Genomic DNA, 57671 nt, shown 5'->3' with positions numbered 1-57671 from the left:
CGTCCTGTTGCGCCTGCGTGATACCAGTGCAGAAGCTAAGCGCGAGCTGGATGAGATTCGTGAAAGCCTGCAGGTAAAACAGAGTGGCTGGGCGCTGTTTAAAGAAAATAGCAACTTCCGTCGCGCGGTGTTCCTGGGCGTACTGTTACAGGTGATGCAGCAGTTCACCGGGATGAACGTCATCATGTACTACGCGCCAAAAATCTTTGAACTGGCGGGTTATACCAATACCACTGAACAGATGTGGGGGACCGTCATCGTTGGTCTGACTAACGTGCTGGCCACCTTTATCGCCATTGGTCTGGTTGACCGTTGGGGCCGTAAACCTACTCTGATCCTCGGCTTTATCGTCATGGCTGTCGGTATGGGCGTACTGGGCACGATGATGCACGTGGGCATTCACTCTGCCACCGCCCAATACTTCGCGGTGCTGATGCTGCTGATGTTTATTGTTGGCTTCGCCATGAGTGCCGGTCCGCTGATTTGGGTACTGTGCTCTGAAATTCAGCCGCTGAAAGGCCGCGATTTCGGTATCACCTGCTCTACCGCAACCAACTGGATAGCCAACATGATTGTCGGCGCCACCTTCCTGACGATGCTGAACTCGCTGGGCAGTGCCAACACCTTCTGGGTCTATGGTGGTCTGAACGTACTGTTCATCTTCCTGACCCTGTGGCTGATTCCGGAAACCAAAAACGTCTCTTTGGAACACATCGAACGTAATCTGATGAAAGGTCGTAAACTGCGCGAAATTGGCGCACACGATTAATCACCTCATTGCTTCCTCCCGCCGGGAGGAAGCCTTCCTCTTGCAGTCCCTTCCCTGTCGCACTATCCTCTGGCGTTATGAAAACCTCCCGTCTTCCCATCGCTATCCAGCAAGCCGTTATGCGCAGCCTGCGGGAAAAACTCGCACAGGCCAATCTTAAGCTCGAGCGTAATTACCCGGAACCTAAGCTGGTGTACCAACAGCGCGGCACCGCTGCAGGCACCGCGTGGTTACAAACCTACGAAATCCGCCTCAATCCGGTACTGCTGATGGAGAATGTCGACGCGTTCGTGAATGAAGTCGTTCCACATGAACTGGCGCATTTGCTGGTGTGGAAGCACTTTGGCCGTGTACCGCCACACGGCAAAGAGTGGAAATGGATGATGGAGAGCGTGCTGGGCGTTCCAGCCCGACGCACGCATCAGTTTGAACTGCAATCCGTACAGCGTAAGACCTTTACCTACCGCTGTAAGTGCCAGGAACACCAACTGACGGTCCGCCGTCATAACCGCGTTGTACGCGGTGAAGCCACCTACCGCTGCGTCCACTGCGGTGAACCGCTGGTTGCAGAATAATCATCAGAATTATCAGGAGCTTTTCTGCTCTAACTGATTGCATACAAGAATAACTTTCGCTACGTTGCGGGCTCGTTTTGACACGGAGTTCGTGATGTACCGTAATCTTTCTTTTGCAGTGGCCATATTAACCGCTGCGTTTTCAGGCCCGGTTTTCGCCGAAGGCATCAACAGTTTTTCTCAGGCAAAAGCAGCGGGCGTCAAAGTTAACGCCGATGCGCCAGGCGATTTCTACTGTGGTTGTAAAATTAACTGGCAAGGCAAAAAAGGGGTCGTGGACCTCGAATCCTGCGGTTACAAAGTGCGAAAAAATGAAAACCGAGCCAGCCGAATTGAATGGGAACACGTAGTACCCGCCTGGCAATTTGGTCATCAACGCCAGTGCTGGCAGGACGGCGGACGTAAAAACTGCGCCAAAGATCCGGTCTATCGCAAGATGGAAAGTGATATGCACAACCTGCAGCCGGCGGTGGGTGAAGTCAATGGCGATCGCGCTAACTTCATGTACAGCCAGTGGAACGGCGGCGAAGGCCAATATGGACAATGCACCATGAAGGTCGATTTCAAAGAGAAAGTTGCCGAGCCGCCAGCCCGCGCCCGTGGCGCCATTGCACGCACCTATTTTTACATGCGCGACCAGTACAACCTGACGCTTTCCCGCCAACAAACCCAGCTTTTTAATGCCTGGAATAAGCAATATCCAGTGACCGACTGGGAGTGTGAACGTGATGAACGTATTGCGAAGGTACAGGGGAACCATAACCCATACGTGCAACGCGCTTGCCAGGCGCAAAAGAGCTAACCTACACTAGCGTCAATATTTTTAACCCATGCCCTGCCGTTTTGTCGGCCAGGGCCATGACGCGGATGGTTAATTATGCGCATTCCCCGCATTTATCACCCTGAACCACTCTCCTCCGGCAGCCAAATTTCACTGTGTGAAGATGCCGCCAACCATATCGGCCGCGTGCTGCGTATGGGGCCAGGCCAGGCGCTACAACTGTTTGACGGCAGTAATCAGGTATTTGACGCCGAAATCACCCATGCCAGTAAGAAAAGCGTGGACGTGAAGGTCATTAACGCTGAACTCGACGACCGTGAATCACCGTTGCATATCCATCTTGGACAAGTCATGTCACGTGGCGAAAAAATGGAATTCACTATCCAGAAATCGATCGAACTGGGTGTAAGCCTCATTACGCCACTTTTTTCTGAGCGCTGCGGCGTTAAACTGGACAGTGAACGCCTGAACAAGAAACTCCAGCAGTGGCAGAAAATTGCCATTGCCGCCTGCGAACAGTGCGGTCGTAACCGGGTACCTGAAATTCGCCCGGCAATGGATCTGGAAGCATGGTGCGCCGAACAAGACGAAGGGTTGAAGTTGAACCTGCACCCACGTGCCAGCGCCAGCATTAACACACTGCCGCTACCCCTAGAGCGTATCCGCTTGCTGATTGGCCCGGAAGGTGGGCTTTCGGCAGATGAAATTGCCATGACCGCACGTTATCAGTTTACTGATATTCTGTTAGGACCTCGCGTTCTGCGTACAGAGACAACTGCGCTCACCGCCATTACCGCGCTACAGGTGCGTTTTGGTGATCTGGGCTAAAGCCTAAATGGAGAAGAACATGATCAAGCTCGGCATCGTGATGGATCCCATCACAAGCATCAACATCAAGAAAGATTCCAGCTTCGCTATGCTGCTGGAAGCACAACGTCGTGGTTATGAACTTCACTATATGGAGATGGCCGATCTTTATCTGATCAACGGGGAAGCCCGTGCCCGTACGCGTACTCTGAGCGTCGAGCAGAACTACGACAAATGGTATGAGTTCAACAACGAACAGGATCTTCCGCTGGCAGATCTGGACGTCATCCTGATGCGTAAGGACCCCCCGTTTGATACTGAGTTCATCTACGCAACCTACATTCTGGAACGTGCAGAAGAGCAAGGGACGCTGATCGTCAACAAGCCGCAAAGCCTGCGCGATTGCAACGAAAAGCTGTTCACCGCCTGGTTCGCCGACCTGACACCAGAAACGCTGGTCACGCGTAACAAGGCGCAGCTGAAAGCCTTTTGGCAAAAGCACAACGATATTATTCTCAAACCGCTGGACGGTATGGGCGGCGCGTCCATCTTTCGTGTGAAGGAAGGCGATCCAAACCTCGGCGTTATTGCCGAAACGCTGACCGAGCACGGTACCCGCTACTGCATGGCGCAGAACTACCTGCCAGCAATTAAAGACGGCGACAAGCGTGTCCTGGTAGTCGATGGCGAACCTGTGCCGTATTGCCTGGCGCGCATTCCGCAGGGTGGAGAAACCCGAGGCAACCTGGCTGCCGGCGGTCGTGGCGAACCGCGCCCATTAACCGACAGTGACTGGGAAATTGCCCGTCGCATTGGACCAACGCTGAAAGCCAAAGGTCTGATCTTTGTCGGGCTGGACATCATTGGCGATCGCCTGACGGAAATTAACGTCACCAGCCCAACCTGTATTCGTGAAATCGAAGCGGAATTCCCGGTCTCGATTACCGGAATGCTGATGGATGCCATTGAGGCTCGTCTACAGAAGTAAATACGTTACCGGATGGCAACGCCTTCGCGCCTTATCCGGTCTGGAATTGCACCCCGCAGGCCGGATAAGGCACCCCCTTCATCCGGCAACGCTGTTTTCAGAGGGTGACATCTTCTCGCTTTGCCCACATACTGGGCGCTGTTGCTTTTTTGAACCAGGAAACAGAACCTCTGACAATGAATTTACAGCATCACTTTCTTATTGCCATGCCTGCTCTCCAGGATCCTATTTTCCGCCGCGCTGTGGTGTACATCTGTGAACATAATGAGAACGGTGCGATGGGGATTATCGTCAATAAGCCCCTGGAAAACTTACAGATTGAAGGGATTCTGGAAAAGCTGAAGATCGCGCCTGAAGGACGCGATCCTTCCATCCGTCTGGATAAAGCAGTGATGCTCGGCGGCCCGTTGGCGGAAGACCGCGGATTTATTCTGCATACCCCGCCCGCCCGTTTTGCATCCAGTATCCGAATTTCTGATAACACCATCATCACGACATCCCGCGATGTTTTAGAAACCTTAGGCACCCAGGAACAACCGTCTGAAGTGCTGGTCGCATTAGGATATTCATCCTGGGAAAAGGGCCAGCTTGAACAAGAACTGTTGGATAACGCCTGGCTCACCGCCCCCGCCGATCTCAACATTTTGTTTAAAACACCGATCGCCGATCGCTGGCGTGACGCTGCAAAACTTATCGGCATAGATATTTTGACCATGCCTGGCGTGGCGGGACATGCATAATGAGCGAAACGTTACTCTCGTTTGATTTTGGTACCAAAAGCATTGGCGTGGCGGTTGGTCAACGTATTACCGGCACAGCCAGACCCCTACCAGCTATCAAAGCTCAGGATGGTACGCCGGACTGGAATTTGATTGAACGCCTGCTAACAGAGTGGCAACCAGATGAAATCATCGTCGGTCTGCCGCTCAATATGGATGGTACTGAACAACCCCTGACCGCGCGCGCACGTAAGTTTGCTAACCGCATTCACGGTCGCTTTGGCGTTACCGTAACGCTGCACGATGAACGCTTGAGCACCGTCGAAGCCCGCTCTGGCCTGTTTGAGCAGGGTGGATACCGCGCGCTGAATAAAGGCAAAGTCGACTCCGCTTCTGCCGTGGTCATCCTCGAAAGCTATTTCGAGCAGGGCTACTAAAGCCGCCCCAGCGCCTGTCGCTGTTGATAGCTTTGAGCAAAGGTCTGCATACCTGCCTGTTGCCCGGTTTGTATCACACCGGGTAGCTGATGGTCCTTTCCTTCGCGGATCAGGTTGCCAACGGCGGGTGTGTTGACGAGGAGTTCAAATAGTGCCACCCGTCCGCCCTGCTTATCTTCTTCCAGTTTCTGTGAAATCACTGCCCGCAGGCTATCCGCCAGTTGACTACGAACGGGATCTTTCTCTGATGCCGCAAAGGTATCTACGAGTCGCGCAATGGCTTGTGCAGCCCCACGCGTGTGTAGCGTTGCCAACACCAGATGCCCCGTTTCCGCCGCCGTTAATGCCAGCCGGATGGTTTCAATATCGCGTAATTCACCTAATAAAATGATATCCGGATCTTCCCGCAAGGCCGCACGTAGCCCGGAGGCAAAAGAAACGCAGTGTACGCCGACTTCTCGCTGCTGGATCAGACTGCGCTGGCTGGTATAGCGGAACTCAATGGGATCTTCCAACGTAAGTATGTGCCCACCAACATGTTGATTAAGGTACTCCACCATCGCAGCCAACGTGGTCGATTTTCCGCTACCCGTAGCGCCCGTAACCAGAATTAACCCATTTTCACTGTGCAGCAGGTCAGGAATGAGCGCGGGCGTCTGGAGTTCGTCTAACTGAGGGCAGGCAAGCGGCAGCAGCCTCAGTGCCAACGAAACCCCCTGCAGGTGGGCAAATGCGCTGGCGCGTAAACGCCGGGAATTCTCCAGTGTCATTGCAAAATCAATTTGCCCCTGCTCACGCCACTGTACCTGCTGTTGGTCATTGAGCCAGTACATCAGCAGCGTCTCTACGTCCGGCGTAGTAAATGGCGCGATTTCGACCTTTCCCCGTATACGCCAACGCGCAGGCCATGCATTGCACAGGTGTAGATCCGACACGTTATGCTTTACACTAAGGGCCACTATTTCTTCCATATTCATATGAACATCCTCGGAAAATGAACGATATCGCGCATAACCTGGCACATGTCCGGGACAAAATCTCAGCCGCCGCGACGCGTTGCGGGCGGTCTTCAGAAGAAGTTACGTTGCTTGCAGTCAGTAAAACCAAACCTGCGAGCGCCATCGAAGAAGCCATCGTCGCGGGGCAACACGCCTTTGGCGAAAACTATGTTCAGGAAGGCGTGGATAAGATCCGCTACTTCAAAGAAAGCGGTATTGAAGGTCTGCAGTGGCACTTTATCGGTCCGCTGCAGTCCAACAAAAGCCGTTTGGTGGCTGAACATTTTGACTGGTGTCATACAATCGACCGTCTGCGTATCGCGACTCGCCTGAGCGAACAACGCCCGGCCGATCTGCCGCCGCTGAATGTACTGATTCAGATAAATATCAGCGATGAAAACAGCAAGTCAGGGATTCCGCTTGCTGAGCTTGATGCGCTGGCCGCCGATGTCGCCGCACTACCACGTATAACCCTACGTGGGCTGATGGCGATCCCGGCGCCAGAGTCAGATTATGTAAGGCAGTTTGAAGTTGCACAGCAAATGGCTGTAGCATTTGCCGGGTTGAAAACGCGCTACCCAGATATCGACACCCTCTCACTGGGGATGTCTGATGATATGGATGCCGCCATTGCGGCGGGTAGCACAATGGTGCGCATTGGCACTGCCATTTTTGGTGCTCGTGATTACACAAAAAATTAAGGAAAACTAAGGAACACCATGAATACGTTGACCTTCCTGCTCTCAACGGTAATTGAGCTGTATACCATGGCGCTGCTATTGCGCGTGTGGATGCAGTGGTCTCGCTGCGATTTTTATAACCCGTTCTCACAGTTTATTGTGAAAATCACCCAGCCCATTATTGGGCCGTTACGCCGCATTATTCCACCGATGGGGCCGATTGACAGCGCATCGTTAGTGGTGGCATTAATTCTCAGCTTTATCAAGGCCATCGTGCTGTTCAAAGTGGTGACGTTCCAGCCAATCATCTGGATCGCCGCGGTGTTGATCGTCCTGAAAACAATCGGACTGCTGATTTTCTGGGTGCTATTAGTGATGGCAATCATGAGCTGGGTCAGCCAGGGCCGCAGCCCTGTGGAGTACGTACTGATTCAACTGGCGGACCCGTTGTTGCGTCCTATCCGTCGTATCCTTCCGGGCATGGGTGGGATCGATTTCTCTCCGATGATCCTGGTTCTGCTGCTCTATGTCATTAACATGGGGATCGCGGAAGTTTTACAGGCGACGGGCAATATGTTGCTGCCGGGGCTGTGGATGGCGCTATGAGTGCCGTGACACCCTGCGATGACGGTCTGGTTTTACGGCTCTACATTCAGCCAAAAGCCAGCCGTGACAGTATTGTGGGTTTACATGGCGACGAAATAAAAGTCGCCATTACTGCCCCGCCAGTCGACGGGCAAGCGAACAGCCATCTGGTGAAGTTTCTCGGTAAACAGTTCCGCGTAGCGAAAAGTCAGATCGTCATTGAGAAGGGCGAGCTTGGCCGTCATAAACAGGTTAAAATTATTCATCCGCAACAGATCCCGCCAGAAATAGCGGCGCTAACTGATTAGGTATCCCATGCAAAAAGTTGTCCTCGCAACCGGCAATGCCGGTAAAGTGCGTGAACTCGCCTCTCTTCTGAGCGATTTCGGCCTTGATGTCGTTGCCCAAACGGATCTTGGCGTTGATTCCGCTGAAGAAACCGGCCTGACGTTTATTGAAAATGCCATTCTGAAAGCGCGCCATGCCGCGCAAATCACCGGGCTTCCTGCTATTGCCGATGATTCCGGTCTGGCGGTAGACGTGCTGGGCGGCGCGCCAGGTATCTATTCAGCACGCTATTCTGGTGAAGATGCGACTGACAGACAGAACCTGGAAAAGTTGCTGCATACTTTGCAGGATGTGCCCGACGAGAAGCGCCTGGCGCAATTCCACTGCGTACTGGTTTATATGCGCCACGCAGATGATCCGACCCCTATTGTTTGCCACGGAAGCTGGCCGGGCGTAATCACCCGCGAACCTGCCGGTACCGGTGGTTTTGGCTACGATCCTATTTTCTTTGTGCCGTCTGAAGGGAAAACCGCGGCAGAACTGCCCCGTGAGGAGAAAAGTGCGATCTCCCACCGCGGACAGGCGCTGAAGCTGCTGTTGGACGCCCTGCGTAATGGTTAAGCTGCCACCGCTGAGTCTGTATATTCACATCCCGTGGTGCGTGCAGAAATGCCCCTACTGTGATTTCAACTCGCATGCGTTGAAGGGCGAAGTTCCACATGACGACTACGTGCAACATCTGCTGAGCGATCTGGATACCGAGGTGACGCACGCTCAGGGACGTGAAATAAAGACGATCTTTATTGGTGGTGGCACGCCGAGCCTGCTCTCTGGCCCGGCGATGCAAACGCTGCTGGACGGCGTGCGTGCACGCCTGAATCTGGCGGCAGATGCAGAAATCACGATGGAAGCCAATCCCGGAACCGTCGAAGCCGATCGTTTCGTCGATTATCAACGCGCCGGGGTCAACCGGATATCTATTGGTGTACAGAGCTTTAGCTCCGCCAAGCTCGAACGTCTGGGACGTATCCACGGACCAGAAGAAGCCAAACGTGCCGCGCACCTGGCGAATGGTCTGGGGCTACGTAGCTTTAACCTCGATCTGATGCACGGTCTGCCGGACCAAACGCTGGAGGAGGCGCTGGGCGATTTGCAGCAAGCTATCGCGCTGAATCCGCCGCATCTCTCCTGGTATCAACTGACTATTGAACCCAACACGCTGTTCGGATCTCGTCCTCCCGTATTACCAGACGATGACGCGCTGTGGGATATTTTTGAGCAAGGCCACCGGTTGCTGACCGCCGCCGGGTATCAACAGTACGAAACCTCAGCCTATGCTAAGCCGGGCTATCAGTGTCAGCACAACCTGAACTACTGGCGCTTTGGTGACTATCTTGGCATTGGCTGCGGCGCACACGGTAAAGTCACCTTCCCGGACGGGCGGATCCTGCGCACCACCAAAACGCGGCATCCACGCGGCTATATGCAAGGACGCTACTTAGAAAGCCAGCGTGATGTCGCTGAAGCCGATAAGCCGTTCGAGTTCTTTATGAACCGTTTCCGGTTACTGGAAGCCGCACCACGCGCTGAATTCACGCAATATACCGGGCTTCGCGAAGATGTTATTCGTCAACAGATTGAAGAGGCTATCGCGCAGGGCTATTTGAGCGAGTGCGATGAGTACTGGCAGATTACCCAGCACGGTAAGCTGTTTTTGAATTCGCTGCTGGAGCTGTTCCTGGCGGAGTGATAGCTGGTGAACGTAGGCCTGATAAACGTAGCGTCATCAGGCAATTTGTCGGATGGCGGCTGCGCCTTATTCGGTCTACGAAAGGCCAGGACGCAGCCACCTTCAGCTATTAATACTGATTAAACATTTCCTGAATCTGCTTAGGATCTTTGGTTTCGGTCAACGCCAACTGCAGCAGAACACGCGCTTTTTGCGGGTTCAGCGAGCCTGAAGCCACAAATCCGTATTTCGCATCATCCACTTCTGCATCCTGGGTAGTAGCACCAGTCGGTACACGGGATGAACGTACGACTACCGTACCTTTATGCGCGGCAGTTGCCAGCGTGTCAAAAATGGTTTTATACAGATTACCGTTACCTACACCCGCACTGACGATCCCGGCGTAACCGGCATCAACCAGCGCTTTTGCCGGCAGATCGGAAGCATTCGCATAGTTGTAAACAATCCCCACTTTCGGCAGCTCGGTCAGCTTAGAAACATCAAACGGAGTCGATGTGGTGTGCTTACGCGCAGGCGTACGCTGGTAGTCGATTTTACCGTTATGAATGTAACCCAACGGACCGTAGTTAACGGATTTGAAGGTCGCTACATCAGTGGTATTGGTTTTGGTCACATCACGACCATCCAGGACGGTGTCATTCATCACCACCAGTACGCCGCGGTTGGCAGAGGCTTTATCCGCTGCTGTTACCACTGCGTTATACAGGTTGAACGGGCCATCGGCGCTCATTGAGGTTGATGGACGCATTGCCCCCACCAGCACAACTGGCTTGTTGCACTTCACGGTCAGATCGAGGAAATACGCGGTTTCTTCCATGGTATCCGTACCATGAGTGACCACAAATCCGTCAGTCTTATCGCACTCAGTGTTGATCTTCTTCGCCAGTGTTAACCAGACGTCGTCATTCATATCCTGAGAGCCGATATTCACTACCTGCTCACCTTTCACTACCGCAATGTCTTTCAGCTGGGGCACTGCATCTACCAGGTTTTCTACACCAACTTTACCCGCCGTGTAGTTAGATTTTGTCGCGGAATCACCGCCACCAGCAATCGTCCCGCCAGTCGCTAAAATGGTGATATTGGGTAATGCCAGCGCTGCACCGCTGAACCCCATAACCAGTGCTGCCAGTGCCGTCTTTCTGAAAAACTCCATGTTATTTCTCCAGTTACGTGAATTTGCCGCATTATGTCCATCCCACAGATGAATAATGTGACGCAATCCAATTAACCAGATTTATATTTCCATGAAATTGTTATTCTTAGAGATGGATATCAAAAACGAAGATAAACACAAAATAAAACGGCACAGAAATGTTTCTATGCCGTTAAAAAGAGGTGAATATTATTTCAGAGTGCTAACCAGGGATTTACGGTTATCCTCCAGCATCACGACGCGTGCGCAAACATCTTTGCCAAACTGCTGGAAGTCTTGTTCCTGATTCTTCCACTCATTCTGAATTGACGTTTGCAAACCGCCCAGACTACCGAGCACGCCCTGCAGTGGATTACCACCGCCTTTGAGTACAGCTTTAGCGCCCATTTCGTTAATGCTATCCTGCAAAATACCGCCCATCGCCTGATTGACCAGCTGTTGGCCATCAGCTCGCACCTGATTGATTGCCTTATAATGGAAGGTCAGACCGTCTGTACGGTGCTCGATGATACGATTCATCTGCTCTTTTAATTGCGCATCAAGCTTGGTTAAGCGGCCGCGCATGTTGCTGCTTTCACCTACTTCTTTGGCGATGATTTTATCCAGCGCCACGCGTCCTTTTTCCACGCGCGCTCTGGCTCCCTCATCAATCCATGGCAGACTGCTTCGCAATGCCGCCTGATAATCTTTTGCCTGCTCACGCTGTGCAGCAGTCAGGGTGTACTGTTTGCCGTTGAAGGTGACGTTACCCGCCGGCGTGATAACCAGATCGCCGTTTTCGCCTTTCACCTGCACCGTTTGCGGGCTCAAAATCACATCGTCACGTGGGGTGACGCTGCACTGATAATCTGCATGTGCGGCCATCGCCGTGAACGTCAGGACCGCCGCCAGCAGCGTTTTGCGCATCATATCTATCCCTCAATACAAATCGGGCCGGCATTTGCCGACCCTGTGCTACTTAGTCCCACCAAACATCGAAAAGTTCGCTGGTGCGCACTTCTTCAAGTTTGTGCTCTTCCAGCCACTTACGGACAATCGCCTGATGCTCTTCAGTGCATTTGCCGATTTCCTGCAGGCAGATCAGACCTTCCCAGGCCAGATAGCCGCTGCCGTCAAAAGCCAGCTTGTTCGGCTCAATCACTTCATCAATAAAGTCATCAACGATTTTATCGACCTGCTCGCCCGATGTACCTTCCGGGAAACGCCATGCAACCGAAAATCCGACTTCCTGGAATTCGTCGATGTGCATTTTTTTACGCAGACGACGGCTACGGTTCTTTGCCATTATTTCACCCTCTCGAACATTAAGTCCCATACGCCGTGGCCAAGACGATGACCACGTTGTTCAAATTTGGTTACCGGGCGCGATTGTGGGCGCGGTACATAATCGTTACTCTCTGACTGATTTTTATATCCGTCAATGGAGGACATCACTTCAAGCATGTGCTCCGCGTAGGCTTCCCAGTCAGTTGCCATGTGGAACACACCGCCCAGCTTCAGCTTGCTTTTTACCAGCTCAGCAAAAGGTACCTGAACGATACGGCGTTTATTATGACGTGCTTTATGCCATGGGTCAGGGAAAAACAGCTGAACCATAGATAAAGAATTGTCAGGAATCATTTTATGCAGGACTTCAACGGCATCATGGCACATTACGCGCAGGTTCTCGACGCCCTCTTCATGGGCTGATGCCAGACACGCGCCGACCCCCGGAGAATGGACTTCAATGCCCAGGAAATTTTGTTCCGGACGCGCTTTCGCCATCGCCACCAGCGAAGCTCCCATACCAAAACCAATTTCAAGCGTCACTGGCGCATCGCGACCAAACAGCGTTGTGAAATCCACAGGCTCTTCGCTGAACTCAACGCCCATCACCGGCCAGTAGTTTTCCAGCGCGTGTTCCTGCCCTTTCGTCAGTCGCCCCTGGCGACGAACAAAACTACGAATCCGGCGCAAAGGGCGGCCGTTTTCATCAAATTCCGGTGAAATGACGTCGTTCTTCATAAAAGTTTAGTCTGCTGTGTTTGAGTTCCGAAAACGGGCATTATCCAAAGTTAGTTGCCGGATGCAAGTAAAGGAAGAAAGTCTGCCGCGGAAAGTTCCGGTTTACACCCCGTTGCCTCTGTGCTGCAATCTTGCCCCCGGCAATAATGAAACGGTAATCATGCTAGCGTCTCAATTTTCAGCTCAGGTGTTGAGCTGGTACGACAAATACGGGCGGAAAACGTTGCCCTGGCAAATTGACAAGACGCCTTACAAAGTATGGCTCTCAGAAGTCATGCTGCAGCAAACCCAGGTTGCGACCGTTATCCCTTATTATGAGCGTTTTATGGCGCGCTTCCCAACGGTTACGGATTTAGCCCATGCGCCGCTGGATGAAGTCTTGCATTTATGGACTGGCCTTGGCTATTACGCCCGTGCCCGAAATCTGCATAAAGCCGCGCAGCAGGTGGTCACTCTGCATGGTGGAATATTTCCACAGACCTTTGATGAAGTGGCTGCGTTGCCAGGCGTTGGACGTTCAACTGCGGGCGCGATCCTTTCGCTTTCTCTGGGTCAGCATTTTCCGATTCTCGACGGCAACGTCAAACGCGTGCTGGCTCGCTGTTATGCTGTCAGCGGCTGGCCAGGCAAGAAAGAGGTCGAGAAGAAACTGTGGGAACTGAGCGAGCAAGTCACACCCGCCCGCGGCGTTGAGCGTTTTAATCAGGCAATGATGGATTTAGGGGCAATGGTCTGCACGCGATCAAAGCCTAAGTGCTCCCTGTGCCCGTTAGAAAATGGCTGTGTGGCTACCGCCAATGCAAGCTGGGCACAGTACCCAGGTAAAAAGCCCAGGCAGACGTTACCAGAACGTACCGGCTATTTTTTGCTGATGCAGCAAGGCGATGACGTGTTGCTTGCACAGCGCCCGCCAAGCGGCTTATGGGGGGGGTTATACTGTTTTCCTCAGTTTGAAGATGAAGATGGGCTTCGTCAGTGGCTGGCGCAACGACAAATTAACGCAGATAATCTGACCCAACTTAATGCGTTTCGCCATACCTTTAGCCATTTCCATTTAGATATTGTGCCTATGTGGCTTCGCGTGTCCTCATTCACCGCATGCATGGATGAAGGCAACGCGCTCTGGTATAACTTAGCGCAACCGCCGTCAGTCGGCCTGGCGGCTCCCGTGGAGCGTTTGTTACAGCAATTACGCACCGGTACGCAGATTTAACGTATCGGTTGATAAAGAGGATTTTTTAATGAGCAGAACAATTTTTTGCACTTTCCTGCAACGCGAAGCAGAAGGTCAGGATTTTCAGCTGTACCCGGGCGAACTGGGAAAACGCATTTATAACGAGATTTCTAAAGAAGCGTGGGCGCAGTGGCAGCATAAACAAACCATGCTGATTAACGAGAAAAAACTCAATATGATGAACGTCGAGCACCGCAAACTGCTGGAGCAGGAAATGATCAACTTCCTGTTTGAAGGCAAAGATGTGCATATTGAAGGCTATACGCCGGAAGAAAAAAAATAAGCACCGATTGCTGACAATCTCGTAGGCCGGATACGGTGTACGCACCGACATCCGGCAAAACGACACAACAAACACAACACGCTCTCCCGGAATAATGAAAAAATTTCTCGCGCTTGCCGTTATTGCGCCGTTGCTCATCTCCTGTTCCAGTTCGACCAAAAAAGGCGATTCCTATAATGAAGCCTGGGTCAAGGATACCAACGGTTTTGATATTCTGATGGGGCAATTTGCCCATAACATTGAGAATCTGTGGGGATTTAAGGAAGTGCTGATTGCGGGTCCGAAGGACTACGTAAAGTATACCGATCAGTATCAAACCCGCAGCCATATCAACTTCGATGACGGTACCATCACCGTCGAGACCATAGCCGGGACAGATCCCGCCGGACACCTGCGTCGGGCGATCATCAAGACATTGCTGATGGGCGATGATCCGGGATCTATCGATCTCTATTCCGATGTCGATGACATCAAAATTTCCAAAGAACCGTTCCTCTACGGACAGGTGGTTGATAATACCGGCCAACCGATTCGCTGGGAGGGACGTGCCACAAACTTTGCCAACTACCTGCTACAAACACGACTGAAGAGCCGCAGCAACGGGCTGCGTATCATCTATAGCGTGACCATCAATTTGGTACCAAACCACCTTGATAAGCGTGCACATAAGTACGTTGGTCTGGTGCGTCAGGCATCACGGAAGTATGGTGTTGATGAGTCGCTGATTCTGGCAATCATGCAGACCGAATCCTCTTTTAACCCCTATGCGGTCAGCCATGCCGATGCGCTGGGACTCATGCAGGTAGTACAACATAGTGCCGGGAAAGATGTGTTCCGTTCTCAGGGGCGCTCAGGTACCCCAAGCCGCAGCTTTCTGTTCGACCCAGCCAGCAACATTGATACGGGTACGGCCTATCTGGCGATGCTCAACAACGTCTATCTGGGCGGTATTGATAATCCAACCTCGCGTCGCTATGCGGTCATCACCGCCTATAACGGCGGCGCGGGAAGCGTGCTGCGCGTTTTCTCTAACGATAAAATTCAGGCCGCGAATATTATCAATAGCATGTCACCTGGTGACGTTTACCAAACTCTGACCACGCGACATCCCTCTGCAGAATCACGTCGCTATCTTTACAAGGTCAATTCCGCACAGAAAACCTATCGACGTCGATAATCCCCTCCTCCTCTGCCAGTCGTTCCCACGGCAGAGGAGGTAAAAGTGTTAACTCCGTCACTATTTCGCTTTGCAATTAGAAATTGTTTGCAAATATTTGTCACAGCTAACAAAAAAAGAGTGTCTCTCATTGATAGAATCACATCATATTGCAACGGCAAATGTGCCTTTTAAAACATCCATCCGCATTACGGTGTGAGGAAATTAACATGAATCTTAAGCTGCAGCTGAAAGTTCTCTCGTTTCTGCAGTTCTGCCTGTGGGGGAGTTGGCTGACAACCCTCGGCTCCTATATGTTTGTCACCCTTAAATTCGACGGTGCATCCATCGGCGCAGTGTATAGCTCGCTGGGGATTGCCGCCGTGTTTATGCCGACCCTGTTAGGGATCGTGGCTGACAAATGGATCAGTGCAAAATGGGTTTATGCGCTTTGTCACCTGGTCGGTGCAGGAACGCTGTTCGCCGCTGCCGAGGTGACCACGCCTGGGGCAATGTTCTTTGTGATTTTGCTTAACTCGCTGGCCTATATGCCAACACTGGGGTTAATCAACACCATCTCTTACTATCGCTTGCAGTCTGCCGGGATGGACATTGTTACCGACTTCCCACCAATCCGTATCTGGGGCACCATCGGCTTTATTCTGGCCATGTGGGCAGTAAGCTTCTCTGGCTTTGAACTGAGCCATATGCAGCTTTATATCGGCGCAACATTATCCGTCGTATTGGTCCTGTTCACCCTGACGCTGCCACACATTCCGGTTGCCAATCAGCAGAAAAACCAGAGCTGGACATCAATGCTTGGCCTGGATGCTTTCGCGCTGTTTAAAAACAAGCGTATGGCCATTTTCTTCATCTTCTCAATGATGCTGGGCGCAGAATTGCAGATTACCAATATGTTCGGTAATACCTTCCTGCACAGCTTCGATAACAACCCGCTGTTCTCTGGTAGCTTTATCGTTGAGCACGCGTCGGTGATGATGTCGATTTCCCAGATCTCTGAAACCCTGTTTATCCTGACCATTCCGTTCTTCTTAAGCCGTTACGGTATCAAGAACGTTATGCTTATCAGTATTGTGGCGTGGATGCTGCGCTTCGGTCTGTTTGCCTACGGCGATCCGACTCCGTTCGGCACAGTGCTGCTGGTTCTGTCGATGATTGTTTACGGTTGTGCCTTCGACTTCTTCAACATCTCGGGTTCCGTGTTTGTAGAGAAAGAGGTACGTCCTGAAATCCGCGCCAGCGCACAGGGTATGTTCCTGATGATGACCAACGGTTTCGGTTGTATTCTGGGTGGTCTGGTGAGCGGTAAAGTGGTTGAGTACTACACGCTGAATGGTATCACTGACTGGCAGACGGTGTGGCTGATCTTCGCTGGCTATTCACTGGTTCTGGCCTTCGCTTTCGTGGCACTGTTTAAATATAAACACGTACGCGTTCCGGCTGGCACGCAGACTATCGCACATTAATCTTTAGGCCGGATAGCGACGCCTGGGCGTCTTATCCGGCCTACGTGTTTTCAGTTGTCAGGCCGGATAAGCGTTTAGAGCCATCCGGCTTTTATTTATTTCACGACATAGCCATACAGACGCTTAATACCGTCCGCATCAGTCTCACTGTAAACGCCCTGCAACTCCGGCGAAAAGCCCGGCAGCAGGTTCACGCCCTCTTCCAGCGCCAGAAAATAACGTTGTACCGCCCCGCCCCATACTTCACCCGGCACCACGCACAGCACACCAGGAGGATAAGGCAACGCTCCCTCAGCGGCTATACGGCCTTCCGCATCGCAAATGCGAACCAGTTCAACATCACCGCGAATGAAGGCGCTGTTAGCATCCTGCGGGTTCATCGCCACGACCGGCAGGCTCGCCTGACGGAACATGGCCTTTTGCAGATCCTTCACATCAAAGCTGACGTAGAGTGAATGCATCTCCTGACAAAGTTCACGCAACGTGTAGTCCCGATAGCGTACCGGATACTTATTGAAGATTGTCGGCAACACGTCAGCCAGCGGCGTGTCATCTTCAATATGCTGTTCAAACTGCGCCAACATAGCCACCAGTTGTGCCATTTTTTCAGCACTTTCTGCCGGAGTGAGCAGGAACAGAATCGAGTTCAGATCGCACTTCTCCGGTACGATGCCATTTTCACGCAGGTAATGCGCCAGAATCGTTGCCGGGATGCCGAACGCCGTGTATTTCCCGGTTTGTGCATCAATGCCCGGTGTGGTCAGTAACAATTTGCACGGATCGACAAAATACTGGTCGCATGCGTAGCCGTCAAAACCATGCCATTTAGCGCCTGGTTCAAAGCTAAAGAAGCGACGCTCGCTGGCGATGGTCTCCGTCGGATAGGTTTCCCACGCTTTGCCATCGACCACAGGTGGAACGAACGGTTGGATCATTTTACAGCGGGCAATAATGGCTTTTCGCGCCTCGATCCCCAACGTGACACATTCCGCCCATAACCGACGTCCACTTTCACCTTGATGGATTTTGGCATTCACATCTAACGCAGCAAACAGCGGATAAAACGGGCTGGTGGAAGCATGCAGCATAAACGCATTGTTCAGGCGCTTATGCGGGCAGAAACGCGCCTGACCACGAATATGGTTATCTTTTTTGTGGATCTGCGAGGTTTGCGAGAACCCGGCCTGCTGTTTATGCACCGACTGGGTGACAAAGATCCCCGGATCGTTAGCATTCAGCTCCAGCAGCAGCGGCGATCCATCTGCCATCATCGGGATAAATTGCTCATACCCAACCCACGCGGAATCAAACAGGATGTAATCGCACAAGTGACCAATCTTATCAATTACCTGTCGGGCGTTGTAGATTGTCCCGTCATAGGTTCCAAGCTGGATAATCGCCAGGCGGAACGGCCGCGTCTGGTCAGCCTTATGCGGTGCAACATCGCGGATTTGTTGGCGCAGATAGTCTTCGTTAAAGCAGTGTTCATCAATGCCGCCAATAAAGCCAAACGGATTTCGCGCCGCCTCAAGGTAGATCGGTGTCGCTCCCGCCTGAATCAATGCGCCATGGTGATTCGACTTATGGTTGTTGCGGTCAAACAGTACCAGATCGCCACGCGTCAGCAGCGCATTGGTCACTACTTTATTTGCTGCAGATGTACCGTTCAGAACAAAGTAGGTTTTATCGGCGTGGAAGACTTTAGCCGCAAACTTTTGTGCATGCTTTGCCGACCCTTCATGGATCAGCAGATCGCCGAGCTTAACGTCAGCATTGCACATGTCAGCCCGAAACAGGTTCTCGCCAAAGAATTCATAGAAATGCCGCCCGGCAGGATGCTTCTTAAAAAACTCACCATGCTGATGGCCCGGACAGGCAAAGGTACTGTTACCCATTTCGACATATTGCGTCAGCGTGTCATAGAATGGCGGCAGCAGATCGTCCTCATAGCGACAGGCGGCGGATTCCAGCTCCAGCCAGTCCTGTGCATGACCGTTTATGACCGCTTCAACACCAGCAGGCGCTTCCATACTTTCGTCGGAGAAGATAAACACCGGTAAATGAAAGCCTGTGCGTTTAAGCAAAGCCAGGATCCCGCTGCGGCTGTCTGCAACGGTAATGACGACTGCCGCAACATCAGTAAAATCGGTACTGTCCAGTGATACCACCTGACGATGGGTAGACAGACGAGAGACCAGTTCACCACTGGCGGCAATTTTCATTGATTTCATAAGCGCAAAACCCGTTTCGGGAAAGTCAAAAACCCCGGACAAAGCCACACGGCTTTGCCCCACGAAATGACAGGTCAAACTGGTTACCAGCCCCGACCGCCAGACATCAGTAAAAGCAGATAGCCTCTGATTTTACTGTTATCCTGCAGTGAGCGTGCGCTGCCGTCACCGCATGGTGGGAAAATGAAGAGAGATCGCAGGAAAGGGCAAACGTCGCGCAAAAAGGCGATGTTGAAGGCGATGTAGGGGGAATAATAACATCCCAGGCAGCCCCATTCAGACAGGAGAAAATTCGCGCAATCATGGCACCTTTCCCCCTCGTGCGCAAGATTAAATCCTATGCATATCGCGCACAGATAAGCAGGCATTCCTCATGACAATAGCGTCATAATAATGCAATCTGAAAACATAAATATACATTACAAATTGCCTTCTTCATCAATATGATAACGGGTATACAGGAGCTTATGTGGTAATCGGACCTTTTATGAATGCCAGCGCTGTTTTACTGGGCGGCGTTCTCGGCACACTGCTCAGCCAGCATTTACCAGAACGTATACGAGTCTCAATGACCTCTATTTTCGGACTGGCGTCGTTGGGCATTGGGATTTTACTGGTCATCAAGTGCGCCAATTTACCGGTTATGGTACTGGCTACGCTGGTCGGGGCTCTGATTGGCGAGATTTGCCATCTGGAAAAATGGATCAACACAGCAGTCGCCAAAGCGCAGCAGCTTTTCAGCAGGTCGGATGCCAACGCCACACATGAGTCGTTTATCCAAAGCTATGTGGCCATCATCGTACTGTTTTGCGCCAGCGGTACCGGGATATTCGGAGCGATGCATGAAGGAATGACCGGCGATCCGAATATTTTAATCGCCAAATCGTTTCTTGATTTCTTCACCGCTATCATCTTCGCCTGTTCGCTAGGTATCGCGGTCTCCGCCATTTGTGTACCGATGCTGGCAATCCAGTTGACGCTCGCCACCTGCGCGGCTCTGATTTTACCGCTGACAACCCCAGCCATGATGGCCGATTTCAGTGCGGTAGGCGGACTGCTGTTGCTGGCGACAGGTCTACGTATTTGTGGAATCAAAATGTTTGCGGTGGTGAATATGCTCCCCGCGCTGCTACTGGCAATGCCGCTTTCCGCAGCATGGACGGCATTTTTTGCCTGAGAATGCGTGCAATACCAGCAATGTGGTGATAGATTGTGCAGTCTGCATTGATTTGAAGAAATTTCGTTGACGAAACGAGGTGAATCGGGTTTAATGCGCCTCGTTGCCCGGATAGCTCAGTCGGTAGAGCAGGGGATTGAAAATCCCCGTGTCCTTGGTTCGATTCCGAGTCCGGGCACCACTATTTAAAGAAACCAGCCTACGGGCTGGTTTTTTGCTTTCTGGGGTTCCGGTAGATTTCTGGTCGTCTTAGCCACAGTTACCGCCACTCGGCCTCTTCCATCCAGCCTGAGCATCTCCCTTTAGCGACGCCCTACCCTTCCGGTCACTGTGCCAACCCCTGCTAATCTTCACGCTGCCAATAAACACTATTTCCAGCCGGTATACCTGCTGGTGAATTGATCACACCAAGGCAGCATCCGGTCTTTGTCCGGTCAGAAGAAAAAAGCAGCATCGCTTCACTTCGGATGTGTGCAAAACACTACCGCGCCGGTAGGCTTGCTCACCCCCTCACAATCCCGGAAAGGATTCCCGGCCTTGCTCACGGTTCTCAATAAAATCAGTTATCAGCCCTCCGTCAACCAACTTTTCCCAGCCACTGCTACGCCTCCAGTAAGTGAAGTAAAGGCGGCGTTAATATCCCTGCTGAGCAGCAATTTAGGTCTGGCATAGCGTCAATGAAGGTTCGTTCCGTGCCAGGAGCGGACCTTGACAGAGATCTCTTTTCGCATGGTTGGCCGTTAGATATATAAGATAACCGGGACGGCTCATATTGCATAAAAAGGCGAAACTATAACATTTCGCCGTATTGTATAGTTCGACTGGGATTGCTATCTGAGTAATTATTTACCCCTTAATTACCAAGACTAGTTCGGATCTCTAAGATACAAGTGTCACCGAAGGAAGTTAGTTAGCGCTCTAAAGCAATCCTGTTAATGCTTCAGGCATGTGTCCAGCCTCATCTTCTTGAAGAAGCCTAATGATATCAGCTATAGCTGATATTCGTGCATCGGCAGCGAGAGATTTAAGATGTGCCTGGAGTTTAGTTTCGGGTTTAACTAGGACACGATGCCTACCAAGAAACAGATAAGGCTTTTTATCTTCCACATCAAAATTTCGCCAATAAATAGTGCCGGCCCATTTCCCTCCAATGTTGGGAATGATATCAGCGGCCATCTCCGCATAGTTAACTCTTTCTAAGTTGACAGCGAGAAAACAAAGCTCATGTGGCAATGAGGTGACATGGGTGTATGAAGTGTTGTCATTGTCAAATAAAAGGGAGAAGTTTCGGTCTGGTTGCGTGATGTATAGTGGGATATTTTCTGATAAGTGTTGCTGCTGTTTTTTTACCCAAGCATAGGTAAATTCAAGTACTTCTGGAGATTCAATAGGAAAATACTGTCTCCCTTTAGAATTGAACTGTCCACGCTGTGCTTGCAAGCACCAGACAATGCCCTTCAATGCAGATAACTGATCTAGGTTTACATATTTTGTATTGGCTTTTGCTTGGTTAAAGCTCTGATCCTGAGTAATAGGAATTAGTCCTATGCAAATCAGATCTGGATAGTTAGACTTGGCGGAAGCTAGTTCCATTTCAGTGAATTGGTCGTATACGCTCCCGCCTCCGGATGCAGCCTCTCTCTGCAAGCGGTTAATCGCCTCTGGATAATAAGAGTTTGTTTTTTTAAGAAATTCCCGATAGCCATCATGAATAATATTTCTAGCATGTTCAATAAAATTCGTAACAGCTTCATTTTTGTTCAACTGCCCTCTATCTATTGAAAATTCAAAGCCTCGAGGTGTAGTGGTATTTAATTTATAGATACCGATCCTTTCCAAATCTATGCATAACGGTGTAATTCGTAATGGTACCGAGAACCCACACACTGCGGACTGACTCGCATGAAAATCCTCTTTCACACTAAACATTGGACTACCAGGCTCCGCCATGAATGTTATAGATTCGCCGTCTTCTCTGTATGCAAAACCATAGGAAACAAACACATCGGCTGAGTTTGCGGAGTAATCAAAAATCCTTATTCCAAGCTGTTTAGCTTTAAGTCGCCTCACACCAAACAGCGCAACTTCGTCTATGCGAGGAATATTACTATCAATCCTTTCTTCTGTTTCGTCTAGAACTATAGTCAAAGGAATCATTGAGCAAAGAAGAAATTTTTTTAGTTCAGTAAAAACTTCATCAATAACTACGTTAGATTTTAGGTTTAATTTTATAGTCGTTCCACAGGCTCTTTCAGTGGGTGAGAAAACCGTGAAATCCTTTAGTTCAGTTAGCTGAACATCAAACTCAAAGCCTTGAGCATTCGCAGCCTTGGTTGGTAAGCCCCTGTAGCTTTCAAATGCAGTTGTGGTTACTTTAGCCACATCAGCAATAGTAAATACTGACCAAAAACCAATGCCAAAGCGAGCAATCGGAGCATAGTCACTTTCTATATACGATGGTTCGCGGGATCTACTACTTCCAACAGTTAGAAAGTTATTAAGAACAGTTCGCTCAGACATACCACATCCATTATCGCTAACAGTTACAGTATGCTGTTCCCTATCAAAAACTATGCGTACCTCCGGTTGATACTTATCTGCAGGCGCAGAGTGATGGCTTCTATAGCGACATGCCTCAACTGCGTTTTGTACTAACTCACGTAATGCGATACCTTGGTGGGTTCGCCAAACTGCATTGGAAGCGATCAAGTCGATCACACTACGCTTATTGAGCCTTACTCCCAAGCGTTGGAAGTTTCCTCTATTAAATGATAAGTCGCGCTGGAAAGGCTCTCCCCTTACCTTCAGCTTTCTATATTTGGAACGGTGATCTATATCACTGTATCCCTGAATCCACTCTTCCATCTGATCAAAGGTACGATGAGCGAGGGCGAGAATATTGGCATCCTGAAATGCGCCGCTGACAATAATGCGGCCGTCATCGGTTACTGCTAGACTGTCACCAGTACAAACATGTTTCATGTTTTCGGCATAAGAAATACGTGCGGCAGAGGTTTTATCCATTCCAATTTTATCGAATACACCATCGAGCACTCGCGTATCACTGAATTCTATAGCATCTGCAACACAAACAATTACAGCCAATTGAGCTAGATCGCTTTCTTTTTGACCAGTCGCAAACGGACGCTGCAACTCTCTTTCTAGTTGAGTTATAGAATAGTTATGAGCTTTCATAAGCAAGTCTAGTGCAGCAACTAAATTGCGGGGAATGCCAAATCTTTCAGCATTTTCTTCGATGTATTCTCCCCCCCTGCTGGAATGATTTATCCTCAGATAACTTTGAAGGTTCTCGTTCGTTTTCCAGGTTGGTGTGTCGCACAGACCAAGTTTTATTTTAAGAGATTGTTCTTCACCCGGAAATACAGCCATGCCCAAGTCGTGCGCATACGCAGCGGCAATCAATAAAAAAACTTCCTGCGCAGTCAATGATTCTGGTTTTGAACGATCGAAACACGAAGGCAATAAGCATTGCGCCATTCTTTTAACAACTTGATAACCGTGATGTGCATCATGCCGCGTATAATAAGGAAAGTAAGTTTCAATCGTTGCCATTAATGGTGCAATTTCGAGGACAAATTTCGAGATTCGTTCTGAGTATTCTTGATCAAGCGATACTAGATATTTGTACAGTGTTGTTTCATGTAGTTCTACTAGTGGATCTCTAATCTGCATAACTTTTTCGCCTCCATGAGTTTTTTCATCTGTCGTTATCGTGAACCGCTAGGGCAAACATACCAGCTTAACCAAGAATTATTTTCCGGGCTGGGTAGCGGTCCACATCAATCATCCGCAGCCCAACGGCTAAACAATGGCAGTATAATAACCCGACTGATCAATTTTGATACATGCTATAGGTGAAAATGTGTCAGCGGTACTGTACGGTACAAGCGTAAGCGAGGGGGCTCAATGTGAGTGCCTATTTTTGACAAATAGCCTTATTGATTTGAAGGTCTTTTGTTGACAGATTACTGAATATTAATAGGGACAGTAAGGTGCCTTCAGCTTCGTTAGCTTATTCGCTCCGAGCCAAGCGCTGACATTGTTACCGATGTAGCGTGTTAATATGTCGGAAGCATAGCCGAAATCACTCAACCCATAAGACTTCACCTGAAACTGCAAAAAATACTATCTTTGTCACGCTCACCGATTTTTGTCAGACTAACACTGTTCATAATGTAAGCAAGAGCCAACCAGAAAGACTTATCAGCATCAACAGGGAAGTTTTCCCCCGCCACTGCCCCGCAATTCCTCCGCAGTTTTCCCGCCAGAGAGATCGACACATCCCTTGCATACCAACGTTTTGATCCAAATCTCCCGTTTTCCCGCTTAATTTTTATAGTGCGTAGATAAATGATTACTCCTGAGTGAATTTATATATTTTGTATCGTTACGTGCATTTATAAAATTTAACAAACTCATCTTAAATAAGAACCATAACTAAACCATCAAAAAGGATAACTCTGACAGGAAATGCTTTCACAATATATCTTAATAAATTCTATAACTCATCGTAAATTATTTATGTTATGGACTCCTGTAAACGTGGAAACTTAGCGAGATTGATATTTTTTGCAGTCACATTAATCATTAACACTCATCTCAATTCGTTAGGGTTATTGAGATTAATCATAGCAGCATGATATTTAACAACTGATTTCACATACATATTCACTTATATATTATTCATATGGATCATTTGTTATCAGTATCTTTCAGTTAATCGAATACCAATCTCTTTCATTCAATTCTACCCCAGCGTCATTTTCACGGGGAATCGGGGGATGATCAGTTAAACCGTTATGGCGCAACGCTTTTTCACCTCCCGTTTTCGGGAATTTCACCGGGAAAACTGCGGGGAAGACCAGAGACAGACCGGAGAATGTCGATTCTTCTTTCCCCTCACCTCATGAACAGCAATGCCAGTTCATAGCCATGCTGTCTTTTCTGCCACGGTTCGCATAACACACTGAGGCACGGGACTCTTCCCTCCCTGCCTCACTTTCTGACCTCACTAACGTATTAATCACCCCTGCATAAGGAGACTTCTGCATGTCCACTCCACGCCGTTTTAAGTTCACTCACCGCCTCATTGATGGTCTGCCTCCTAATGAATCCGATGCCCCTTCCCGTGAAGCCGAGTATAGCGATACCGAAATCAGCGGGCTCAAATGTCTGGTAGGCAAAGGCGAAGGTAAAAAGAAATTTCTCTTACGCTATCTCTGGCAGGGCCGCAAGCGCGCCATCAGTATTGGTCACTGGCCAGAGATTGATGTCACGACCGCCCGAAAGATTGCCACTGAAATGAAACGCCAGATAGCCACCGGCACTGACCCGCGTTACGAGCGTGACAAATGCCGGGCCATTCCTACCCTTCAGGAAGCCTTCAGTCAGTATTATTTCCCGTGGGCGAGGCTGCATAAAAAGAGCTGGAATAAGGATGAGCAGCGCTTTCGCGACCATATAGCCCCAGTGATGGGAAATCTGCTGCTTAATGAAATCACGCCCCGTCACGTTACCCATCTTCAGTCATCACTCTGCGAAACCTGTCAGCCCGCCACCAATAACCGGGTGATTGCTCTGCTGAAGGCCCTCCTCAGATGGTCACTGCGTCATGAGATGGTGACGGTGAACCCGGCGGCAAACATCCCACTTCTGCGTGAAAATAACGCCCGCCAGCGTTATTTCTCGGAAACGGAAATCCGGCGCATATTCGAGGCCGCCAGTGAAGACAACAGCCGTGTAGTCGGGATTTATATTCGTTTACTACTGCTGACCGGATTGCGGCGTGACGAGCTGAGGCTGGCAAAATGGGTACATTACAACAAGCAACAGGGAACGCTGTGGCTACCGGAAACCAAGAACGGCTCAGGGCGACTGGTTCATCTCAACAACTGGGCGGTAAAGCTAATTGATGAGCTGCCCCGCTTCGGCGGCAATGTATGGATGTTTGGCGGCAAAATTCCGGGCAAACCGGTCTGCAATGTCACTAAAGCCTTTAGGCGCATTATCCGACGGGCAGGCATCTACGATGAGGAGGTCTGTATTCACACATGCCGCCATTCAGTCGCAGCATTAATCGTTTCACGTGGAGGCACCTTATATGACGTCCAGGCCCAACTCGGACACCGCAGCATTCAGTCATCACAGCGTTATGCTCATCTGCATCCGCAGCGGCTGAAAGCGACCGGCCAGTTGATAGAGCAACATATTGGTAATGCACTGGCATTTTCCGGGCCATCTGATTAATCAACAGACATGAGAAAGGCCGCCTGTGCTGGCGGCCTGTGGAATCAATGACTAAGAATTCAGAAACTGGCTTTGGCAAATTCAGCGGATAAGCAGTACCCGGTCACGTTCACTTTTTGTATGGTCCGGCGTGTCGTCAGGCGATCGCCTTCCGGGCGTGTCAGATAACCTTCTTCGTCAATTAAGCGGGCCAGTTTTTTCGCAGACAAGCCCCAGTTCATGCCAAGTTTCTCAAGTGTGTCCGGCAGTATTAAATAGCTCCCGTCATTTAGAATATACCCGGCAGTATCGGTTTTACGGGACGCAAAACAGGGCATTTTCGCATCAAAAAATTTTGACCGGCTCACTGCAATGAAGTTCTGAACGGTAATCAGGACGTTCTGCTTACGGCCCGCATCAGAACGATAGTTCTGCAACCAGCGGTTAAAAGCTACATAAACAACATCAGCGATCTCTTCTTTTTCCCATGGCAGGATTTGCCACTCTGATGCCAGAGCGCCCGCAAGATAAAGGATTGCAAAACGCTGGAGAGCTCTGCACTCAACAGAATTAAGGGTGATCAGGCCTGCATGTAAACGTCGTTTCATCTCATCAAGCATGACATCCAGGTCTGCTTTCAGAAAATCAGAGGTCGCTTTCCAGTCAAAATACTTACCCTCTTCATCGGCAAAGCCCGTCAGACAACGAATGAATTCATAACCAGCACGACCATGGCAGGTCAGCAGGCTGGTTTTTATCTCACCAATGCGCTGTCGGGCAGCATCAATATCTTCATTCACGCCACGGGAATCCTCTGCCGTGACAGGAATAGACAAGGCGCGATGCAACATGCCGTCCATCACAGGAGACTTTTCCTGCCGAATTCTGTCTACAATGGTTAACTCGCCGGTCGAAAGCACGTTCTGCACCCACGTTGATTGTCGGGCCATCCCCAGAGTCTCGCCGTCCATTCTTGACTTCGTTGCACCGGAAACAATGTCATATAGCGTTTCAGCAAAAAATTTGCCAGTGAATGAACCCAACTCATCCAAGCACAATGTGGTTCCGTTATTCATTACCATCAGCAATTCCAGTCCGTTTGACGTGCTGTTCCAGCGCTGAATTTGGGTCGGGCTACCGCTTCCGGGTTCAGCAGCAAGGCCATTCACACTGGCTCCAGCCTGGATCGCAGCAGTTTTGCCCGTAGAACTGTCACCACACAGATGGAAAATTGCACCACTTTCGCCCAGTAAAGGAAGGAGGGATGAACTCAGCCCCACCAGAATCGACAATTTGGGTGCCATACCACATACCTTCTGAGCAATCTGTTCCTGCCATTGCTTAAGCGAACCCGAGACAGCAATGGCATCATTAATCGCCATATCCTCATTCGGGATCACATCCTGTATCCCCTCTCGTTCAGCAACAAAAATGGGATATGGACCAAACTGGAACACCAGCTCCTCAGGCTGAAAACCCGGTCTTATAGCCACGCGGAAGAGTGGCAAATTCAGCTCACAGGACTTTTCCAGGAACATCAGAAATAGTTTGCTGTCCTGGACAAAGACGCCCTTCCCGGCAAGCTGACTGATGACAGAATCAGCATTTTTTTTAGCCTTTTTCAGGCTAATAGTTATGTCAGCTTCAGCACCGCTATGATTCGTGCATTTCAGAATAATTTGCCAGTTACCGTTGCGGGTGCGGTTACAGGCTTTCGCCACAGGTTTGAGCGATTGGCTGGACACAATTTTTTTCTTATCGTCATCTTCATGACAAAAATAAACGGTACCATTCTCTTCAATAAAACCTTCCGGTAACATGTATTCTGCTGCTTTGCTGTTCACGTTTGACATAATATATTCCTTATCAGGTTTGATTTTAGGTTGTGGAACGCCCTTCCCTTAACAGGAAATAAAAAATTCATATTTACTAATTCTAAATATACTACTGCGACGAACAGCCTTTCATCATCAGGGCCATCGCCTTTTCAACATCTTCATTTTGCTGACCACTAAAGAATGCGACGTACCGCTCAGTCGTTTTAATATTCCGATGCCCCAGAAATACCTTGACGGCATATATATTTTTAGTCGCTGCCAACATAGCTGAGCCAGCTGTATATCTAAGCTCATGCAACAGGCATTTACGAATACCTGCCTTCTCACAGAGTTTTGCCATTAACCTGCGTGGCTCACTGACCATTCCCCCATTGATTGAGCGAAAGATTAAACCTGCCGCCCCATATTTATTCTGCTGCATACGTAAAATTTCCTTAGCTTCGCGGCAAAGTGGCACCAGCCTGGAGTCTCCAGATTTACTGTCTCTCAAGAAAAGCGTATTATTTTTAAAATTCACATCTTCAAGCAATCCAGCCCGTGCTTCCCCCAGACGCATTCCAGTAAAAGCCAGAAGCATAATAAGACTCAGCGTGTCGCGTGGCTCTGCAACTACTTCCTCCTTAAGGACTCGAATTAATAAAGAAAACTCTTCTGGTTCAAGTGTTTTTCGAAAGGATGCAGGCTCTTTATAAGTCCGCATTCCGGCCACAGGAGATTTATCCATGTAGCAATGTTCAACCGCGAAAGAACATATAGCCTTAACCAAATTTAAGTGTCTATTTTTGGTTGAATTCTTAAGGTTTGTCAGACCATTTAAATAGCTTTGAATCTGTAGCCGCGTAATATCTTCAATCTCTGTGTCACCTAACTGTGGCACAATATAATTAGAGATTTTAGAACTATCCGTATGGCTGGATTTTTTATACCCTCTGGTGTGCTGAAGGTATATATGGCAGAGTTCAGCCAGGGTCACTTCTGTCAGCCACGTCAGTGTAATTTGATTGCTTCACATTTTATCTCCATTTAGGGTCCATTCTTCACCGGGCTGTTCTACCCGGTAACCGTTCAACGAGGAAAACTGTAGACAAATCTGTCGGGCTTTAACAGGGGGTCGTTACAATACGAAAAATTATCTATATGATAAAAAAGGAAAAATTTCAACCCGTAGAATTAATACAAGGATATGCCTCTGCATTTCTGCTCAACATACCCTGGAAAAGGCCCCTGTCAGGGCTTTGAAATGGACGTTACATCTCAGCAATGTTCAGACTGGCACGAGCAGTTACTTCATATATCTGAAGTCGAAAAAGCGTTTTACCTCTCTCTTATTCTTCATGTTGATGACGTTTTTTTCATAAAGATCTGAATGCTTATACAGCATATCCATCAGGCCAACCTTCTCCCATTTTTTGACTTTGTATGCTTCAACCATAGCAATGATTTTACTTTCAAATCTTGACGGGTGAGTATCAATCCATTCGGCGTAGGCACTCATTCTCTCAATGATCTCCGTCATGCCTGAAGATCCTTTTTTCTCTGCTGACATATTAAGCAGAGTGCAATACATGATAACTTTAATCATTAACTCTTTTTGCAAACGAATGATTCGCGAAAATGGAATGTCAAAGTCATCTTCAATCAGATACTGAAGAGGACTGGAAAGCTCATACTTACGGGTATCAACGTTATTCATTGCCTCGCTAGCCGAAATCTGTTTGAGCATTAGTTTAAAAAAAACATATGCAAAGACCATATCGAATGCAATTTTTCGCTCACTAAACCTGACAGGTTCATCATACTCAGACGCTGTGTAGTTCATGGCAATATAGGAAGAGTCATCAATGCTCTCGCGAAGAAGGTATTTCAGGAAGTAAAAACCCTTCAAACTCTTTTCTTCAGAAGAGAATTCATCCATCAACTTTTTAATGCTACTTTCAAAGTGATTTGATAATTGCGTCAATAAATCATCATTCAGAAGACTCACTGAATTAAAAGATTCTGAGCGAAGCAATGAAAAGTACTGTTTGTTATCCATACATGCATTATTAAAAAAAGATAATGAATCCATATGTAAATAGCATCCAAAATCAATGATATCGGGTGGTAAATGCTCGCCAAATTGGCTGATAATATCATCAACCATTTCTATCATATCAGTAACATATCGCCCATATGATGCTTCAACCGGAGCACTGCTTGAGTCATAAAGTCTTGAGTAACTTCCCAGAAGGCTTCTGTTATAATTGCTCCCATAATGTTTTTCTGACATTTTTGAGTCAACATCAAATGAGTTCATGAATCTCATAACAGTACGTATACATTTTTCATCAGTAAATACCCTAAGCACTGAATCCCGTTTCTTGATTTTCTTTAATGAGGATATGCTTTCCTGAGCATGTAATACTCTCCATAGATTTTTCAGTGTCACCCCTTCAAAAAGCTGTATATCTCTATCACAACCCATCCATTCAAGAACGTTTTTAACCGTTATATTCTTACTCATTCATGCCCTACCGAAATAAAAATATTGTCAGATATATATTATTCTGGTGCCCATTAATTTATCAGGACACTACCATGCACATTATACAGTCTCCGGCAGATGCTTTCTGCCTGCCCGTGTCACCGGTTCAGCAATTGCAGCTGGTTAACGAACTCACCGAATGCACCGACAACAGCCTCACTGCGGCAACGGCGCTGTGGGAGGAAACTCAAACCCAGCTTTTGTATCTGCTCCCCGATGAGGAGGAGCACCTTCCTGAACAACTGACCACCTATCTGCACCATTTGGCCTGCAATGCCGAATACGTCATCCGTCTGGATGCTTCGCTGTTTCTTGCCCTGACCATTCTCAGTGATTCAGGGCAGGGCTTTTATCTGCTGTTCCCGTCGACAGCGACCTTTACAGGTGCCGCTGAACTTATCGCTGTGGCCCAACCTTCAGGATATTAACCGATGAAAAAGACCAAATCCGCACCAGCCTCTAATGCTGAAACTCAGAATGACCTCTGCGTTCTTACCGGCGAGGCCGAGAAGATTAATCCGCATTCCACTGGCCTGCTGCACTGGGAGATGACTGAAAATCTGGACGGGGAACGGGGATTGCGCATTATTGCCAACGACAGTGGCGGTCTGTTTTCCCGGGAATGGATTGCCCTGAGTGCTATATCTGGCGTTCTGAAAGCTCATGAAACCGGTGATTTCACCTCCACTGCTCTGCGACCACTGTATACCAGCACCAGCCGTAACAATGCAGGTTTCCTCGCCGCCATTCTTCGCTGCGCTGATATCTGTCTCGCCGAAGAGGGTTCAGGCGGGGCATTCAGCCATCGCTGTTACCCGGACTGGGAAAAGCGGCTGGAAAAACTGCTGACCTTCTCCCCTTCTGCCTGACCCCCTTTTATCCCCCTTGCCCTTACCCAACCCCCTCATGACCTTTGCACTGCCGAAGGCAACCCAATTTATATTGCTATAAAGGAGATTATCTGTGACCCCTTGTTCACCCACACTGCATCAGCCCACGCTTGACCTTCCCCTGAGTGGCGAGTTTATCGCACTGATAACCACACACCTCGCGCCACTGCCTGACACTTGTCAGGGTGCCGTGCTGAACTTTCGTGACCCGGAGTACAGCGCTGAAAACGGTGGCTGGCATCCGGTAGAAATCCGCCTCATCCGCAGCGAGCAGCCTGAAATATGGCAGCTGGATTACCTCACCGACTTTAGCTGGCAGGGTCGGGTCTGGGCCGAGCTGGCAAAGGAATTCGATATCAGCTGGTCTCAACGCTATGCCTGGCACTGCCTAATCGGGGAGTTGCCGCTAAACCATGAGCTGAGCGAGTTCTGGACGCTCTGGCAGGGCAATTTTGTGGCGTACTGCGCGATGGATGTATTCACCGTCACCGTTTCCCCGGACTAATAAGGAGGCTTTATGCTGTTCACGCTCATTTCCCGGCTGGTGATATACCGGCCTCTGTTCAGTCTGGCGGAAAGCTTCACCGACAATGTTATTCGTGACACGGTGGATGAACCGGCAAGAGGCGGCATCGTCTGGTGCGAACTGGCAGGTGGCTATGTTACCCACAGCGGTATCTACACCGGCAACAACCGGATTGTGCATCTGTCCGGTGATGGTGAAGTGCTTTGCAGCGACCGCAAAGGGTTTATGGCCAGACTGAATGGCCTGAACCCAGCCATGTCGGTCTATACCGATTGTCAGGGACGCTTGCCCGTGGGAAATATTGCCGCAGCCGGTCGGGCATTACGGGCGCTGGGCTCCAGACGTCAGTATCACCTGCTGAAGGAGAACTGCCACCGCTTCACAGCGGAGTGCCTGACCGGAAGACCGGATAACGCCGTGGTCCTGCATCGCCAGCTGAAACGGCTACAACGCGGCAATACCTGGCGCGTATGGGAGGACTAATGGCCCGCGCTGAAAAACTTGCCGAACGCCTCTGCCACTGCGTCATTTTGCTCTGTCAGGGAAAGACGCTTTCTGTCCGCGTACTCACTCAACTATTCGGGATTTCACCCCGCACGGCCCGCCGTGACCTTGCCCGCATGGGCTGCATCATGGAGCCCACATCACCGGGTTGCTGGCGACTCTCTGCACCACTTCGACGTGCCTTCATCCATCGCTGAAAATTCTTTCCCCTGTGGTCATAACCTGTCCAGCCCACCCGATATGCTCATTCGGCGGTATCCCGCATGGCTTGTTAATTAAGGAAAAACATCATGAACAAGATTTTTACTGCACTGCTTATCTCGCTCATACCGCTCGCCAGCGCTCATGCCGGGCTGGTTCAGGTTGAAAACCGGGTGAGCTGTTATCTGGCGCTAAAAGGTAATGAAACCCTGATGGAGTCCAGCGGACGTGACATCGCCTTTACCAAAAGCTGGCTGCACAACGAGCTGGCCCGCCACGGTGTTGACCAGGAGTCCATTAATGAAAACACTGATGCTCTGGAAAATGAACTGCCCCGGGCTTATCAGCAGGCTGCTTTCGCGGATAAGTGCGTCAGCTATTACAGCAAACCCGCCAACCGCAAAGGCGATGAATAATCATCAGCCTGACGCTATCAATAACTGAATTCAAACCTCTTCATTTTTCACAGGTTAATGTAATGAAAAACATCATTCTCACCGCATTCATTCTGGCAGCATCTGCTTCAGTATCCGCCGCTCAAATCTCACTGGAAACAGCGGGCCGTTGCTATGAGGCCACCCGTCAGTCAACGCAAATGGCCATGCTGCTGGACCCGGATGCAAAGGAATACAAAAATATTGGCGACAACAACAAGGAGCTGTTTGGCACGCTTTCCGGCGGCGTGGGCGAAAAGGACTCGAAGAAAATACGCGATGCGTGGAAAGCCATTCTGGATAATGCAGGCATGGAAGGAAAAATGGCAAAATCAGACGGGTATCGTGCAATGAATATGTATCCGCACGATGTCATTATGCAGGAAGCTAACAAGTGTGTCCGGCTGGCGCTAAAAAGTGGCATAGTCAAGTTGTGATAGTCAATCAATAACATAAGGGAGAGCGCTGTGCTCTCCCTTATCAATGATTCGCTGGTGTGGTTTATTTTTTGCCCGGTGGCGTGATTTCGCCATACTTCACCTTCAGCCGGACGATTTCGCACTCATACCAGGTGATAATGACCTTCAGCAGCGCATTCACTTTCTCCAGGTCACGAGGAGCAGAATATCCCACCATTCCTTTATTCATAGGGCTGAAGCGTTCCTTACGGGAAAGCGTCATTGCCGCCAGTTGTTCATCAATGCCGTGCATCAGCAGGTGGCTGTCGTCCCCCGCCTGAAATCGCTCACAGATAAATTCGGCATGTTTAAGTAAAACCTCTGGCTGAACGGGGAAAGGACTGTCCAGCCAGTCTTTCAGCTCGGCATTTTGCGCATTATCATGCGCCCCCAGCAACCCGCTCAGTAAGTCCACTGCGAGCGCCTCAAAAGCGTTTTCCGCATCATTATCGTCGTATAAAGTCGTTTCGTTATTCATCTGATGTTTCTCCATTCATTTCATCATATCGAGTGAGCGCACTGCGCATGTCGTCAATAATCTGATTGCGGATGGACGCTGGCTTAATGACTTCCACCTCAGGCAACCAGTATTTGATTAGAGGAATAATCTGCCGGGGATGCACCACACGGGAAATAACGAGCAAATCACCGGTTGGTGTTGTATGGATAATTTCCTGACCGGGATAAAGGTTGCGGCGAGAGAAATAGGATGCCGCACGGGCTGAGACAGCGATCAGTACTTCGGTGAGTTCATCGCCATACCAGATACTTTCCGCAAGTTCCACCTGCTGAATGACAACGGGATCAGGGCTGAATCGCATATTGCTGACCTGCACATGCGTTATCGTGGAAACTGCAAAACTCTTCAACGTTCCTTCGTGCCGGGCGGCCAGATACCAGAGCCCTCTGTCATTCACGACACGATAAGGTTCAGTGGCCGAAAACATCTTGTTTTTATAAGTAAACGCAATCTTCTGGGATGCCTGAATCGCCCCAGAAATGGCATTCAGGGTGGACATGAAAGCACCACAATTCTCATAGGGGCGTTGCTTGATCAGGAAGGGATTATTTTCGGTATCCCCCAGGAGGACGTTCAGCAGGCGATCTTCCCAGCGTGGGAACAACCCTTCGATACCGAGTATGCGGGTAAAACGGCGCAAATCCGTGTTGCTGCGTTTCCCCAGAATCCCTTTAGGCAGGCGGTACTGCTTTCCTTGTCGGAGCAGGTTCAGGTAAGCAAGACGCTCGGTCAGATCACGCCGTATTGTTTTTTCACAAACGTTAAATTCGTCAGCAAGCCCCCTGACGGTCAGTGACTCACCATTGTTGAGGCGCGTCAGTATCAATCCAAGTCGGTATCCAAGTTTGTCGTGTCGATCCATTCAGGCATCCGGGTTGCTGAAGCAGGAATGGATTATCAGCAGAGCAGCGGACAGGATGAGTCCGTGCATAACAAATATGCACAAAAACAAAATACATTGTAAAACAATAACTTATAATGAAGTTTAAAATTGGACTCAACCTGTACTTATGAACGCACTATATAAAGCAGGGGGATGTATGCCTGCGGGACGATAAAAATGGTAGTTGCAAAAGGGCTGTGAGGATTGCAGTGAAAACCCCCACATAGGGAATGAAGACTAAGTTCAAAATATGGCATATTAGGAGGATAAAAAGACGGGAAAAATAATATGAAAAATAAATCTAATTTCAGAATTCGCGAACTAACGGAAAAAAAACAACGTGTGATGACTGAGACTATGAAGGCCGTTGCTATACCAGGCACCAGCGATAATCTGCATTCTAATCTGACATCGCATAGTGCAATAACCGAGGCTATGAAGGCTGTTGCTATGCCCAACATCAGCGAATCATTGCGTTCTGGTCTGACATCGCATAGTGCAATAACCGAGGCTATGAAGGCTGTTGCTATGCCCAACATTAGCGAATCATTGCGTTCTAGTTTGACGTCGCATAGTGCAATGACCGAGGCTATGAAGGCTGTTGCTATGCCCAACATTAGCGAATCATTGCGTTCTAGTCTGACATCGCATAGTGCAATGACCGAGGCTATGAAGGCTGTTGCTATGCCCAGTATCAGCGAATCACTGAGTTCTGCTCTAACATCACATAGTGCGATAACCGAAGCTATGAAGGCTATTGCTATTCCGAGTATAAGTGAATCACTACGCGCTAATATGGCACAGCACAGTGCGATAACTGAGGCCATGAAAGCGGTTGCTATGCCCAATATCAACGAATCCCTTCGTTATGCACTTGAGTTACAACGAAATACGATTGCAGATGCAATGAACTCTGTTGCTATACCAAACATCAGTACCATGCTAAGTTCAGCATTAGAATCACAGAATGTGAATATAACTGATGTGTTAAAAATAAGGAAAAGCACATCATTTTTAGATGGTAACTTATTTAGCACTATCGTCGATTCTGGTCTTGGAAAAATGGCTAAAGCCATTGCTGACACATCAAATTCGTCAAACAACCATAGTTCGTTAAGTTGGAAACTTAACTCTACCATGGAAGAAATGGCTAGAAAAGTAGTAACTTTCTCAAGCTACAATCCATCAAACAAGACGCTTATAGATAATTCTTTCCTAACAGCCGCCTTAGCTTGGAGTAATTCACCTGTTGGCAAGGAAATGGCGAGCATTATTAATATTCAGAATGTGGATGATTCTGTTATTGGTGATGCGTTAGAATTAAGCGAGGTTGTTACCTCCAATTCTTCGAGAATAAGTAATAAAAAAACCATCTTTGAACAATTCCATGCGCTCCCTCCATTTATTCAACAAATAATCACATGGATTCTTTGTGAAGTTTTACTAAGTATCTTAGCTGATGCTGGCAAGGAATATATCTTGATTGCAATTAATAAAACAGAAAGCTATGTGTCCTCTCTTTTAAATGAGCATCCTATCACCCAAAAAGAGATAATATCATCCAACCCAGATATTAACTGGAAAGAACTAAATAAGTTTCGACTAATCACCGCTGACAACGTAAATATGAGAACTAAACCATCGATGAGCGCCGATGTGATTGAGACTTTAAATAAAAATACAGCAATTGCAGTAATTGACTCTACGAATAGACAATGGTTGTATATTCAAGTCATATTTCATGGTGAAAAAACGTTCGGATGGGTGAATAGAAGTTATACCAAGAGGTTAGGTCTATAGCTCTGGAAGGAGTGCAGTCGATAATGTTGACACTCTCAATAATGTAAATCATTACCTATACCACACCCCATCACGTTGATACGCGACCAGATTGCCATACTGCACCAACAAATTTATCGAGATGGAAACAAGGAATCGTGTCATTTTCGAGCGTTTGACCACAGATCTACAATTGTGATAACCCTAAGATAGGTAACGTATTTTAAGGAGTTTTATCTTTAATTGACTACGTAAGGAAAGGGTTATGCACAACCAGCATGATGTGTTCATAGACGCTATACATACCAAAAAGAAACTAAGAATACGATTCTACTCTGAAGACGATGGGCGTTACATTGAAAGAGTATGTGCACCAATGGATCACGCTGCCGGAACTAGAATCAAAGATGGGATCCCACGATATTGGGTTTGGGATTTTGAGAGCGATAAAACTAATCACACCCTCCCTTTAAGGGAAGAACGTATCGAGTATATGATTGATACAGGCGATCATTTTGAACCTAGTTCCTTTGTTTCATGGCGTCCAGCATGGGTAATTGATAGGGATTGGGGCCAGTACAGCTGAGTTCTATTGTCTGCATCAAGGTTATCTTGCAGCCGCTATTTAGCGGCTTTATACCCTAACTCTGTCGATGAACGTTTGAAAGGGATCTTTAGATGGGTGTTGAATTCCGCTTCAGATATAAGAATTCCTTTCTTATATCAATAACCTATTCACTCCTTCCTCAAGCACGGAGTAAACTATCTAACGATCTGTTTCACTTGCAAATCGGCAGCCAATAGCCAGCGCTAAGGGAGTGTTCATGTTCAGTCAGGTTGACATCGATAGTTTCGGTAGTTTTGCGGGCCTCAGTTGGAGAAAGAGCCTTAAGGATGCAGGTAACAACGTCCAGAATTTCAAGAGGCTCAACATCCTCTACGGACGGAACTACTCTGGTAAAACTACACTCTCGCGGATTTTCCGCGCTTTGGAAACGGGGCGCATTCCACATAACTACGTGGATCCAAATTTCACTATTCGTGGTGACAAAGGTGATGTGACACAGGTAGGCCTTGCCGGTCATGGCTATGATGTTCGGGTCTACAATCGGGACTTTGTGAGCGATAACCTAAGCTTTTTGGTCAATCAAACCGACGGAGAGATCAAGACGTTTGCTATCGTTGGTGAAAAGAATAAAGAGATCGAAGATGCCATTATCGCAATCCAAACTAAGCTAGGCAGTGTTGAGTCGAAGGCAGGCCTCCGACATGAACTTGAAGCTAAAAAGAAAGAACGAGATCGAACGAAGGGCAATCATAATACTGCGTCTGATGCTCTGGAAGGCAAACTTCGTTCTCATGCCAACAGTAAGATTAAGCAGAACCGCATCTACGGCCCTGCTGTTTACAATATAGACAGCATCAAAAGAGACATTGACTCAGTCAAAAAACCTAGCTTCATACCGCTGACAACCGAAGAACAAGCATCCAAGGTCAACCTATTGAAGCAAGAAGCCTTACCTGATATCGCTGATACCGTATCGATAAGCCTCAACTTTGAGTCAATAAAAAAGGTGGCTGAAGAACTCCTTTCAAGATCGATCAAGCCAACTACGGCGATTCAGGAACTGTTGAATGAGGCGGCTCTTCAAACGTGGGTGAAGCAAGGCATACCTCTACATAAAGATAAGCGGGACACTTGCGCCTTCTGTCGTCAGAACCTTCCTCATGACATCTGGCAGGTATTAGACTCTCACTTCAGTAAAGAATCCTCTGATCTGGAGTCGTGTATCGATTCATGCCTGACTTCCATCGCCAGCGAAATCCAAGCCATTCCTAACTTCTTGACTTTGACTGGTGATAAGTTCTATGCAGAAGAAAAAATCTTATTTGAAGCCAGCAAGAGAGAACTTGCTGAATACCTGAATAGCTACATGCAGGATATCAAAACTCTGAAGGCTGCATTGGATAAGAGAAAGAACACCATTTTTCAACAGGTTGCCATACCTGTCTACATTCACGATTCGAATGCAATTCAGCGATGCGTAGGCGACATCAATAATCTGATCAGTAGAAACAACAGCCGTACAAGTTCACTGGAAAAAGATAAAAATACTGCTCGCGAATCTCTTCGACTTACCGATGTGGCTTCCTTTATCGGAGACATTACCTACGATACTGAGTTGACCCGTATTGCCAGTCTCAAAACAGATGCTGACACTGCCAACACTGCATTTACCGAGGCAGAAGTCGAAATTATCAAACAAGAAGCCGAAGTGACCCGCCTACAGGGCCAACAGAAGGATGAACGCAAGGGCGCGAAGCGAGTGAATGACCTGCTCAGTCACTTCTTTGGTCACGATGGCATCAAACTTGAAGCCAAAGACAATGTTGAGCAGACTTCGGTTAAGTTTGAAGTCACAAGAGATGGTGAATCAGCCTACAACTTGAGCGAAGGCGAATGCAGTCTGATTGCTTTCTGCTACTTCATAGCCAAGCTGGAAGAGCCAGACAGCAAAGGTAAGGATCTGATCATTTATATAGATGACCCAATTTCCAGCCTAGACGGGAATCACATCTTCTTCATGTTCAGCTTGATTGAAAGCCTGATTGCGAAACCCATCAAGAATGCAGATGGAACTAACAGCTTTCGCTACAAGCAGCTTTTTATATCCACCCACAACCTAGATTTCTTGAAGTATCTAAAGAAAATATCACTTCCGAATGAGAAGAATCACGGCGGATGCCAACATTTCATCGTGGAGAGAAACGGAGGGGCAAGTCAGATTTCCCTGATGCCTTCGTATCTGCGAGACTACATCACAGAATTCAACTACCTATTTCATCAGATCTACAAGTGCCGTAATCAAGGTGGAGCGAATGAATCTCATGAACCATTTTATGGATTTGGTAACAACCTCCGTAAGTTCCTTGAGGCATTTTTATTCTTTAAGTTCCCCCACCAAGATGACAAGAACGATGCCTTTGAACGGATCAAGAAATTCTTTGGCGATGAGGATCCGACTGCGATAGCTCTTGTGAATAGACTTAACAACGAATTTTCACATCTCGAATCGATCCCAGATCGTGGATTCAGACCTGTGGAGATTCCAGAAATTTCCAAGGTGGCTAACTACGTATTGGACAAGATTTATGCAGCCGATCCGCATCAATACAATGCGCTGTTGAAGAGCATAGGCGAACCACCAAGAGCACAATAGGAAAAGAGGCGTTAAGCGGTTTTGTTGCGGTGCGCGAAGCGCTATTCAGATCTGGGAATGCGCCTCTCAAGTAATCTGGAGGAGCACTGACTGATGTATGAACATCAGGATTTTCAAAAATGTGTGGAACTAAAACGGGTACGCTCGCAATTATAGTAAACACTTAGACGATAAAAAATTATGCCAATTTTACTTTCAGACGTTGTAGAAAAAGGCTCTTGGTTTGGAGCAACCTGGACAATTGACAATGAAGATGAACTGGCTAACTTGATAGCTCGGGTTGCAATTGGACAGTCACGGATTGTAGAACGTGTTTTGGGCGAAATTGATACTCTACCTATTGGTTTTCCAAAAGGAGGTTTTAAGGGGGCCAGAGATTTACTTTCTGTTAAGCCAGGAAATGATACATATCATCGTGACGGATGGGTGTTTCAGGTCATCTCATGGATTGCCGCACATTTATCATATAAAAATGCAAAGATCCGCGCACCTCAAATGATAAAAGCAGACAAAGGTTTAGATGGTCTACTCATTGAGCTTAATGATAACAAGCTTGCTCAAGTAGTAATATGTGAAGATAAAGCGACCGAAAATCCTCGTCAAAAGATTCAGTCCGCAGTTTGGCCGGAATTTGAGGATTTTGAAACTGGGGCAAGAGATAATGAACTCATAGCTTCTGTCACATCACTACTTGAGCGGTCGAATTTTCAGGATCCTGATAGCATAGTAGCCAGTATACTTTGGCAAGACAAACGTGCTTATAGGGTTGCAATTACAGTCGGCAAAACACACTCAACCGCAGCAGGGCGAAAACGTTTGTTTGAGCACTATGATGAAAAAGTCCAAGGCGATATTGTTAGGCGGCGTGCCGACACTTTGTACTTAGCAGACGTGAGGAGTTGGATTGCTTCAATTTCGGATAAAGCTATAGTCGCTATTGATGCGGCGGAGGCAGAAAGCAATGTATGATCCAATCACATCTTCACTCATTCAGTCTACTCCAGAACTCCCGGGATTAGAGCGCGATAAACTTCCTGAAAAACTATCTCGATCATTCGCTGAAATCGTCTCAGCAAGGGTCTTACTAAGAGATAGTGCTGAAAAACCTAAAGAAATCCTCAAGATCCTAGACTTCGCTCGGCGGCTTGCTAGAACTAACGAAACCTTGGTTTCAATTGAACCAGAGCGGGAAGATAGAATCGCAGCCAGTTTCGTTGCTGCCACTGCATATCAACTAGTTCATCAGATAAATAACCTACATGAAAATGAGAAAATTAAGGCATTTATTGGCCCAGAAGGCATAAGCTCCGAAATATCAGCAATGTTGCTTTTCCTAATAGCAGACTCAACCGCCGATGCTTCAGAAGTTGCACAATCAATTCAGCTACCAAAAAACGAACCACTTCAGATTGAATTAATTGAGCATTTAATTCTGCTAGCCAAGGGCCAAGTTGGAAATATAGTAAAACGTAAACGCCCATCACAAAAAAAAATGGTACTGGGTAGTGGCTTTGAGCGTGCAAATGCGGCTTTATATTATCGAATTTTACGCGGTGTGCGCGCGCTTGCATTTGCTTTACAAGGGCGCTCTATTTCTGGCTTTACTGATCCTATATCCGTTTTCTCTGAAGTAAAAACTTTAGCTTCGCCAGGAACTGAAGAAAACTTCGCCGATTTTCATCATGAATCACTTGTTGTTTTTCCGGGGCCATATCAACTAGCTAGCCTACTTGTAGCTACAGGTACTGCGCTGCTTGATGGAGCTGTCATAAGTCTTGCCCCCCCAACAGGAGTGGCCGAGGAACCGTGGCGTAATGCCATGAAGTCTGTGGCAGAAACGCGTCCTTACCTTTGGCGTAATCACAAAGATGCAGTGAACCAAGGTTATCTTAATAATGGAATATCTTCAGCGATCGCCTTCCCAACTGGAGCAGGAAAATCAACAACAGCTCAACTAAAAATTCATTCAACCTTACTGTCCGGCCATAAAGCTGTCTTTTTAGCCCCAACTCATGCTCTCGTGGATCAAACTACTCGAGATTTACGTAAGGCATTTCCGCGCTCAAGTGTGCAAGGTGAACGTGCTGATGAATTTCTTTTTTTAGAAGGAAAAGAACATCTACCTGATATCATGGTCATGACACCAGAAGCTTGTTTACTCTTGACCCATATGGAACCTGACCAATTTAGTAATGTGGGTTTATTAATCTTTGATGAATGCCATTTGATGCATCCCAAAACTTATGGGGATCGCCGTGCTATTGATGCAATGCTTTGTATTATTGGTTTTGTTCGAGTTGCTCCGAAAGCTGATATTGTACTCTTATCAGCAATGATGAAAAATTCCGAAGAAATAAGCAAATGGCTCGCTAATTTGACCCAACGAAAAGCACTTTCATTGGATAACGCATGGAAACCTACCCGTCAATTGCGCGGATGCATTGTTTATGATATTGAACGCTTGAGAACTCTTGAGAGCAAACTCAGGAAAGAAAGAATCAAGAAGCCAACAGGTGGCATACCTGCGGAAGTGAGCCGAAAATTAAGTGCGCACCCAGCGGCTTTCTTCAGTGTAAAACAAACTTGGGCATCAAAGGTTCGGCGAGATTATGCTTTGGTGCCATTTTCAAGAGAGGCATTATTGCTAGCAACGAATCCGAGATGGGGATTGACACCAAACTCCGGAGTTGTAGCATCCTCTATAGCGGCATCCGCTGTTAAAGCAGGACTTAGAACATTAATATTCTCCCAATCAATTCCTAATGCAGTATCAATTGCTGAAAAAACAGCAAAAAAACTTGATGTCTGCGACGTTATTTTGACGGAGTCTGAGAAGCGACTTTACAATATAGCCGTCGATGAAATGGGTGGGGCAGAGCAACTCTACATAACTATAAAAAATGAGAAGTTATCCGTTCGAGCAACATGCCATCATGGACAACTATTGCCTGAAGAACGACACCTTGCTGAATCCTTATATAAAAGAGACGGAGCACTATCAATACTAGCTGCAACTCCAACACTTGGACAAGGGATGAATTTACCCGCAGATTTCGTCATAATTGCAGAGGACAGCCAATTCAACACTAACTCTGGTCGCAGGGATATTCTTAAGCCTGAAGAGCTTTTAAATGCTGCAGGCCGTGCAGGTCGTGCAGGAGAAAGCGCAACGGGTATTGTGCTTGTTATTCCGGGAAAGGTCGTAGGAGTTAATGATGCAGAAAATAAAATAGGCAATCGCTGGACTAGTCTACGTGACATCTTTGGTCAGTCCGATCAATGTCTTATCATTGACGATCCACTTACTGCGTTAATGGATCGTATACATTCTCAGACTGATGAAATTGGAGATCTAGAGAGATATGTTGTCGCTCGTTTAGCTGATACGAAACAGGACGATAGCGAACAACAAGAAGTTCGTCATGGACTTGCTCGCAGCTTTGCAGCCTTTCGTAAACAGCAGGCAGGCGAGGAAGAGTGGATCAGGAGCCGAACAACAGCAGCTCTTGAGATTATGAACAATAATGACAAAAATGCTATTGAATCGCAGCCTTTGCGTGACTTGACTTCAATATTAGGTATCCCAGAAGATATTCTACTAGATCTCACCAATGCTCTCATTAAAATAGGATTCAATTCATTTAATAGTGTTATTGAATTGCTGAATTGGATGTTTAATTGGTTACAGAGAAATCCTACCTATATGCTCCGGCTATTGAAGATTGAAAATATTGAGTATCTTTTCGGAACTGATTTCAAAGAACTGAAAGATGATAAGCAACGAGCCAATTATGCTCTCCCGCGGATCCAAGCGGCATTAGTTAAATGGATGAATGGCGCTACTCTTAAGGATATCCAAACTGAGTTATCTTTGAAAAAACGTGACCTGAAGCATAGTACAAGTGCAAGAAAGTTTGTTATTCGCATACTCCCTGATATAGCACATTTATTGAGTGCACCGCTTCAGATTCTCCTCAGGAGCAGTGAAAATAGAGAGGCAGCAACGGCCGAAATTAATCCAGTGCTACTTTACTCAAATCGTTCCATCAGACAAGGTTTTGCAAGCGCCGAGATGACTGTTTATGCTGCTTTAAACAGTTCAGAGCGATGGTCCAGACGGGAGACACATAAAGCATTTTCAAAAATTGTTCCATATCTTAGTAAAGCAAATATCAATGAAAATAAAGCAGATCTGGAAACTCGTATACAAAACGCCACTAGACGTATAACTTAAACTATATGACTCATGACCAGAACGACACGAGTTTTGAAAATCCCCGTGTCCTTGGTTCGATTCCGAGTCCGGGCACCAAATTCATATCAACGGACCTCCACGGAGGTCCGTTTTTGCATTCCAGGCCCACCAAAATCAGTGTCTCGCGAATCTCCCAATTCCACTGAACTCAACCAAATTCTACCCGCATCAAGTCCCTTGCGAGGGTACAAATGAGGGTATAGTCTGGTTCGATAATCGGTGTACCCTCAAATCACCCAGGAAACCAGCTATGGCACTGACTGACGCTAAGATCCGGGCAGCAAAGCCGGACGAAAAATCCTACAAACTCGCCGACGCCAATAACATGTTTTTGCTTGTTCACCCTAACGGCTCAAAGTACTGGCGGCTGCGCTATCGTCATCTCGGCAAAGAGAAAACACTGGCGCTTGGTCAGTATCCCGAAGTCTCACTGTCAGAAGCGCGCGAAAAACGCGATGAGGCCAGAAAACTCATATCTGATGGCATTGACCCGTGCGAGCAACGCAGAGCGAAGAAAGCAGCACCGGAGGCCATAAATACTTTTGAGCTCGTTGCCCGTCAATGGCATAAGAGCAATAAAAAATGGTCCGAAACTCACAGCGAGAAGGTGCTCAAAAGTCTTGAGGGTCACGTATTTCCCTATATAGGTTTACGCGATATCACCACCCTCAGAACTCCCGATTTACTTGTTCCCGTAAAGGCTGCCGAAGCCAAAGAGATATATGAGATTGCAGCCCGCCTTCAGCAGCGTATCACAGCAATTATGCGTTATGCTGCCCAATCAGGCATTATCAGCTATAACCCTGCTGTGGATATGGCTGGTGCTTTAACGACGGTGAAACGCCAGCACCGCCCTGCTCTTACCCTGAGTCGTATTTCAGAACTCCTTGAACATCTTGATGCATACAAAGGCCAGCCCCTTACAAGACTGGCGACCAAACTCACCCTGCTTATCTTCATCCGTTCCAGTGAACTACGCTTTGCCCGGTGGACTGAGATAGACTTCGAGAAAGCCATGTGGACCATTCCTCCGGAACGAAAACCTATTGAAGGGGTTAAGTATTCCCATCGTGGATCCAAAATGCGAACAGAACATCTGGTACCGCTCTCCACTCAGGCACTGGATATTCTGAAAGAGATCCACACCATCAGCGGGGAATATGAATTGATTTTCACTGGCGATCACAATCCGTGGAAACCCATGAGTGAAAATACGGTGAATAACGCGCTGCGTCTTATGGGCTATGATACAAAGGTCGATGTCTGTGGGCACGGCTTCAGGGCAATGGCATGCAGTTCATTGATTGAGTCAGGATTGTGGTCAAAAGATGCTGTGGAGCGACAAATGAGCCATCAGGAGCGTAACGGTGTTCGTGCCGCGTATATCCATAAAGCGGAATTTCTGGATGAGCGCAGGCTGATGCTGCAATGGTGGGCTGATTTTCTGGATGCAAACCGTGAAAATCCGGTCTCACCTTTCGATTACATCAGACAACAACACTTATAATCCATTCTCCCGGCAAGGATGCCGGGAGAATGTTTCCTTCTTTTTTTCCTTTCCCTGTATACCTTTATTCACAGAGGGGTTGATGACTCACTGACACCGGACCCTGTGCTGAAATATGTTACGTATGTCCTGGGGATTATCTATACTACCTGCTTTAAAGCAGGTCACAGCAATTAACGATAAGATAAGACACAAAATAACGAGATATCACTATGAGTTTTTTAACGGATGAAGAAATTAATGCACTGACAATAAAACGAATGATTTTTCATGTCGTTGGTGGAGAACTGGAGATCCCCGTGCTGCTCAGTGAAATATCACCACCTGAACACGTCGATTTTTTTCTGGAACGGATTAAGTCTGCATTAAGCGGTAACATGTTCCGGTTTACGGAGTTGTCCAATACCGAACGTATTCTTCGCCTCATAAGGAACAATGCCGATACTGATACCAGTTGCTTCACTGAACAGTCCACTTTTCTGGCAAACGATTTTCAGTCTCACCACCACACAAAAAATGCCAGTATGGGAGTATTTTTTCTTTTTGAGCTTCACGCCCTCAACGATGAGAAACTGTTTGCTCTCATTAAATATGATAATGAGGATGTGGTACGTTACGTGCTGGATGCGGAGGGGAACGAGTTTCAGGTTCCCAGACTCGAACGTTTCCGCGAAAGCTTCGTCAAGAAAGCAGAAGCCATGCAGAAAATTGCTCTGGTCCGCCTGACGGCAGATGCTCAGGGTGGACAAGTTGTTGTACGGGATCGCAGCAAACGAACCAATATCTCCGTTTATTTTGAGCGTTTTCTACAGGTACAGCGCGTCAACAATACAACCGACCTCAGCGACAAACTGGTTGCCGCACTCAAGGATGTCTTCAAAAAGCACCGCGACCTGTTACCGGACGACATCAGACGTAGCGGTGTTAACAAGATTTATGAAACGCTACATCACGGGGCGCAGGATTTTAACACCGATGAGCCCCTTTCCCTGCTGAACCAGATTTTTGGGCCAATGGAAGAAGATCATCCACTGGTCAAATCCTTTACCCGTAAAATAAAAGACCTGGGAATTTCAGGTGAATCTTTCCGGATCACCCCTGAGAACATCCCTAAGCCACGGAAAAGAAAACTGGAAACTCTGGAAGATGTTATTGTTATCTACGATGAGGATAATGCCCCGGACATCCAAACGATGGAAGACGGGCGAAAACGTATAGTGATAGTGACTGCAGGGCTGGTGACAGATGACATCGATACTGGAAAAAATCGGTAAGGCAATTGACTGCTCACGCCGCGCATCTGATCTGGTGATCACGGAGGATCAGCAGACAACCACCCGGAAACTGTTCATTTCCGGTACCATGGATAATGACACCCTTCAGTTATGGGGGGAAGTGACAGATGCTGATTCCGAAAACCTCCGGATCACCTTTGTTGATGACAGCCGGGATGATATCCACCCTGCGCAGGGTATCCCCGGTCAGAAGCACTTTATCACTATCATCAGCGATGAGATTCCCGGGATTCTGCGACTCTTTACCCCTGAAGGGTGGCGTACATTTTTACTCGGGGATCCTGGGCTTCGTCAGTATCGCCTTATCTACGCCCTGTTCGTCAGCGAGGCATTTGAAACACAACAGTGGAAGGTCGAGCCGTGGGAAAAAATGCACCCGGAGGAGAGTGGCATCGACGTTATTCCCCAGACAACCTCCGTCACAAAAAGTATCATCAGATGCTTTTCGACCGACTTTCTTCCTCCGGATACTATAGCCCCCTGGATCTTAGTGTCCGGAGACAAATTGACAGACGGACCAATGAGGCTCTGGGCATCACTCGCCTGCCGGGAGTTATTGAAATGTTTCGTCAATGAGCTTTTTGCCGCCGAAATAAAAAAGGTCGGACTATCAGGAAAACCGCCGCGAAAAATCCCATTCGGAGAAGAACATGCGGCCCTGCCCGCCTTTTATGTCATTCAGGAAACGGCAAAATGGATTTTTCTTGAAGGAAATGAAACAGAGCTTAAACATACCTTTCTCTCCAGTGAACTGGCCAGAGAATGGCCTGAGGGTGTCACGTTTTGTGAAGGCATTGTGTGTCGACTTCCCCCGGCACTGGAGTCAGCCCGGCTGCTCTACAAGGCCCATATCCGGACAGGGGGAAAAGACACCCTGAAATCACTGGGTGATTTGCGAAAAGGCCTGACAGAGGACACCCAAAAAATTTTGCAGCAGTCGCGGGATCTGTCTTCCGCGTTGTGGAAAGATATGGCTCTGGTCATCAGCACTCTGGTCCTTCGCTACAGTCTGGAGGCCCTGAAGGAAAGTGGCCCGCAAAAAGTGTATGCCCTGGCATTTTGTGCACTGGCCCTGTATATCGCCATCTCATACGGAATGTCGGTCTATATCAACCGTCATGCCCTTTCACTGCTGGAAAAAAACAGAACCATCTGGAGAAGTAAGTTATATGGTTTTCTGGATGAACAGGATTATCAGGAACTGGCAGGTTTTCCCGTAAAGGCCGCAATACGGTCATATCACCGGGTTGAGCGAATAACATCGGCCATTGTGCTCATTCTGGTCACGCTATTACTTACAGCTGCAGCAAGTGAATTCTGGTCACTCAGTATGCTCCTGCAGTCGGGCTACACCTGGGTTATGAGTGCGTTACAGATTCTGACTCCCCCGTGGGCTCTGCGCAGTCCGAACGGTTTTACTGTCTATCCTTCATGACTGGAATAAAACAACCAGGGATCATAGCTGGCTCTGATAATGGACAACACGTATGGTAATCAGTCCTCAGGTTGCTAAACAGAAGTTCATTTTGATCGGGTAATAATATCTTCTTCTCAGTAAACAGGAGAACGATGAAAAAAAATAGATAGTTTAAGCGCTCGTCTTGCTGAGGTAGCAAAGAAAACAAAAAGAACTAAGCATAAAGCCATTAGGGATTTATTAGTAAGTAGAATTGCTTTATGCAAACCATCGTCAACACATATTTTTCGGCAAAGATAAAAGAAGGCTTTTCTTAACTGCATTCATGATTGTTTGACGGAAAAGGGAATTAATAATGGTTACCCTACCTCAGATTTTCTGATTATTGGCTCCCAGTGGTTAATTATAAATAACCAAAGCATTTAGTGGATAATGAAGATGAAGAAATTTTAGATAAAAGCATCAAAGAACGTTTCTATTTATGTCCAGGAAACGAAACTACATTAGGACAGATAATAGTTCTTTAAAATGAAGAACCATCTCCGTTACTAAAGGAAAATCTAAAATATACTGAATTCGTAGGAATGGGTGTTTCGAATAGTAGAAAAGGATTTTTCCCTGCCTGAAAGGTAATTATTGATGGTCCACTAAGTTTTTCAATTATCAATAAAGTTATTATTAGCACAGAATGTAATTTAATACTATCCTAAGCACAAATTTTTGGTGCGATCGACTCTGTTTGAAAAAACACATATGATTTTCCGTATATTAGTTGAATTTTGGTTCATACCGAGTATCCTGTAGGTAAATACTCTGGAGGTTTGATGTCTCTCACTTCTTTACAACTCTTCAAAAACCTCTCCGATGAAACCCGTCTGAGCATCGTGTTGCTGCTCAGGGAGATGGGAGAGCTATGCGTGTGCGATCTTTGCACGGCGTTGAATCAGTCGCAGCCCAAGATCTCCCGTCATCTGGCAATGCTACGTGAAAGTGGATTATTGCAGGATCGCAAACAGGGCAAGTGGGTTCACTACCGCTTATCCCCGCATATTCCTTCCTGGGCCGCTCAGGTGATTGAGCAGGCCTGGTTAAGCCAACAGGACGACGTACAGGCCATCGCCCGTAAGTTGGCATCGGCAAACTGCTCTGGTAGCGGTAAGACTGTTTGCATCTAAAAAATTTGCCTGAACACATATGATTTTTCGAATGTGAGGTATTTGGAATGAAAACGTTAACGGTGTTTGACCCGGCAATGTGCTGCAGTACCGGCGTATGTGGTTCAGATGTCGATCAGGTTCTGGTTGATTTCTCTGCAGATGCGCAGTGGCTGAAAGGACGTGGCGTACAGGTTGAACGTTACAATCTGGCACAGCAGCCTATGAGCTTTGTTCAGAACGAGAAAGCGAAAGCATTCCTGGAAGCATCTGGAGCAGAAGGGCTTCCGCTACTGCTGTTGGATGGCGAAACGGTGATGGCAGGGCGGTACCCAAAACGTGCTGAGATAGCTCGCTGGTTTGGTATACCGCTGGAGAGGGTAGGGTTAGCTCCCACCAGTTGCTGTGGTGGTAATACTTCCTGTTGCTGATATGTCAGGAGGACATATGAAATTCTTACAGAACATCCCGCCTTATCTGTTTTTTACCGGTAAGGGAGGCGTAGGAAAAACCTCCATTTCCTGCGCGACGGCTATCCGCCTTGCCGAACAGGGTAAACGGGTTTTGCTGGTCAGTACCGATCCTGCCTCGAATGTCGGACAGGTATTCGACCAGGCTATCGGTAACACCATTCGCCCTGTGACGGCAGTTCCTGGACTTTCCGCTCTGGAGATTGACCCGCAGGAAGCCGCCCAACAATACCGCTCCAGAATCGTTGATCCTGTCAAAGGTCTTCTGCCTGATGACGTTGTTAACAGTATCAGCGAGCAACTTTCAGGAGCCTGTACCACTGAAATTGCGGCGTTTGATGAGTTCACCGGCTTATTGACAGACGCTTCCCTTCTGACCCGCTTCGATCACATCATTTTTGATACAGCGCCGACGGGCCACACGATTCGCCTTCTCCAGCTTCCCGGTGCCTGGAGTAGCTTCATTGAAAATAATCCAGATGGTGCTTCCTGTCTTGGCCCAATGGTCGGGCTGGAAAAGCAGCATGAGCAGTATGCTAATGCAGTAGAGGCGTTATCCGATCCTGAACGTACCCGCCTGGTTCTGGTTGCAAGACTGCAAAAATCTACGCTGCAGGAAGTCGCCCGCACCCATGAAGAACTGGCTGCAATTGGCCTGAAAAACCAGTACCTGGTTATTAATGGTGTGCTACCTAAAACCGAAGCTGAACATGACGCCCTGGCCGCTGCGATATGGCAACGTGAGCAGGAGGCACTGGCAAATCTTCCTGCCGGTTTATCTGAGCTACTGACAGATACCCTATCACTACAGCCAGTCAATATGGTTGGTGTTTCAGCCTTGAAGGGACTGCTGGATACCCGTTCTGAGGCATTACCGCTCCCGGTAACGAACATCCAGTACACACCTGAAAACTTATCGCTCTCTGGCCTGGTCAATGATATCGCTCGCAGTGAACACGGCCTGATTATGCTGATGGGCAAAGGTGGCGTAGGGAAAACCACGATGGCTGCTGCCATCGCCGTAAGGCTGGCGGACATGGGATTTGACGTGCATCTCACGACCTCTGATCCTGCTGCACACCTGAGTACAACGCTGAACGGCAGCCTCAAAAACCTGCAGGTCAGCCGCATCAACCCTCACGATGAAACCGAACGCTATCGCCAGCATGTTCTTGAGACGAAGGGAAGAGATCTGGACGAAGCAGGGAAACGGCTACTGGAGGAGGATTTACGCTCTCCCTGTACTGAAGAAATTGCCGTGTTTCAGGCTTTTTCCAGGGTGATTCGTGAAGCGGGTAAACGGTTTGTTGTCATGGATACCGCCCCTACGGGACACACGCTATTGCTGCTGGATGCGACCGGGGCTTACCACCGGGAGATTGCCAAAAAAATGGGGAGTAAAGGTCATTTTACTACCCCAATGATGCAGCTTCAGGATCCGGATAGAACCAAAGTTCTGCTTGTTACGCTTCCTGAAACCACACCAGTGCAGGAAGCGGCAAACCTGCAGGCTGACCTTGAAAGAGCGGGGATTCATCCGTGGGGCTGGATTATCAATGACAGCTTTTCCATTGCGGATACGCGTTCTTCGTTGCTTTGCCAGCGTGCTCATCAGGAACTGCCTCAGATTGAGGCTGTTAAGAATCAACACGCTGACCGTATAGCGCTTGTTCCGGTGCTGGCGTCAGAGCCCACCGGTATTGAAAAGCTCAGAGAGTTGATGAGTTAATTTTTTGGCATATACAGGGCGACAAAGTCGCCCTGTCAGGAGGTTTTATGTTACTGGCAGGCGCTATTTTTGTCCTGACCATTGTTTTGGTTATCTGGCAACCAAAGGGATTAGGGATTGGCTGGAGTGCAATGCTGGGCGCGGGACTGGCTCTGATATCTGGTGTTGTGCATGTGGGCGATATTCCGGTGGTGTGGAATATCGTCTGGAACGCGACGGCAACATTTATTGCCGTGATTATTATCAGCCTGCTGCTTGATGAATCAGGCTTTTTCGAATGGGCGGCATTGCATGTTTCGCGCTGGGGTAAAGGTCGTGGCCGTTTGCTCTTTACGTATATCGTTCTGCTCGGTGCAGCGGTGGCGGCCCTGTTTGCCAACGATGGTGCGGCATTGATTCTTACTCCAATTGTCATCGCCATGCTGCTTGCATTAGGTTTCAGTAAAGGTACTACTCTGGCATTTGTCATGGCTGCCGGGTTTATTGCCGATACAGCCAGCCTGCCGCTTATCGTGTCGAACCTGGTGAATATCGTCTCGGCGGACTTCTTTGGTCTGGGATTCACCGAATATGTATCGGTAATGGTGCCGGTGGATATTGCAGCCATTGCTGCCACTCTTGTTATGCTGCATCTTTTCTTCCGCAAAGATATTCCGCCGACTTACGACCTGGCTCTCCTGAAAGCACCCGCAAAGGCGATTAAAGATCTGGCAACCTTCAGAACCGGCTGGATAGTTTTAATTCTTCTGCTGGTTGGCTTTTTCGTCTTGGAGCCGTTGGGTATCCCGATCAGCGCGATTGCGGCGGCAGGGGCCATCATTCTGTTTGCGGTGGCAAAACGCGGCCATGCCATTAACACCGGTAAAGTGCTGCGTGGGGCACCCTGGCAGATCGTCATCTTCTCATTGGGGATGTACCTGGTGGTCTACGGTCTGCGCAACGCAGGGCTAACCGAATACCTTTCAGGTGTGCTGAACGTACTGGCGGATAAAGGACTCTGGACTGCGACGCTGGGTACTGGCTTCCTGACGGCTTTCCTGTCTTCCATCATGAACAACATGCCTACCGTGCTGGTTGGCGCTCTTTCTATCGATGGAAGCACTGCAACTGGCGTTATTAAAGAGGCGATGATCTACGCCAACGTGATTGGCTGCGATCTGGGCCCGAAAATTACACCTATTGGTAGCCTGGCAACGCTGCTCTGGCTACATGTACTTTCACAGAAGAACATGACCATCACCTGGGGATATTATTTCCGCACCGGGATCATCATGACTCTGCCTGTGCTGTTTGTAACGCTGACCGCGCTGGCGCTACGTCTCTCTTTCACTTTGTAATGAGATACAGATATGAGCAACATCACTATTTATCACAATCCGGCCTGCGGCACGTCGCGTAATACGCTGGAGATGATCCGCAACAGCGGTAATGAACCGACCGTTATTCATTACCTTGAAAATCCACCGTCACGCGATGAGCTGGTCAAACTCATTGCAGATATGGGCATTTCCGTTCGGGCTTTGCTACGTAAGAACGTCGACCCGTATGAGGAACTGGGTCTTGCAGAAGATAAATTTACTGACGACCAGCTAATCGACTTTATGCTGAAACATCCGATTCTGATTAACCGTCCGATAGTAGTGACGCCACTGGGAACTAAACTTTGCCGTCCTTCGGAGGTGGTTCTGGATATCCTTCCAGATGCCCAGAAAACGGCTTTCACCAAAGAAGATGGTGAAAAAGTCGTTAATGATGCAGTTAAAAGACTGAAATAAAGATGAAGGGGGCATTTGCCCCCTTCATCTTTATTTCGTCATTTCTTCCAGCAAATACCAACCGGCTCTTCGCTCTGTAGCGCTGTTAATGCAATACGCTTTGCATACTGCTCTTCCACATCAGAGATGAGAGGCTGCTCGCGGTTCGCCCTGGTCTTCAGGAATAGTGAAGACGGTTCAGCTGCCGCCAGGCTGTTATTAACAACACATGCCCACGGCTCGATGTGCAGTGCCCAACTAAAACTGACCACTGCATTAGATTTTTTCCAGTATCTATTTTCTGATTCGTTTTGTGGCAACTCACTGTTATATTCGTGCTGTCTGAGTATGCCATAATATCCAACGATATAGTCCGTTATTGCGTGGGCTGCATAGCTGAAGCTTACGTAATCCGTTACTGGCACCCAGTCATTCTTCAGACTTCGGAAGAAGCGTTCCTTTGGACTATTGACGCTCATATGTCAAGAGCGGGCTATTGGGCATAGGCTGGGTCCGATAAAATCAATAAGTAGAGTTCTCGGACGATGTAGCGTTTGAGGCATCTCAGGATCTCTTTAGTCGATAGTCCTTCACCAGTTCATCTGTCAACATAGATTCTGGTGCGCGGATCACTACGCATACGCACAAGGGCTATTATCCACAGAGCATTTTTTGCTTCACGTGAGCCTCCACGGTTTAATCTATGCCTGACTGTTTTTCCTGGTGATGCTGGTAGTGAATTTACGCCAATGAGCGATGCCGGGACCGCTTCATTTTTTAAACGTTCGGGGTGAGCATCTGCAATGGCCAGCAGTATGGCTGTCGCCTGTGGACCTACACCAAACTGACTACGAAGATTACTGGTATATTTACGGGTCAGTTTATCCAATGATTCATCCAGTTCATTCATCTCTTCAGTCAGGGCCATTCATCGTTTCGCAAGGCTTCAAAGCGTGCTGTAGAAAGCTATACGCAATGGAGAGTACTTTGAAACTTCTCAGCTAATGCAGGAGGCTACGCATTCGTGCAGTTTCGATATACAGAGGTTGTCACGAACATCCTACGGGGCACTGACCAGCAGCGCACGAAGCTGATTAATCGCCTGAGTGTGGGCTTTTACTGTACTACGTCGGGCAATACTAATAATCCTGAGAGATTCACTCGCACCGCACTGCATTTTCTGCATCCAGTGGATCTGACTTCCCTTCAAGCCTGTGTTTTGAGCGTTCTGGCCTGTTAACTTCGACAACATAAATCTCATTTTTAATAAAATAGTGTGTTAATGCAGTAGCATACGTTCCGGTTCCTTCGATGTGTGAGAGAGGCATCGGGAGCTTCGAATGAACACGGTAATTCCCCCGTACAAGTTGTATCACCTTTATAAGTGCGCTGAATGTACTTCCTGTGAAAAAGGCTCTGGCTGGCAGGGGTTATACCACCGGATGCAGCATCACTGCATGACGGTCGCACTGGACCAGACACTCACCACAGCCGTTACAGCGAACAGCATGCCCGGGATTTACTGGAAGCTAAAAGCGAGATCCTGAAGCTCAGGGCACAGCTGAAGCGCACTGAGGAAGAACGGGATATTCTGAAAAAGGCCGCGCGGTACTTTGCAAGGGAGCCCGACTGAAGTACCGCTTTATCAATGAGCACCGCACTGTATGGGATGTCATGACGATGTGTCGGGTGTTGTGCGTTGCCCGGGCCGGGTTTTATGCGTGGCTGCATAATCCGGTCTCTGCGCGGGATAAAGATAACCAGCGTCTGCTGACGCTCATCCGCGATTCATATTCCCTGAGCGGTGGCGTCTATGGCTATCGTCGGGTTCATGGCGATCTGAATGAGATCGGTGAAACCTGCGGCAAAAACCGGGTGGGCCGTATTATGCAACTGAACCGGATTAAAGCCGTGCGCGGCTATAAAGCTCCGCGTCGTATCGCTGGCCGACCTTCAGTGGTTGCGCCTAATCGTGTGCAGCGGCAGTTTACCGCTGTCCGGGCCAATCAGGTCTGGGTCACCGATATTACTTATATCCGCGCCTGGCAGGGCTGGCTGTATCTGGCGGTGGTTATCGATCTCTTCGCCCGTAACGTGGTTGGCTGGTCGATGAAGCCCACTCTCTCTCGCGAACTCGCGCTGGACGCTCTGATGATGGCCGTGTGGCGTCGAAAACCGGACGGCGAGGTTATCGTACATAGCGATAGTAATAATGCCGATGTCAGTCTTTACCACCACTTAGTTTGCCGTTTAACCAGATTGGTGTGATTACTGATGCAGTGAAGACCTTCCCGCATCCTGACTCACACAGCGATCGACCTTTTGTGTCCTGCCCTGGACCCGTCGGTTGCCGGAAGCGCCTTCATGCGAGGCATCTCCTCACCGATGCGCGTGACTCAAGAAGGGCCTGACGGCTTGTCTCGTTACTGTCCTGTCCGGGTTATCTGTCTGGAGATTCAACTCTGTTTCCTCACAGGAGCTCTGTCATGGTTGATAAAGTTACCGAAGCTGCCGTTGTGGGTGGCGTGGATACACATAAAGATTTGCACGTTGCCGCTGTCGTAGATCAGAACAATAAAGTCCTTGGGACTCAGTATTTCTCCACAACACGACAAGGTTACCGGCAGATGCTGGCATGGATGACCTCGTTTGGGACATTAAAGCGAATTGGTGTTGAGTGCACAGGTACCTATGGTTCCGGTTTGCTTCGTTATTTTCAGAACGCCGGGTTAGAAGTTCTTGAGGTGACTGCTCCAGACCGGATGGAGCGACGCAAACGGGGTAAAAGTGACACAATTGATGCTGAATGTGCCGCTCATGCAGCATTCTCAGGCATCAGGACAGTTACTCCCAAAACGCGTGATGGCATGATTGAGTCCCTGCGGGTATTAAAAACTTGCCGAAAAACAGCAATATCAGCCCGCAGAGTCGCTCTCCAGATTATCCATTCAAATATTATCTCTGCCCCGGATGAATTACGTGAACAGCTCAGAAATATGACGCGCATGCAGCTCATCAGGACCCTGGGTTCCTGGAGACCTGATGCCAGTGAATACCGCAATGTAACCAACGTTTATCGCATTTCATTAAAGTCCCTTGCCCGACGCTATCTCGAGTTACATGACGAAATCGCTGATCTGGATGTCATGATTGCGGCAATTGTCGACGAGTTGGCACCTGAGCTGATTAAACGTAATGCTATCGGATACGAAAGCGCTTCACAGTTGCTGATCACTGCCGGAGACAATCCTCAACGGTTAAGATCAGAATCAGGATTTGCGGCACTGTGTGGTGTCATCCCGGTCCCCGTTTCTTCTGGAAAAACGAACCGTTACCGACTTAATCGTGGTGGAGATCGTGCTGCAAATAGTGCACTTCACATCATCGCCATCGGACGCTTACGAACTGACGCAAAAACAAAGGAATATGTCGCCAGGCGTGTAGCCGAAGGACATACAAAAATGGAAGCGATACGCTGTCTAAAGCGATATATCTCCCGCGAAGTTTACACGTTACTGCGCAATCAAAACAGGCGGATCAACAGTATCCCGATAACAGCTTGACTCTTAGAAGGGCGTCCAGGGTAGCCACTATACAAGCAGGCAGTTCCGGCAGTTACTGTGGCGTTGCCAGATCAGGCAGAGTATGAGCCGACGTGGAAACTGTTGGGACAACAGCCCGATGGAACGCTTCTTCCGTAGTCTGAAAAACGAGTGGGTGCCAGTGACAGGTTATATAAACTTTAGCGATGCTGCTCATGCGATCACAGACTATATCGTCGGGTATTACAGCTCGCTAAGGCCGCATGACTATAACGGTGGGTTGCCCCCAAACGAATCGGAAAACCGATACTGGAAAAACTCTAAAGCCGTGGCCAGTTTTAGTTGACCATATATGGACGCCCCGGGTGATGCAAGTACTGGTTCGATACGGTTTGCGACCATATATCCGGCGTCGTTAG

The 57671-nt window shown here is 48.3% G+C and carries 53 protein-coding genes, 1 tRNA gene and 3 pseudogenes (1 of these 57 running past the window's edge); 43 read left to right on the top strand and 14 right to left on the bottom strand.

Annotated features, from left to right (window positions below; translation table 11 throughout):
- The 7 genes from galP to ruvX all read left to right on the top strand — a co-directional run.
- Positions 1-769, top strand: partial view of a galactose/proton symporter gene (gene galP / locus ACLJXE_RS18365; RefSeq protein ID WP_286629531.1) — the 3' portion only. Its footprint begins 626 nt before the window's first position; the window shows 769 of its 1395 coding nt (coding positions 627-1395); its start codon lies off the left edge, out of view; the stop codon is at positions 767-769.
- Between the two features lie 77 nt (positions 770-846).
- Positions 847-1344, top strand: a complete 498-nt coding sequence (locus ACLJXE_RS18360) for a SprT family zinc-dependent metalloprotease (RefSeq protein WP_286629530.1) — start codon at positions 847-849, stop codon at positions 1342-1344.
- Between the two features lie 94 nt (positions 1345-1438).
- Positions 1439-2146, top strand: coding sequence for a deoxyribonuclease I (endA, locus tag ACLJXE_RS18355; RefSeq protein WP_410751629.1), 708 nt, complete (start codon positions 1439-1441; stop codon positions 2144-2146).
- Positions 2147-2221: 75 nt separating this feature from the next.
- Positions 2222-2953, top strand: coding sequence for a 16S rRNA (uracil(1498)-N(3))-methyltransferase (gene rsmE / locus ACLJXE_RS18350; RefSeq protein ID WP_410751628.1), 732 nt, complete (start codon positions 2222-2224; stop codon positions 2951-2953).
- A 19-nt stretch (positions 2954-2972) separates the two neighbouring features.
- Complete coding sequence (gshB, locus tag ACLJXE_RS18345) at positions 2973-3920, top strand: glutathione synthase (RefSeq protein WP_271455076.1); 948 nt, start codon at positions 2973-2975, stop codon at positions 3918-3920.
- 176 nt (positions 3921-4096) lie between these two features.
- Positions 4097-4660: a YqgE/AlgH family protein gene (locus ACLJXE_RS18340; protein WP_286629526.1), complete on the top strand. Its 564-nt coding sequence runs from the start codon at positions 4097-4099 to the stop codon at positions 4658-4660.
- Entirely contained in the window at positions 4660-5076 is a 417-nt protein-coding gene (ruvX, locus tag ACLJXE_RS18335) for a Holliday junction resolvase RuvX (RefSeq protein ID WP_286629525.1), read from the top strand. The genes ACLJXE_RS18340 and ruvX overlap by 1 nt, the downstream gene beginning before the upstream one ends.
- Here ruvX and ACLJXE_RS18330 read toward each other — a convergent pair.
- On the bottom strand, positions 5073-6053 hold the full coding sequence (locus tag ACLJXE_RS18330; RefSeq protein ID WP_410751627.1) for a type IV pilus twitching motility protein PilT: 981 nt from the start codon (positions 6051-6053) through the stop codon (positions 5073-5075). The genes ruvX and ACLJXE_RS18330 overlap by 4 nt on opposite strands.
- Before the next feature lie 17 nt (positions 6054-6070).
- Here ACLJXE_RS18330 and ACLJXE_RS18325 point away from each other — a divergent pair, with 17 nt between their 5' ends.
- The 5 genes from ACLJXE_RS18325 to hemW are packed head-to-tail and all read left to right on the top strand — an operon-like array spanning position 6071 to position 9377.
- Entirely contained in the window at positions 6071-6775 is a 705-nt protein-coding gene (locus ACLJXE_RS18325) for a YggS family pyridoxal phosphate-dependent enzyme (protein WP_410751626.1), read from the top strand.
- Between the two features lie 18 nt (positions 6776-6793).
- Positions 6794-7360 (top strand): YggT family protein, encoded by a 567-nt coding sequence (locus tag ACLJXE_RS18320; protein WP_286629522.1) that lies wholly within the window; start codon positions 6794-6796, stop codon positions 7358-7360.
- Positions 7357-7647: a DUF167 family protein YggU gene (gene yggU, locus ACLJXE_RS18315; RefSeq protein ID WP_271441195.1), complete on the top strand. Its 291-nt coding sequence runs from the start codon at positions 7357-7359 to the stop codon at positions 7645-7647. The genes ACLJXE_RS18320 and yggU overlap by 4 nt, the downstream gene beginning before the upstream one ends.
- Positions 7648-7654: 7 nt before the next feature.
- A complete protein-coding gene (locus ACLJXE_RS18310; RefSeq protein WP_410751625.1) occupies positions 7655-8248 on the top strand; it encodes an XTP/dITP diphosphatase in 594 nt (197 codons plus the stop codon).
- On the top strand, positions 8241-9377 hold the full coding sequence (gene hemW / locus ACLJXE_RS18305) for a radical SAM family heme chaperone HemW (RefSeq protein WP_410751624.1): 1137 nt from the start codon (positions 8241-8243) through the stop codon (positions 9375-9377). The genes ACLJXE_RS18310 and hemW overlap by 8 nt, the downstream gene beginning before the upstream one ends.
- 109 nt (positions 9378-9486) lie before the next feature.
- Here hemW and ansB read toward each other — a convergent pair whose 3' ends face one another.
- The 4 genes from ansB to trmB form a co-directional block, all read right to left on the bottom strand.
- Positions 9487-10533 carry an L-asparaginase 2 gene (ansB, locus tag ACLJXE_RS18300; RefSeq protein ID WP_286629519.1) on the bottom strand — a complete coding sequence of 349 codons (1047 nt, stop codon included), beginning with the start codon at positions 10531-10533 and terminating at the stop codon, positions 9487-9489.
- Positions 10534-10722: 189 nt separating this feature from the next.
- The gene (locus ACLJXE_RS18295; RefSeq protein ID WP_410751623.1) at positions 10723-11442 is read right to left on the bottom strand and encodes a DUF2884 domain-containing protein; all 720 of its coding nucleotides are present in this window, start codon (positions 11440-11442) and stop codon (positions 10723-10725) included.
- A gap of 49 nt (positions 11443-11491) precedes the next feature.
- Positions 11492-11818: a YggL family protein gene (locus tag ACLJXE_RS18290; protein ID WP_260861586.1), complete on the bottom strand. Its 327-nt coding sequence runs from the start codon at positions 11816-11818 to the stop codon at positions 11492-11494.
- Positions 11818-12537 (bottom strand): tRNA (guanosine(46)-N7)-methyltransferase TrmB, encoded by a 720-nt coding sequence (trmB, locus tag ACLJXE_RS18285; RefSeq protein WP_286629517.1) that lies wholly within the window; start codon positions 12535-12537, stop codon positions 11818-11820. Before trmB ends, ACLJXE_RS18290 begins: the two co-directional genes overlap by 1 nt.
- Positions 12538-12697: 160 nt before the next feature.
- On the opposite strand from trmB, the gene mutY reads away from it, so the two are divergent.
- From mutY to ACLJXE_RS18265, 4 genes are all read left to right on the top strand, one after another.
- Positions 12698-13750 (top strand): A/G-specific adenine glycosylase, encoded by a 1053-nt coding sequence (mutY, locus tag ACLJXE_RS18280; protein ID WP_410751622.1) that lies wholly within the window; start codon positions 12698-12700, stop codon positions 13748-13750.
- 28 nt (positions 13751-13778) lie between these two features.
- A complete protein-coding gene (locus ACLJXE_RS18275) occupies positions 13779-14054 on the top strand; it encodes an oxidative damage protection protein (RefSeq protein WP_012135077.1) in 276 nt (91 codons plus the stop codon).
- Between the two features lie 94 nt (positions 14055-14148).
- Positions 14149-15231 (top strand): membrane-bound lytic murein transglycosylase MltC, encoded by a 1083-nt coding sequence (gene mltC / locus ACLJXE_RS18270; protein WP_410751621.1) that lies wholly within the window; start codon positions 14149-14151, stop codon positions 15229-15231.
- A gap of 209 nt (positions 15232-15440) precedes the next feature.
- Entirely contained in the window at positions 15441-16697 is a 1257-nt protein-coding gene (locus ACLJXE_RS18265; protein WP_410751620.1) for a nucleoside permease, read from the top strand.
- A gap of 95 nt (positions 16698-16792) precedes the next feature.
- Here the strand turns inward: ACLJXE_RS18265 and ACLJXE_RS18260 are convergent, their stop codons facing one another.
- On the bottom strand, positions 16793-18928 hold the full coding sequence (locus ACLJXE_RS18260) for an ornithine decarboxylase (protein ID WP_410751619.1): 2136 nt from the start codon (positions 18926-18928) through the stop codon (positions 16793-16795).
- Positions 18929-19397: 469 nt separating this feature from the next.
- Between ACLJXE_RS18260 and ACLJXE_RS18255 the strand changes: the two genes are divergently transcribed.
- Complete coding sequence (locus ACLJXE_RS18255; RefSeq protein WP_410751618.1) at positions 19398-20105, top strand: DUF554 domain-containing protein; 708 nt, start codon at positions 19398-19400, stop codon at positions 20103-20105.
- 105 nt (positions 20106-20210) lie between these two features.
- A tRNA-Phe gene (locus ACLJXE_RS18250) sits at positions 20211-20286 on the top strand.
- Positions 20287-21023: 737 nt separating this feature from the next.
- Here the strand turns inward: ACLJXE_RS18250 and ACLJXE_RS18245 are convergent.
- On the bottom strand, positions 21024-23798 hold the full coding sequence (locus ACLJXE_RS18245) for an ATP-binding protein (protein ID WP_410751617.1): 2775 nt from the start codon (positions 23796-23798) through the stop codon (positions 21024-21026).
- Positions 23799-25175: 1377 nt separating this feature from the next.
- Between ACLJXE_RS18245 and ACLJXE_RS18240 the strand changes: the two genes are divergently transcribed.
- A complete protein-coding gene (locus ACLJXE_RS18240) occupies positions 25176-26372 on the top strand; it encodes a tyrosine-type recombinase/integrase (protein ID WP_410751616.1) in 1197 nt (398 codons plus the stop codon).
- A 59-nt stretch (positions 26373-26431) separates the two neighbouring features.
- Here ACLJXE_RS18240 and ACLJXE_RS18235 read toward each other — a convergent pair whose 3' ends face one another.
- The 3 genes from ACLJXE_RS18235 to ACLJXE_RS18225 form a co-directional block, all read right to left on the bottom strand.
- A complete protein-coding gene (locus tag ACLJXE_RS18235) occupies positions 26432-28204 on the bottom strand; it encodes a DUF927 domain-containing protein (RefSeq protein ID WP_410751615.1) in 1773 nt (590 codons plus the stop codon).
- A 91-nt stretch (positions 28205-28295) separates the two neighbouring features.
- Positions 28296-29162, bottom strand: coding sequence for a tyrosine-type recombinase/integrase (locus ACLJXE_RS18230; protein ID WP_410751614.1), 867 nt, complete (start codon positions 29160-29162; stop codon positions 28296-28298).
- 309 nt (positions 29163-29471) lie between these two features.
- Positions 29472-30692, bottom strand: coding sequence for a hypothetical protein (locus tag ACLJXE_RS18225; protein WP_410751613.1), 1221 nt, complete (start codon positions 30690-30692; stop codon positions 29472-29474).
- A 74-nt stretch (positions 30693-30766) separates the two neighbouring features.
- On the opposite strand from ACLJXE_RS18225, the gene ACLJXE_RS18220 reads away from it, so the two are divergent.
- The 7 genes from ACLJXE_RS18220 (at position 30767) to ACLJXE_RS18190 (ending at position 33705) form a co-directional block, all read left to right on the top strand.
- Positions 30767-31141 (top strand): hypothetical protein, encoded by a 375-nt coding sequence (locus ACLJXE_RS18220; RefSeq protein WP_410751612.1) that lies wholly within the window; start codon positions 30767-30769, stop codon positions 31139-31141.
- A 3-nt stretch (positions 31142-31144) separates the two neighbouring features.
- On the top strand, positions 31145-31582 hold the full coding sequence (locus tag ACLJXE_RS18215) for a hypothetical protein (RefSeq protein ID WP_410751611.1): 438 nt from the start codon (positions 31145-31147) through the stop codon (positions 31580-31582).
- A gap of 94 nt (positions 31583-31676) precedes the next feature.
- A complete protein-coding gene (locus tag ACLJXE_RS18210; RefSeq protein WP_249358922.1) occupies positions 31677-32108 on the top strand; it encodes a DUF2787 family protein in 432 nt (143 codons plus the stop codon).
- 12 nt (positions 32109-32120) lie between these two features.
- Positions 32121-32612 carry a lecithin retinol acyltransferase family protein gene (locus ACLJXE_RS18205; protein ID WP_072016559.1) on the top strand — a complete coding sequence of 164 codons (492 nt, stop codon included), beginning with the start codon at positions 32121-32123 and terminating at the stop codon, positions 32610-32612.
- On the top strand, positions 32600-32830 hold the full coding sequence (locus tag ACLJXE_RS18200) for a DeoR family transcriptional regulator (RefSeq protein ID WP_077871180.1): 231 nt from the start codon (positions 32600-32602) through the stop codon (positions 32828-32830). The genes ACLJXE_RS18205 and ACLJXE_RS18200 overlap by 13 nt, the downstream gene beginning before the upstream one ends.
- A 93-nt stretch (positions 32831-32923) precedes the next feature.
- Positions 32924-33250 carry a hypothetical protein gene (locus ACLJXE_RS18195; protein ID WP_100777936.1) on the top strand — a complete coding sequence of 109 codons (327 nt, stop codon included), beginning with the start codon at positions 32924-32926 and terminating at the stop codon, positions 33248-33250.
- Positions 33251-33312: 62 nt separating this feature from the next.
- Positions 33313-33705 carry a hypothetical protein gene (locus tag ACLJXE_RS18190; RefSeq protein WP_100777937.1) on the top strand — a complete coding sequence of 131 codons (393 nt, stop codon included), beginning with the start codon at positions 33313-33315 and terminating at the stop codon, positions 33703-33705.
- Between the two features lie 64 nt (positions 33706-33769).
- Here ACLJXE_RS18190 and ACLJXE_RS18185 read toward each other — a convergent pair whose 3' ends face one another.
- Positions 33770-34204, bottom strand: coding sequence for a hypothetical protein (locus tag ACLJXE_RS18185; RefSeq protein WP_023568223.1), 435 nt, complete (start codon positions 34202-34204; stop codon positions 33770-33772).
- Positions 34197-35108, bottom strand: coding sequence for a helix-turn-helix transcriptional regulator (locus ACLJXE_RS18180; protein WP_181632391.1), 912 nt, complete (start codon positions 35106-35108; stop codon positions 34197-34199). The genes ACLJXE_RS18185 and ACLJXE_RS18180 overlap by 8 nt, the downstream gene beginning before the upstream one ends.
- Before the next feature lie 309 nt (positions 35109-35417).
- On the opposite strand from ACLJXE_RS18180, the gene ACLJXE_RS18175 reads away from it, so the two are divergent.
- The 13 genes from ACLJXE_RS18175 to arsC all read left to right on the top strand — a co-directional run bounded on the left by ACLJXE_RS18175 (position 35418) and on the right by arsC (position 53731).
- Positions 35418-36929: an SH3 domain-containing protein gene (locus ACLJXE_RS18175; protein ID WP_410751610.1), complete on the top strand. Its 1512-nt coding sequence runs from the start codon at positions 35418-35420 to the stop codon at positions 36927-36929.
- 244 nt (positions 36930-37173) lie between these two features.
- Entirely contained in the window at positions 37174-37494 is a 321-nt protein-coding gene (locus ACLJXE_RS18170; protein WP_019211386.1) for a hypothetical protein, read from the top strand.
- A 238-nt stretch (positions 37495-37732) separates the two neighbouring features.
- Positions 37733-40129, top strand: coding sequence for an AAA family ATPase (locus ACLJXE_RS18165; protein WP_410751609.1), 2397 nt, complete (start codon positions 37733-37735; stop codon positions 40127-40129).
- A 180-nt stretch (positions 40130-40309) separates the two neighbouring features.
- On the top strand, positions 40310-41098 hold the full coding sequence (locus ACLJXE_RS18160; RefSeq protein ID WP_410751608.1) for a hypothetical protein: 789 nt from the start codon (positions 40310-40312) through the stop codon (positions 41096-41098).
- Complete coding sequence (locus tag ACLJXE_RS18155) at positions 41091-44363, top strand: DEAD/DEAH box helicase (protein WP_410751607.1); 3273 nt, start codon at positions 41091-41093, stop codon at positions 44361-44363. Before ACLJXE_RS18160 ends, ACLJXE_RS18155 begins: the two co-directional genes overlap by 8 nt.
- A 271-nt stretch (positions 44364-44634) precedes the next feature.
- Positions 44635-45891: a tyrosine-type recombinase/integrase gene (locus ACLJXE_RS18150; protein WP_131380048.1), complete on the top strand. Its 1257-nt coding sequence runs from the start codon at positions 44635-44637 to the stop codon at positions 45889-45891.
- A gap of 212 nt (positions 45892-46103) precedes the next feature.
- Positions 46104-47165 carry a nucleoid-associated protein gene (locus tag ACLJXE_RS18145; protein WP_047660531.1) on the top strand — a complete coding sequence of 354 codons (1062 nt, stop codon included), beginning with the start codon at positions 46104-46106 and terminating at the stop codon, positions 47163-47165.
- Positions 47137-48621, top strand: coding sequence for a hypothetical protein (locus tag ACLJXE_RS18140; RefSeq protein WP_075847420.1), 1485 nt, complete (start codon positions 47137-47139; stop codon positions 48619-48621). The genes ACLJXE_RS18145 and ACLJXE_RS18140 overlap by 29 nt, the downstream gene beginning before the upstream one ends.
- Before the next feature lie 806 nt (positions 48622-49427).
- Positions 49428-49778 (top strand): As(III)-sensing metalloregulatory transcriptional repressor ArsR, encoded by a 351-nt coding sequence (arsR, locus tag ACLJXE_RS18135; protein ID WP_075847418.1) that lies wholly within the window; start codon positions 49428-49430, stop codon positions 49776-49778.
- Between the two features lie 47 nt (positions 49779-49825).
- Positions 49826-50188 carry an arsenite efflux transporter metallochaperone ArsD gene (gene arsD, locus ACLJXE_RS18130; protein WP_075847416.1) on the top strand — a complete coding sequence of 121 codons (363 nt, stop codon included), beginning with the start codon at positions 49826-49828 and terminating at the stop codon, positions 50186-50188.
- Between the two features lie 16 nt (positions 50189-50204).
- The gene (gene arsA / locus ACLJXE_RS18125) at positions 50205-51956 is read left to right on the top strand and encodes an arsenite efflux transporter ATPase subunit ArsA (RefSeq protein WP_075847414.1); all 1752 of its coding nucleotides are present in this window, start codon (positions 50205-50207) and stop codon (positions 51954-51956) included.
- A 47-nt stretch (positions 51957-52003) separates the two neighbouring features.
- The gene (arsB, locus tag ACLJXE_RS18120; RefSeq protein ID WP_075847412.1) at positions 52004-53293 is read left to right on the top strand and encodes an arsenite efflux transporter membrane subunit ArsB; all 1290 of its coding nucleotides are present in this window, start codon (positions 52004-52006) and stop codon (positions 53291-53293) included.
- Between the two features lie 12 nt (positions 53294-53305).
- Entirely contained in the window at positions 53306-53731 is a 426-nt protein-coding gene (arsC, locus tag ACLJXE_RS18115) for a glutaredoxin-dependent arsenate reductase (protein WP_047660537.1), read from the top strand.
- 239 nt (positions 53732-53970) lie between these two features.
- On the opposite strand, the pseudogene ACLJXE_RS18110 reads toward arsC, so the two are convergent.
- Positions 53971-54180, bottom strand: a pseudogene (locus tag ACLJXE_RS18110) (IS3 family transposase); the annotation flags it as partial.
- 128 nt (positions 54181-54308) lie between these two features.
- Positions 54309-54638, bottom strand: a complete 330-nt coding sequence (locus ACLJXE_RS18105; protein WP_225624031.1) for a transposase — start codon at positions 54636-54638, stop codon at positions 54309-54311.
- Positions 54639-55050: 412 nt separating this feature from the next.
- Here ACLJXE_RS18105 and ACLJXE_RS18100 point away from each other — a divergent pair, with 412 nt between their 5' ends.
- The 4 genes and pseudogenes from ACLJXE_RS18100 to ACLJXE_RS18085 all read left to right on the top strand — a co-directional run.
- Positions 55051-55257, top strand: coding sequence for a hypothetical protein (locus ACLJXE_RS18100; RefSeq protein ID WP_200924036.1), 207 nt, complete (start codon positions 55051-55053; stop codon positions 55255-55257).
- A pseudogene (locus ACLJXE_RS18095) lies at positions 55209-55972 on the top strand (IS3 family transposase); the annotation flags it as partial. The gene ACLJXE_RS18100 and the pseudogene ACLJXE_RS18095, both read left to right, overlap by 49 nt.
- A 224-nt stretch (positions 55973-56196) precedes the next feature.
- Positions 56197-57273, top strand: coding sequence for an IS110 family transposase (locus ACLJXE_RS18090; protein WP_096755725.1), 1077 nt, complete (start codon positions 56197-56199; stop codon positions 57271-57273).
- Positions 57274-57289: 16 nt separating this feature from the next.
- A pseudogene (locus ACLJXE_RS18085) lies at positions 57290-57598 on the top strand (integrase core domain-containing protein); the annotation flags it as partial.
- Positions 57599-57671: the final 73 nt, after the last annotated feature.

Source organism: Citrobacter sp. U14242, from assembly GCF_046555775.1.
Lineage (GTDB): Bacteria > Pseudomonadota > Gammaproteobacteria > Enterobacterales > Enterobacteriaceae > Citrobacter.
The sequence above is the reverse complement of the archived record's forward strand: the minus strand, read 5'-3'. Positions and strand labels throughout refer to the sequence as shown.

Coding starts and splice junctions, on each gene's coding strand:
- ACLJXE_RS18360 (WP_286629530.1), top strand. CDS start 847: ATGAAAACCTCCCGTCTTCCCATCGCTATCCAGCAAGCCGTTATGCGC.
- endA (WP_410751629.1), top strand. CDS start 1,439: ATGTACCGTAATCTTTCTTTTGCAGTGGCCATATTAACCGCTGCGTTT.
- rsmE (WP_410751628.1), top strand. CDS start 2,222: ATGCGCATTCCCCGCATTTATCACCCTGAACCACTCTCCTCCGGCAGC.
- gshB (WP_271455076.1), top strand. CDS start 2,973: ATGATCAAGCTCGGCATCGTGATGGATCCCATCACAAGCATCAACATC.
- ACLJXE_RS18340 (WP_286629526.1), top strand. CDS start 4,097: ATGAATTTACAGCATCACTTTCTTATTGCCATGCCTGCTCTCCAGGAT.
- ruvX (WP_286629525.1), top strand. CDS start 4,660: ATGAGCGAAACGTTACTCTCGTTTGATTTTGGTACCAAAAGCATTGGC.
- ACLJXE_RS18330 (WP_410751627.1), bottom strand. CDS start 6,053: ATGAATATGGAAGAAATAGTGGCCCTTAGTGTAAAGCATAACGTGTCG.
- ACLJXE_RS18325 (WP_410751626.1), top strand. CDS start 6,071: ATGAACGATATCGCGCATAACCTGGCACATGTCCGGGACAAAATCTCA.
- ACLJXE_RS18320 (WP_286629522.1), top strand. CDS start 6,794: ATGAATACGTTGACCTTCCTGCTCTCAACGGTAATTGAGCTGTATACC.
- yggU (WP_271441195.1), top strand. CDS start 7,357: ATGAGTGCCGTGACACCCTGCGATGACGGTCTGGTTTTACGGCTCTAC.
- ACLJXE_RS18310 (WP_410751625.1), top strand. CDS start 7,655: ATGCAAAAAGTTGTCCTCGCAACCGGCAATGCCGGTAAAGTGCGTGAA.
- hemW (WP_410751624.1), top strand. CDS start 8,241: ATGGTTAAGCTGCCACCGCTGAGTCTGTATATTCACATCCCGTGGTGC.
- ansB (WP_286629519.1), bottom strand. CDS start 10,533: ATGGAGTTTTTCAGAAAGACGGCACTGGCAGCACTGGTTATGGGGTTC.
- ACLJXE_RS18295 (WP_410751623.1), bottom strand. CDS start 11,442: ATGATGCGCAAAACGCTGCTGGCGGCGGTCCTGACGTTCACGGCGATG.
- ACLJXE_RS18290 (WP_260861586.1), bottom strand. CDS start 11,818: ATGGCAAAGAACCGTAGCCGTCGTCTGCGTAAAAAAATGCACATCGAC.
- trmB (WP_286629517.1), bottom strand. CDS start 12,537: ATGAAGAACGACGTCATTTCACCGGAATTTGATGAAAACGGCCGCCCT.
- mutY (WP_410751622.1), top strand. CDS start 12,698: ATGCTAGCGTCTCAATTTTCAGCTCAGGTGTTGAGCTGGTACGACAAA.
- ACLJXE_RS18275 (WP_012135077.1), top strand. CDS start 13,779: ATGAGCAGAACAATTTTTTGCACTTTCCTGCAACGCGAAGCAGAAGGT.
- mltC (WP_410751621.1), top strand. CDS start 14,149: ATGAAAAAATTTCTCGCGCTTGCCGTTATTGCGCCGTTGCTCATCTCC.
- ACLJXE_RS18265 (WP_410751620.1), top strand. CDS start 15,441: ATGAATCTTAAGCTGCAGCTGAAAGTTCTCTCGTTTCTGCAGTTCTGC.
- ACLJXE_RS18260 (WP_410751619.1), bottom strand. CDS start 18,928: ATGAAATCAATGAAAATTGCCGCCAGTGGTGAACTGGTCTCTCGTCTG.
- ACLJXE_RS18245 (WP_410751617.1), bottom strand. CDS start 23,798: ATGCAGATTAGAGATCCACTAGTAGAACTACATGAAACAACACTGTAC.
- ACLJXE_RS18240 (WP_410751616.1), top strand. CDS start 25,176: ATGTCCACTCCACGCCGTTTTAAGTTCACTCACCGCCTCATTGATGGT.
- ACLJXE_RS18235 (WP_410751615.1), bottom strand. CDS start 28,204: ATGTCAAACGTGAACAGCAAAGCAGCAGAATACATGTTACCGGAAGGT.
- ACLJXE_RS18225 (WP_410751613.1), bottom strand. CDS start 30,692: ATGAGTAAGAATATAACGGTTAAAAACGTTCTTGAATGGATGGGTTGT.
- ACLJXE_RS18220 (WP_410751612.1), top strand. CDS start 30,767: ATGCACATTATACAGTCTCCGGCAGATGCTTTCTGCCTGCCCGTGTCA.
- ACLJXE_RS18215 (WP_410751611.1), top strand. CDS start 31,145: ATGAAAAAGACCAAATCCGCACCAGCCTCTAATGCTGAAACTCAGAAT.
- ACLJXE_RS18205 (WP_072016559.1), top strand. CDS start 32,121: ATGCTGTTCACGCTCATTTCCCGGCTGGTGATATACCGGCCTCTGTTC.
- ACLJXE_RS18200 (WP_077871180.1), top strand. CDS start 32,600: ATGGGAGGACTAATGGCCCGCGCTGAAAAACTTGCCGAACGCCTCTGC.
- ACLJXE_RS18195 (WP_100777936.1), top strand. CDS start 32,924: ATGAACAAGATTTTTACTGCACTGCTTATCTCGCTCATACCGCTCGCC.
- ACLJXE_RS18190 (WP_100777937.1), top strand. CDS start 33,313: ATGAAAAACATCATTCTCACCGCATTCATTCTGGCAGCATCTGCTTCA.
- ACLJXE_RS18185 (WP_023568223.1), bottom strand. CDS start 34,204: ATGAATAACGAAACGACTTTATACGACGATAATGATGCGGAAAACGCT.
- ACLJXE_RS18180 (WP_181632391.1), bottom strand. CDS start 35,108: ATGGATCGACACGACAAACTTGGATACCGACTTGGATTGATACTGACG.
- ACLJXE_RS18175 (WP_410751610.1), top strand. CDS start 35,418: ATGAAAAATAAATCTAATTTCAGAATTCGCGAACTAACGGAAAAAAAA.
- ACLJXE_RS18170 (WP_019211386.1), top strand. CDS start 37,174: ATGCACAACCAGCATGATGTGTTCATAGACGCTATACATACCAAAAAG.
- ACLJXE_RS18165 (WP_410751609.1), top strand. CDS start 37,733: ATGTTCAGTCAGGTTGACATCGATAGTTTCGGTAGTTTTGCGGGCCTC.
- ACLJXE_RS18160 (WP_410751608.1), top strand. CDS start 40,310: ATGCCAATTTTACTTTCAGACGTTGTAGAAAAAGGCTCTTGGTTTGGA.
- ACLJXE_RS18155 (WP_410751607.1), top strand. CDS start 41,091: ATGTATGATCCAATCACATCTTCACTCATTCAGTCTACTCCAGAACTC.
- ACLJXE_RS18150 (WP_131380048.1), top strand. CDS start 44,635: ATGGCACTGACTGACGCTAAGATCCGGGCAGCAAAGCCGGACGAAAAA.
- ACLJXE_RS18145 (WP_047660531.1), top strand. CDS start 46,104: ATGAGTTTTTTAACGGATGAAGAAATTAATGCACTGACAATAAAACGA.
- ACLJXE_RS18140 (WP_075847420.1), top strand. CDS start 47,137: ATGACATCGATACTGGAAAAAATCGGTAAGGCAATTGACTGCTCACGC.
- arsR (WP_075847418.1), top strand. CDS start 49,428: ATGTCTCTCACTTCTTTACAACTCTTCAAAAACCTCTCCGATGAAACC.
- arsD (WP_075847416.1), top strand. CDS start 49,826: ATGAAAACGTTAACGGTGTTTGACCCGGCAATGTGCTGCAGTACCGGC.
- arsA (WP_075847414.1), top strand. CDS start 50,205: ATGAAATTCTTACAGAACATCCCGCCTTATCTGTTTTTTACCGGTAAG.
- arsB (WP_075847412.1), top strand. CDS start 52,004: ATGTTACTGGCAGGCGCTATTTTTGTCCTGACCATTGTTTTGGTTATC.
- arsC (WP_047660537.1), top strand. CDS start 53,306: ATGAGCAACATCACTATTTATCACAATCCGGCCTGCGGCACGTCGCGT.
- ACLJXE_RS18105 (WP_225624031.1), bottom strand. CDS start 54,638: ATGGCCCTGACTGAAGAGATGAATGAACTGGATGAATCATTGGATAAA.
- ACLJXE_RS18100 (WP_200924036.1), top strand. CDS start 55,051: ATGAACACGGTAATTCCCCCGTACAAGTTGTATCACCTTTATAAGTGC.
- ACLJXE_RS18090 (WP_096755725.1), top strand. CDS start 56,197: ATGGTTGATAAAGTTACCGAAGCTGCCGTTGTGGGTGGCGTGGATACA.